50 protein-coding genes and 1 tRNA gene (1 of these 51 only partly in view) are annotated in these 57,671 nt (G+C 37.4%); 22 read left to right on the top strand and 29 right to left on the bottom strand.

Going from position 1 to position 57,671, the window contains the following annotated elements:
* Positions 1-620, top strand: partial view of a 50S ribosomal protein L3 N(5)-glutamine methyltransferase gene (prmB, locus tag H3T84_RS03510; RefSeq protein ID WP_078475784.1) — the 3' portion only. 286 nt of this gene lie to the left of the window's left edge; only the last 620 of its 906 coding nucleotides appear in the window; the start codon falls outside the window, past its left edge; its stop codon occupies positions 618-620.
* Between the two features lie 44 nt (positions 621-664).
* On the opposite strand, the gene H3T84_RS03505 is transcribed toward prmB, so the two are convergent.
* From H3T84_RS03505 to clpB, 3 genes are all read right to left on the bottom strand, one after another.
* The gene (locus H3T84_RS03505; RefSeq protein WP_198217992.1) at positions 665-1,138 is read right to left on the bottom strand and encodes a CYTH domain-containing protein; all 474 of its coding nucleotides are present in this window, start codon (positions 1,136-1,138) and stop codon (positions 665-667) included.
* A 97-nt stretch (positions 1,139-1,235) separates the two neighbouring features.
* Complete coding sequence (locus H3T84_RS03500; RefSeq protein ID WP_198217990.1) at positions 1,236-2,555, bottom strand: serine hydrolase; 1,320 nt, start codon at positions 2,553-2,555, stop codon at positions 1,236-1,238.
* A 176-nt stretch (positions 2,556-2,731) separates the two neighbouring features.
* A complete protein-coding gene (gene clpB, locus H3T84_RS03495; protein WP_198217987.1) occupies positions 2,732-5,305 on the bottom strand; it encodes an ATP-dependent chaperone ClpB in 2,574 nt (857 codons plus the stop codon).
* 571 nt (positions 5,306-5,876) lie between these two features.
* Here clpB and H3T84_RS03490 point away from each other — a divergent pair.
* On the top strand, positions 5,877-6,221 hold the full coding sequence (locus tag H3T84_RS03490; protein ID WP_198217977.1) for a hypothetical protein: 345 nt from the start codon (positions 5,877-5,879) through the stop codon (positions 6,219-6,221).
* 639 nt (positions 6,222-6,860) lie between these two features.
* On the opposite strand, the gene H3T84_RS03485 is transcribed toward H3T84_RS03490, so the two are convergent.
* The 5 genes from H3T84_RS03485 to yaaA all read right to left on the bottom strand — a co-directional run bounded on the left by H3T84_RS03485 (position 6,861) and on the right by yaaA (position 15,655).
* Positions 6,861-10,121, bottom strand: a complete 3,261-nt coding sequence (locus tag H3T84_RS03485) for a type I restriction endonuclease subunit R (protein WP_198217975.1) — start codon at positions 10,119-10,121, stop codon at positions 6,861-6,863.
* Between the two features lie 5 nt (positions 10,122-10,126).
* Positions 10,127-11,452 (bottom strand): restriction endonuclease subunit S, encoded by a 1,326-nt coding sequence (locus H3T84_RS03480; RefSeq protein WP_198217967.1) that lies wholly within the window; start codon positions 11,450-11,452, stop codon positions 10,127-10,129.
* The gene (locus H3T84_RS03475; RefSeq protein WP_198217965.1) at positions 11,452-13,707 is read right to left on the bottom strand and encodes a class I SAM-dependent DNA methyltransferase; all 2,256 of its coding nucleotides are present in this window, start codon (positions 13,705-13,707) and stop codon (positions 11,452-11,454) included. Before H3T84_RS03475 ends, H3T84_RS03480 begins: the two co-directional genes overlap by 1 nt.
* 967 nt (positions 13,708-14,674) lie before the next feature.
* Positions 14,675-14,765, bottom strand: a tRNA-Ser gene (locus H3T84_RS03470).
* Positions 14,766-14,872: 107 nt separating this feature from the next.
* Positions 14,873-15,655: a peroxide stress protein YaaA gene (yaaA, locus tag H3T84_RS03465; protein WP_198217963.1), complete on the bottom strand. Its 783-nt coding sequence runs from the start codon at positions 15,653-15,655 to the stop codon at positions 14,873-14,875.
* A gap of 213 nt (positions 15,656-15,868) precedes the next feature.
* Between yaaA and H3T84_RS03460 the strand changes: the two genes are divergently transcribed.
* The 3 genes from H3T84_RS03460 to H3T84_RS03450 all read left to right on the top strand — a co-directional run bounded on the left by H3T84_RS03460 (position 15,869) and on the right by H3T84_RS03450 (position 19,526).
* Positions 15,869-17,053, top strand: coding sequence for an O-succinylhomoserine sulfhydrylase (locus tag H3T84_RS03460; RefSeq protein WP_198217961.1), 1,185 nt, complete (start codon positions 15,869-15,871; stop codon positions 17,051-17,053).
* Positions 17,054-17,210: 157 nt separating this feature from the next.
* Positions 17,211-17,540: a thioredoxin TrxA gene (gene trxA / locus H3T84_RS03455; protein ID WP_037395093.1), complete on the top strand. Its 330-nt coding sequence runs from the start codon at positions 17,211-17,213 to the stop codon at positions 17,538-17,540.
* Positions 17,541-18,263: 723 nt separating this feature from the next.
* Positions 18,264-19,526 (top strand): MFS transporter, encoded by a 1,263-nt coding sequence (locus H3T84_RS03450; RefSeq protein ID WP_198217959.1) that lies wholly within the window; start codon positions 18,264-18,266, stop codon positions 19,524-19,526.
* 99 nt (positions 19,527-19,625) lie between these two features.
* On the opposite strand, the gene H3T84_RS03445 is transcribed toward H3T84_RS03450, so the two are convergent.
* The 3 genes from H3T84_RS03445 to aroA all read right to left on the bottom strand — a co-directional run bounded on the left by H3T84_RS03445 (position 19,626) and on the right by aroA (position 23,538).
* On the bottom strand, positions 19,626-21,014 hold the full coding sequence (locus H3T84_RS03445; protein WP_198217957.1) for a phosphomannomutase/phosphoglucomutase: 1,389 nt from the start codon (positions 21,012-21,014) through the stop codon (positions 19,626-19,628).
* A gap of 89 nt (positions 21,015-21,103) precedes the next feature.
* Positions 21,104-22,144 carry a Holliday junction branch migration DNA helicase RuvB gene (gene ruvB, locus H3T84_RS03440; RefSeq protein WP_198217955.1) on the bottom strand — a complete coding sequence of 347 codons (1,041 nt, stop codon included), beginning with the start codon at positions 22,142-22,144 and terminating at the stop codon, positions 21,104-21,106.
* An 80-nt stretch (positions 22,145-22,224) separates the two neighbouring features.
* Positions 22,225-23,538, bottom strand: coding sequence for a 3-phosphoshikimate 1-carboxyvinyltransferase (gene aroA / locus H3T84_RS03435; RefSeq protein ID WP_198217953.1), 1,314 nt, complete (start codon positions 23,536-23,538; stop codon positions 22,225-22,227).
* 192 nt (positions 23,539-23,730) lie between these two features.
* Here aroA and H3T84_RS03430 point away from each other — a divergent pair, with 192 nt between their 5' ends.
* From H3T84_RS03430 to hfq, 14 genes are all read left to right on the top strand, one after another.
* Positions 23,731-24,348, top strand: a complete 618-nt coding sequence (locus H3T84_RS03430) for a hypothetical protein (RefSeq protein WP_198217951.1) — start codon at positions 23,731-23,733, stop codon at positions 24,346-24,348.
* 220 nt (positions 24,349-24,568) lie between these two features.
* Entirely contained in the window at positions 24,569-25,243 is a 675-nt protein-coding gene (cmk, locus tag H3T84_RS03425; RefSeq protein WP_174833472.1) for a (d)CMP kinase, read from the top strand.
* Positions 25,244-25,471: 228 nt separating this feature from the next.
* On the top strand, positions 25,472-27,154 hold the full coding sequence (gene rpsA, locus H3T84_RS03420; RefSeq protein WP_174833471.1) for a 30S ribosomal protein S1: 1,683 nt from the start codon (positions 25,472-25,474) through the stop codon (positions 27,152-27,154).
* A 6-nt stretch (positions 27,155-27,160) separates the two neighbouring features.
* On the top strand, positions 27,161-27,478 hold the full coding sequence (locus H3T84_RS03415; protein WP_100116562.1) for an integration host factor subunit beta: 318 nt from the start codon (positions 27,161-27,163) through the stop codon (positions 27,476-27,478).
* Positions 27,479-27,626: 148 nt separating this feature from the next.
* Positions 27,627-28,787 (top strand): cell division protein ZapE, encoded by a 1,161-nt coding sequence (gene zapE, locus H3T84_RS03410; protein ID WP_198217949.1) that lies wholly within the window; start codon positions 27,627-27,629, stop codon positions 28,785-28,787.
* A gap of 88 nt (positions 28,788-28,875) precedes the next feature.
* A complete protein-coding gene (gene ndk, locus H3T84_RS03405; RefSeq protein WP_198217947.1) occupies positions 28,876-29,301 on the top strand; it encodes a nucleoside-diphosphate kinase in 426 nt (141 codons plus the stop codon).
* A 251-nt stretch (positions 29,302-29,552) separates the two neighbouring features.
* Positions 29,553-30,635: a 23S rRNA (adenine(2503)-C(2))-methyltransferase RlmN gene (gene rlmN, locus H3T84_RS03400; RefSeq protein WP_198217944.1), complete on the top strand. Its 1,083-nt coding sequence runs from the start codon at positions 29,553-29,555 to the stop codon at positions 30,633-30,635.
* Positions 30,636-30,639: 4 nt separating this feature from the next.
* Positions 30,640-31,404: a type IV pilus biogenesis/stability protein PilW gene (gene pilW, locus H3T84_RS03395; protein ID WP_198217937.1), complete on the top strand. Its 765-nt coding sequence runs from the start codon at positions 30,640-30,642 to the stop codon at positions 31,402-31,404.
* Positions 31,404-32,291: a RodZ domain-containing protein gene (locus H3T84_RS03390; RefSeq protein ID WP_174833466.1), complete on the top strand. Its 888-nt coding sequence runs from the start codon at positions 31,404-31,406 to the stop codon at positions 32,289-32,291. Before pilW ends, H3T84_RS03390 begins: the two co-directional genes overlap by 1 nt.
* Before the next feature lies 1 nt (position 32,292).
* Positions 32,293-33,561, top strand: coding sequence for a flavodoxin-dependent (E)-4-hydroxy-3-methylbut-2-enyl-diphosphate synthase (gene ispG / locus H3T84_RS03385; protein ID WP_198217935.1), 1,269 nt, complete (start codon positions 32,293-32,295; stop codon positions 33,559-33,561).
* Between the two features lie 66 nt (positions 33,562-33,627).
* Positions 33,628-34,920 (top strand): histidine--tRNA ligase, encoded by a 1,293-nt coding sequence (gene hisS, locus H3T84_RS03380; RefSeq protein ID WP_198217933.1) that lies wholly within the window; start codon positions 33,628-33,630, stop codon positions 34,918-34,920.
* A complete protein-coding gene (locus tag H3T84_RS03375) occupies positions 34,920-35,546 on the top strand; it encodes a tetratricopeptide repeat protein (protein WP_037476226.1) in 627 nt (208 codons plus the stop codon). The genes hisS and H3T84_RS03375 overlap by 1 nt, the downstream gene beginning before the upstream one ends.
* Before the next feature lie 135 nt (positions 35,547-35,681).
* Positions 35,682-37,133: a ribosome biogenesis GTPase Der gene (der, locus tag H3T84_RS03370; protein ID WP_041879549.1), complete on the top strand. Its 1,452-nt coding sequence runs from the start codon at positions 35,682-35,684 to the stop codon at positions 37,131-37,133.
* An 85-nt stretch (positions 37,134-37,218) separates the two neighbouring features.
* On the top strand, positions 37,219-37,467 hold the full coding sequence (gene hfq / locus H3T84_RS03365) for an RNA chaperone Hfq (protein WP_025330801.1): 249 nt from the start codon (positions 37,219-37,221) through the stop codon (positions 37,465-37,467).
* A 50-nt stretch (positions 37,468-37,517) separates the two neighbouring features.
* On the opposite strand, the gene H3T84_RS03360 is transcribed toward hfq, so the two are convergent.
* The 8 genes from H3T84_RS03360 to H3T84_RS03325 form a co-directional block, all read right to left on the bottom strand.
* A complete protein-coding gene (locus tag H3T84_RS03360; RefSeq protein WP_041879503.1) occupies positions 37,518-37,850 on the bottom strand; it encodes an SMR family transporter in 333 nt (110 codons plus the stop codon).
* Positions 37,851-38,110: 260 nt separating this feature from the next.
* Positions 38,111-38,788, bottom strand: coding sequence for an epoxyqueuosine reductase QueH (locus H3T84_RS03355; RefSeq protein ID WP_041879507.1), 678 nt, complete (start codon positions 38,786-38,788; stop codon positions 38,111-38,113).
* A gap of 129 nt (positions 38,789-38,917) precedes the next feature.
* Positions 38,918-39,415, bottom strand: coding sequence for a thiol peroxidase (gene tpx / locus H3T84_RS03350; protein ID WP_037395044.1), 498 nt, complete (start codon positions 39,413-39,415; stop codon positions 38,918-38,920).
* A gap of 290 nt (positions 39,416-39,705) precedes the next feature.
* Entirely contained in the window at positions 39,706-40,206 is a 501-nt protein-coding gene (locus H3T84_RS03345) for a dihydrofolate reductase (RefSeq protein WP_041879552.1), read from the bottom strand.
* Between the two features lie 5 nt (positions 40,207-40,211).
* Entirely contained in the window at positions 40,212-41,006 is a 795-nt protein-coding gene (locus H3T84_RS03340; protein ID WP_041879511.1) for a thymidylate synthase, read from the bottom strand.
* A gap of 36 nt (positions 41,007-41,042) precedes the next feature.
* Complete coding sequence (dusA, locus tag H3T84_RS03335; protein WP_198217931.1) at positions 41,043-42,116, bottom strand: tRNA dihydrouridine(20/20a) synthase DusA; 1,074 nt, start codon at positions 42,114-42,116, stop codon at positions 41,043-41,045.
* 172 nt (positions 42,117-42,288) lie between these two features.
* A complete protein-coding gene (locus H3T84_RS03330; RefSeq protein WP_370524015.1) occupies positions 42,289-43,092 on the bottom strand; it encodes a DUF2971 domain-containing protein in 804 nt (267 codons plus the stop codon).
* Between the two features lie 30 nt (positions 43,093-43,122).
* A complete protein-coding gene (locus H3T84_RS03325; protein ID WP_198217929.1) occupies positions 43,123-43,746 on the bottom strand; it encodes a lipopolysaccharide assembly protein LapB in 624 nt (207 codons plus the stop codon).
* Positions 43,747-44,133: 387 nt separating this feature from the next.
* On the opposite strand from H3T84_RS03325, the gene H3T84_RS03320 reads away from it, so the two are divergent.
* Positions 44,134-44,328, top strand: a complete 195-nt coding sequence (locus H3T84_RS03320; protein ID WP_025330793.1) for a CsbD family protein — start codon at positions 44,134-44,136, stop codon at positions 44,326-44,328.
* Between the two features lie 147 nt (positions 44,329-44,475).
* On the opposite strand, the gene H3T84_RS03315 is transcribed toward H3T84_RS03320, so the two are convergent.
* Complete coding sequence (locus tag H3T84_RS03315; RefSeq protein ID WP_198217927.1) at positions 44,476-45,660, bottom strand: MFS transporter; 1,185 nt, start codon at positions 45,658-45,660, stop codon at positions 44,476-44,478.
* A 243-nt stretch (positions 45,661-45,903) separates the two neighbouring features.
* Between H3T84_RS03315 and H3T84_RS03310 the strand changes: the two genes are divergently transcribed.
* Both H3T84_RS03310 and H3T84_RS03305 read left to right on the top strand, forming a co-directional pair.
* Positions 45,904-46,791, top strand: a complete 888-nt coding sequence (locus H3T84_RS03310; protein ID WP_198217925.1) for a LysR family transcriptional regulator — start codon at positions 45,904-45,906, stop codon at positions 46,789-46,791.
* A gap of 166 nt (positions 46,792-46,957) precedes the next feature.
* Positions 46,958-47,650, top strand: a complete 693-nt coding sequence (locus tag H3T84_RS03305) for a JAB domain-containing protein (RefSeq protein WP_198217923.1) — start codon at positions 46,958-46,960, stop codon at positions 47,648-47,650.
* A 37-nt stretch (positions 47,651-47,687) separates the two neighbouring features.
* Here H3T84_RS03305 and H3T84_RS03300 read toward each other — a convergent pair whose 3' ends face one another.
* From H3T84_RS03300 to H3T84_RS03260, 9 genes are all read right to left on the bottom strand, one after another.
* A complete protein-coding gene (locus H3T84_RS03300; protein WP_198217922.1) occupies positions 47,688-48,542 on the bottom strand; it encodes a hypothetical protein in 855 nt (284 codons plus the stop codon).
* A gap of 51 nt (positions 48,543-48,593) precedes the next feature.
* The gene (locus tag H3T84_RS03295) at positions 48,594-50,336 is read right to left on the bottom strand and encodes a zinc ribbon domain-containing protein (RefSeq protein WP_198217920.1); all 1,743 of its coding nucleotides are present in this window, start codon (positions 50,334-50,336) and stop codon (positions 48,594-48,596) included.
* Positions 50,329-51,522, bottom strand: coding sequence for an N-6 DNA methylase (locus H3T84_RS03290; protein WP_198217918.1), 1,194 nt, complete (start codon positions 51,520-51,522; stop codon positions 50,329-50,331). The genes H3T84_RS03295 and H3T84_RS03290 overlap by 8 nt, the downstream gene beginning before the upstream one ends.
* Before the next feature lie 498 nt (positions 51,523-52,020).
* Entirely contained in the window at positions 52,021-53,586 is a 1,566-nt protein-coding gene (gene guaA, locus H3T84_RS03285) for a glutamine-hydrolyzing GMP synthase (protein WP_084551170.1), read from the bottom strand.
* 183 nt (positions 53,587-53,769) lie between these two features.
* Positions 53,770-54,330, bottom strand: coding sequence for a hypothetical protein (locus H3T84_RS03280; protein WP_198217909.1), 561 nt, complete (start codon positions 54,328-54,330; stop codon positions 53,770-53,772).
* Between the two features lie 627 nt (positions 54,331-54,957).
* Entirely contained in the window at positions 54,958-55,464 is a 507-nt protein-coding gene (locus H3T84_RS03275; RefSeq protein WP_174833447.1) for a hypothetical protein, read from the bottom strand.
* Positions 55,465-55,774: 310 nt separating this feature from the next.
* On the bottom strand, positions 55,775-56,308 hold the full coding sequence (locus H3T84_RS03270) for a hypothetical protein (RefSeq protein ID WP_198217906.1): 534 nt from the start codon (positions 56,306-56,308) through the stop codon (positions 55,775-55,777).
* A gap of 104 nt (positions 56,309-56,412) precedes the next feature.
* Positions 56,413-56,670: a hypothetical protein gene (locus H3T84_RS03265; RefSeq protein WP_174833445.1), complete on the bottom strand. Its 258-nt coding sequence runs from the start codon at positions 56,668-56,670 to the stop codon at positions 56,413-56,415.
* Between the two features lie 249 nt (positions 56,671-56,919).
* Entirely contained in the window at positions 56,920-57,492 is a 573-nt protein-coding gene (locus H3T84_RS03260) for a hypothetical protein (RefSeq protein WP_198217904.1), read from the bottom strand.
* Between the last annotated feature and the right edge of the window lie 179 nt (positions 57,493-57,671).

The raw sequence follows: 57,671 nt of genomic DNA, 5'->3' as shown, positions 1-57,671 counted from the left end.
GGCAGGGAGCATATGAATTTTATGTTGATGAAAGAGTAATCGTGCCGCGTTCATTTATTTATGAGCTTTTAGGTGCACCGCTTCATCCATGGATTGAATATGATGAACTGGTACACAGAGCACTGGATTTATGCACGGGCAGCGGTGCACTAGCTATTCAGATGGCGGACATTTATCCGGATGCGATGATTGATGCAGTAGATATCAGTCTTGATGCGCTTGAAGTAGCAGGTATGAATATTGAAGACTATGGATTAGAGGATCGAATCAATCTTATTCATACCGACCTGTTTACCGGTATTGATACAACTTATGATTTAATCGTGTCAAATCCGCCCTATGTAGATGCCGAATCAGTCGCACAATTGCCAGAAGAGTATCTGCATGAGCCAGAACTGGCATTAGGAAGTGGAATTGATGGTTTGGATGCTACTCGGCAGATTATTCAGCAGGCTGCCAGATATCTTAACCCAAAAGGGGTATTGCTGGTTGAAATCGGGCATAATCGCGAAGTACTGGAGCAGGCATTTCCGGAATTACCATTTACCTGGATGCCTACTAGTGGCGGAGATGGGTTTGTCTTTTTGCTGACACGCGAACAATTATTAGGTGAAGCGTAGATTAACTGTGATATATCTGGTTAGATTGTTCAGAAGTCTGCAAATTAAGAATTATGCCACGATGTAAAAGGCTTTCTGACCAGATTATTATTGTAATATCTGGGGTCATCCGATACTTCCTGTCCTATCCAGTCAGGAAAAATAATATGCTCATCAGTGTGGTTTAATTCAACTTCAGCCACAATCAGGCCTTGATTCACACCTAAAAATTCATCAATTTCCCAGATAAGTCCATTTAAAGGTATGCGGTAACGATATTTTTCAATTATTGGCTGCTCTGCCATATGAGTGAGCATGTGTCTGGCATCTGCAACCGGAATTGAATATTCAAATTCAGTACGAGTAATGCCACGATTTGTGCTTTTAATCGTTAGCCATGCCTTATCGTCACAAACTCGGATACGTACGGTTCGTTCTTTAACCGTCGATAAATAGCCCTGACAAAGATGCTTAGCTGATGCCAGATTCCGCCACGCATTGCCTACTACCAGAAATTTACGTTCAATTTCCTGTGCCATAATAAAATCTTGTGAATCAACCTATATGTTAAAAAGCACCAGAAACTGTTTGGCAGTAAACTGGTGCACAGATTTGTGTCAGGCTAAATAATAACAGTTATGATGCAAGTCTGTTAGCAATTGCATTAAACATTAAAGATGCTTCCAGTGGCTGTTCCAGAAAAGAGGGCTCAGCTTTAGGCCAAGTAGACCATTGCACAATAACCAGCTTTTGTTTCTGATTAACCATAATAATCTGTCCGTAAATTCCTAAAGCCCACATGCTGTCCTGACTGTTCAGCCCTGTTTTTGGAGAAACATCATTTACAGTAGCCGGTACACTATTATTCCACCATTCATAGCCATAACTTCCTTCCGGATGCAGTTTGCTGACTGAATTTTTCGCCTGATTCCAGTTACGGGAATCTTTAACCCAGTTTTTAGGTAAAATCTGCCTGCCATCTGGCAGCGTACCATTATTCATTACGAAGAGGCCAATTTTACCCCAGTCTTCAAGCGTAGCATTAAATCCGTGTGCACCCACATCATGTTGTCCCACAGTATAACTGTGCCACACACCATCTTTGCTCATACCGAATGGTTGCCATATTTTATTCTGTAGATAGCGGGCAATACTTTCACCAGTTGCTTTTTCCAGTGTGTCTCCTAGCAGCCATGCACCACCGGATGAATAAGACCATGCTTTACCGGGCTTAGCATATGATTTGCGGCCGGGTGCTTTTACCAGACTGTTAACGCACGTATAAGTATCAGGATTGGCCTCACATTGAGTAAGTTGTGAAAAATCTGATTTCGGATCAGTGTAATCTTCGTTCCAGTTCACACCAGAAGTATGCTGAAGCAGTTGACGAATTGTCACGTGCTCCCATGCTGTTCCCCGCACATCAGGATTATATTTCACTATCTCATCATTCAGCGATTGGATTTTACCTTCTTTAAGAGCAATACCTACAAGTGTAGAAACCACCGATTTACCCACTGAGCGTGATGTCCAAAGTGTAGTAGGATTATTACCATTGGCGTAATAATCCCATACTACTTTGCCATCTTTAATTACCATCATTCCAGTTACATTATTTCGCTTTAAATAATCTTTTAGCAGATATGACTGACCATGAATCTGATAATTTACATTAGACAGATTTTGAGGTGCTCTGGGCAGTGGCAGGCCATGAGCAGCGTGAAAAACATCACCGGGATAAGAGCGATAGTCATTACGAAAACCAATTGCCCGTTGTTGCTGATTCCAGCTTAACATGTTTTTGACATCCGGTAATTTTTTGTCCAATGGGGCAGGGCAATTGTTGAGACCTAATGATTTACAGCTATTTGGCGTAGTTGCTGCATGAATGTTAAAACTAGTAGTTAAACACAGAGTTAATAAAGTAGTTTTAAACGTTTTATTTATCATTTTCATAAAATATTCTGTATATCATTTAAATTATTATCAGGTATCTTAGAAGCCATAAATGCCACCAATAATTAAAGTGATAATTTCAATGATTTTGGTTTATTAATTATATAAAATAAAAATATAAAGCTGATTTGAAATTAAAAAGAAACCTGCTTTACAGCAGGTTTCTCAATTGATAATCAGGCAAAAGTCAAAATACCATCCTGAGCCGTTAACATAATTGTACTGTTAGGAGCATAGTCTCCAGCCAGTAATTCTTTAGCCAGTGGATTTTCGATTTCAGTCTGAATGGCCCGTTTCAGAGGACGTGCGCCATAGACCGGATCAAATCCCACCTTAGCCAGTACATCCAAAGCGGCATCATCAACCTGTAAATGTAAATCCATTTTTTCCAGACGCTGACGCAGACCGGCAAGCTGGATATTAGCGATAGCACGAATATTGGATTGGTTAAGACTATGGAATACAACAACTTCATCAATACGGTTAATTAGTTCAGGGCGGAAGTATTGTTTAACTTCATCCATTACTACTGCCTTAATCGCAGCATAATCATCGCTTTCCATTTTCTGGATTTCCTGACTGCCAATATTGGAAGTCATAACGATAACCGTATTTTTGAAATCAACTGTACGTCCCTGACCGTCAGTTAAACGACCATCATCCAAAACTTGTAACAAAATATTGAATACATCCGGATGAGCTTTTTCAACTTCATCCAGCAAAACCACACTATAAGGATTGCGGCGTACCTGCTCAGTCAAAAAACCACCTTCTTCATAACCAACATAGCCGGGAGGCGCACCAATCAAACGCGCAACGGAATGTTTTTCCATATATTCCGACATATCTACGCGAATCAGATGGGTTTCGCTATCAAACAAAAAGCTTGCCAGAGTTTTACACAACTCTGTTTTACCTACACCGGTGGGGCCGAGGAACAAAAAGCTGCCATATGGTTTATTCGGGTCTGATAAACCGGAGCGTGAGCGGCGGATTGCATCTGCTACAGCACGTACAGCTTCATCCTGTCCCACTACACGTTCATGCAATACCTCTTCAATTCTCAATAGTTTTTCCCGTTCACCAGCCATCATTTTGGATACCGGAATACCGGTCATGCGCGAAACAATTTCGGCAATTTCTTCTGAGCCTACTTTAGTGCGTAACAGCTTGTTAGGCTGATTATTCTGTTGCCCGTTGTCAGCAGCCTGTAACTGGGATTCAAGCCGGGGTAATTCTTCATACTGGAGCTTGGCCACTTCTTCCCATTTACCATTACGCTTAAGCGCATCCATCTTAACTTTTAGTTGATCAATCTGCTCTTTAATTGTAACACTGCCTTGAGCTTTAGCTCGTTCCGCTTTCCAGATTTCATCCAGATCGGCAAACTCACGCTTAACATTATCCAGCTCTTCATCTAGCAGTGCCAGACGTTTTTTGCTGGCTTCATCATCTTCTTTCACCAGAGATGCGCGTTCAATTTCCAGCTGTATTTCACGGCGTTTAAGTTTGTCCATACTTTCAGGCATAGACTGGCTTTCAACTTTAATTAATGATGCAGCCTCATCAATCAGGTCAATGGCTTTATCTGGTAAGAAACGGTCGGTAATATAACGATTAGATAATTCAGCAGCAGCTACAATTGCCGGATCAGTGATTTCAACGCCATGATAGATTTCATAGCGTTCCTGTAAGCCACGTAAAATGGCAATGGTATCTTCAACTGTTGGTTCTTTTACCAGTACTTTCTGGAAACGGCGTTCCAGAGCAGGGTCTTTCTCAATATATTGACGATATTCATCCAATGTTGTCGCACCGATGCAATGCAATTCACCCCGCGCAAGAGCCGGCTTGAGCATATTACCTGCATCCATAGCACCATCGGCTTTACCGGCTCCTACCAGTGTATGTATTTCATCAATAAAAATAATGGTATTGCCTTCGTCTTTAGCCAGATCATTAAGTACTGCTTTCAGACGTTCTTCAAATTCACCCCGGAATTTTGCACCGGCAATCAAACTAGCCAGATCCAGCAAAAGCAAACGCTTATTTCGCAAAGAATCCGGAACTTCATTATTCACAATTCGTTGAGCCAAACCTTCAACAATAGCAGTTTTACCTACACCTGGTTCACCAATAAGTACAGGGTTGTTTTTAGTACGCCGTTCAAGCACCAGAATAGTGCGCCGAATTTCATCATCTCGCCCGATTACGGGATCCAGCTTACCCGAACGTGCTTTTTCAGTCAGGTCGGTTGTATATTTTTTCAATGCTTCACGTTGATCTTCTGCGTTAGGATTATCCACACTTGCGCCTCCGCGAACGGCATCTATCGCCGAATTCAATTTATCTTCTGTAACACCAGCCTGTTTAAGAATACGTCCGCATTGTCCGTTTTCCTGAATAGCGCCAAGCAAAAACAACTCGCTGGCAATATAAGCATCATTACGTTTAATAGCAGCTTTATCCATCAGATTAAGAATGTGCTGCAATTCAGTACTGGGTAAGATTTCTCCACCCTGACCGGACACTCTGGGTAAACCATTAATAGTAGAGTCAACCTGCTGTTTAACCTGTGCAACATTTGCACCAGCCTGAGTAAGTAAAGCAGCACAACCACTATCATTATCATTCAGTAAAGCCTTCAATATAAATACGGCTTCCAGATAACCAGCATCCTGTCCTAATGCAAGACTTTGTGCATCTTGTAAAGCTTGCTGAAACTTTGCGGTAAGCTTATCGAATCTCATCAAAATTTCCTTTATTTAAATTTTAGTTATCAGATATATTGGTCTCAGAAAATTATTGTCAAGTACCGGTATGAATAAATATTCAGAAGTTCATTAATATGTTGTTATACAAAATTTATTCAAATTCTTTTAATATGATTTAAACATCAGAGTTAATCACTTTTGTATCAGATTGTTGAGTTTGAAAAAAGTATTAAAAACATATTGTTAAAGTTATTTTTATTCTTTTATTAAAATTTTTGGATTACAACAAAATTTTAGTATTTCACAAAATTTGTGAGTATATCTGTGGATAACTATAAAAAAATAAGGATAATCAATCCAATTTAAGTGTGATTAATTTTTGTGCAATTTTTTTGCAGAATATTAAGATCAAAATTTAATATAAATTGATTTATATATCCAAATAATTTTAATAATAAAATTATAAAATAAACATCCAATTCCTGAGTAAATTGGATAATACTTGATATTCAAGATTTTATTTATTTTTTAAGATGTTCTTTGTAAATGGTGTAGAATTCAGCAATAGAGAATTTTTTAACTAAAATTTTTGTGAGATCAAATAGCTATGAGAACAGAAGAGTTTAATAAATGCCGTGAGTTTCTCGAAGGACAAATCATACGTACTCCTGATAATAAGGAATTGATTTCTGCCTATCAAAAGCTGCTTGAGCTGAAAAGTATCTACGATACTAAAATCCACACTTCGATTCTTGAGAAAAAAAAACGTGATACAGAAGCACAGCAACAGATAAAAACTAATACTGCATTGGCAGCTGAAATTGATAATAGTCTCAAGACTAACACTCAAAATTTAACTGAAGTCCGGCCGGATCGATCTAATTCTATGCTAAATCAAAAGAACTGGTATGACTTTATGCAGGTTCAGCAGCATCATTTTGGTAATAGCTGATTGGTTTGATAAAATAAAGTATATATAACTGATATATATTAAAATTTTTAAATAAAAGTTTCACGGTATTGATGCGAAACTTTTATTTTACACATCACAATAATTTACTGTATCTTTTTAAAACTATAGTAAGAATTTAGTTTTTTATAAGTAAATAATCTTGCTTTTAAATTAGTCATTTCTACTAATATTCTTTAGTTGAGACAGAAAATGCTCTTTCTACTATCTAATTATTAAAAATTAAATTTTTAAAATTTAAATTTATACTTTAATAGCAGTTACTGAAAATAATGTTTCAATATATTTTGTAATAATTCTTCAAAACAGCCACCTTCTAGAGTCACAAATAACAGAATAACTTTATTTTGAAATTAAATGCTGCTTCTAGAAAAGCTCCCGATAAATTAAAGTTATGAAATTTGTTACATTAACATCGGATGTTTAAAATCAAAGTATTAATGCTGTCATCTTTTTAAAACCAAACTAATTGACAAAGGAATTGGGGATTACTCTTATAATGGGCTTTAAAAGTGCATAAAAAGTGATTTTGCCAGCACAGTCACGTATGTTAAGTACATTAAGCAGTGACTGCACTTTACAATTTAACTTTATATGATTATTAAAAATAACTATAAATAATTATTTTCGTTTGCTGTTATCGGCAATTTTTATCATCATTGCAGCATAAATTAGCTCTTGAAGCTCCTTCATTTTTTTAGGATCTTTCAAGCATGTCATGGTTATATCATTATTTGTTTTACCTGAAGCAAACATCGCATTAATGAGCTCTTTAGGGAAGTCGCCCAGCATGACGTGTTGTTTAGTATTATTTTTTAATTGATTGATAATAATTGGGTTATCTTCTAATTTATTGGTTATATTTGTGAAGTAGCTTACAGTATCGTTTTCCGTCAGCTGATCTCCGCTAAATAGACTATTAAATCTTGCAATTATCTCAGACAGCAATACTTTATTTTGATCTTTAGGCGAGCCTGTTCCTATACCTGTTGTGGGTGGTAATTTGCTATCTTTTGCTTCTTCAGCCTTGAGCTTAATATCTTGTTGTTTTAAGCGTGCCAGGCGATAATGTGTCATTTGCACATTACTTAAATCAATTTCCTCAATAAATGGAGTTTCTTTTAATAATGGACGTAAATAACGCGCATAGAGATTTAATTTTTCCAAGCGTATATCTTCATAATTAACCAACTGAGACATAAATTCATAAAAGCGGCTAAATGAACCTAAGTCTTTTTTAAAGATTTCTAGACGATCTTTTTCTTTTTTAGCTTCGTTTAGTGAAGTTTGTGCATTATCAATAATGACATCATCAGTTGTATTTTTGACATGCTCATAAAATTCCAGTGCTTTTTTATAAGTTTCTACAGCATTGCTATAACGATTTTGCCAACGGTCTATCGCTGGTTTACAAATATTGCTTATGGCCGCACTACTTTTATTTTTATCAAAAAATGCTTGGCAGAACTGTTCTACCTCCGTCCACTGAAAAATACCCGCTGCTTTTAATTTTTCAAATAAATCAAAAATAATATCAGGATCAGAAACATTAATAAGTTCGGCTGTTTGGTAGTAAGGCAAAAAAGCTTTTTTTATTTCTTGTGGATCGTTACAAAAATCAATAATAAAGGTGCCTGTTTCTTTTTTTCCTGGATAAGTACGATTCAAGCGAGAAAGTGTTTGAACACAATCCACCCCTCCTAGTTTTTTATCCACATACATAGCACATAGTTTGGGTTGATCAAAACCTGTTTGGAATTTATTGGCAACAAGCATCACTTGATAATCATCTGTATCAAATGCTTTGCGCATATCCCGCCCTTTAAGGCTTGGATTCATATTGGTTTCTGTAAATTTCTCACCCAATAAACCAGCACTATCAGGATCATTTTCAGTGAAGCATACTTCGCCAGAAAAGGCCACAATTGCCTGAATATTGGCATATCCTTTTTCTTGAATATAGCGGTCAAAGGCCAGTTTGTAACGTACAGCTTCTTTACGTGAACTGGTAATTAACATTGCTTTGGCTTGTCCCGCTAATAAGTCCATAATATTATCTTTAAAGTGCTCTATTACCACTTTTGTTTTTTGCGCAATGTTATGCTCTTGCAAACGTACCCATTGATTAAGTTTAATTTTTGCTTTTTTACCGTCTACCTGATAATCTTTGTCGGCAATTTTGCGTGCTAATTTATACGCTACTTTATAAGATGTGTAGTTTCGCAATACATCTAAAATAAAGCCTTCTTCAATTGCTTGGCGCATTGAGTAAACATGAAATGCATAAGGTTTGTTTTTTTTAGAGGGCGGTAGCGTTGGGTTAGGTAAAATTCCAAACAACTCTAATGTTCTAGGTTTTGGTGTAGCCGTAAAAGCATAATAGTTTAGATTAGCGTTGCCTCGTCTAGCCTCCATCATATCATTAAGTTTATCTTCGATATCCTGTTCTTCCTCATGGTTCTCTGATAGTAAAACATCTTTAACTTTATTCGCTGTTTTTCCTGTTTGGGAAGAGTGTGCTTCATCAGCTATGATGGCATAGCGACGTCCTTTTAGCTGCGTATCTTTCTCAATGAAATCCAATACATAAGGAAAGGTTTGAATAGTCACGATAATAATAGGTTTGTTAAGCTTGAGTGCATTAGCTAGTTTTTCAGATTTTGAACCATTACCATCTTTATGTGTTATTTTGGCTACCATCCCTTCCTCATGTTCAAATTGATAGATAGTATCCTGTAACTGATCATCCAATACGGTTCTGTCAGTCACAACTATGACTGAGTGAAACTGTTTTTCGCCATGTTCATTATGAAGTGTTGCCAGTTGATGTGCTGTCCAAGCGATAGAGTTAGACTTTCCAGAGCCTGCACTATGCTGAATAAGATAGCGATAACCAGCACCTTTATTTTTTGCCGCAGCTATTAATTTTTTGACAACATCCCATTGATGGTAACGGGGAAAGATCATTGACTCTTGTTTGTACTTGTGTCCTGTTGCATCTTCTTTTTCTTTAATTTCCAGATGGATGAAACGTCCGATAATCTCTAACAGGGTTTCAGGGTATAGGACTTCATCCCATAAATATTGAGTGGCATATTGATTAATATCTTCAGGGACATCATTGCCTTTACCACCTTCTTTTGTACCTTTGTTAAAAGGTAGAAAGTTTGTTTCACTACCTTCTAGTCGTGTAGTCATATAGACTTCATACTGACTTACCGCAAAATGAACGAGCGCCCCTTGTTTAAATGTTAGTAGGGGTTCTGGTTTTTTTGTCTCCGGGTCCAAAGGTGAACGCTGAGTTTTATATTGGCTAATGGCTTTATCAACACTTTGTTGAAACTCTGATTTAAGCTCCAATGTCGCAATGGGTAAGCCATTTAAAAACAACACCAGATCAATACGGCAGGCCTTAGCTTTTTCGCCTGTCTGTTGCAACTGCTCAGCTGTCGCATAGGGGCTATAAACCAATTCAGGAACTAAACGAAAACAATTAGCCTGATAGCGGGCTTGAGTATCGGGGTTTAATTCATGTTCAGGTTTAAATTGACATAGCGAGAATGAGCAATTACGAATCCGCAAACCGTGGCGCAATACGCCTAGTGTACCAAAGGTTCGGAGTTCTTTGTCTATCGCATGAGGATCAGCTTTTAGTAACTGTTTTGTTAAGTGCTCTATAAAGTGTTGCTCAGTATTTTCAGGAAAAAGCTGAGTAAATTTATGCCATTCCTGAGCTTGAGTGGTTTGAATAAAAGCCAATGTATCTTCGGAATATAAGGCATATTTTCTATTATAGAAAGAAGACTTACCGAGTTGCCAACCTTGCGCACATAATGCATCAATAATATTTTGCTGAAATATTTTTTCTAGACTTTTATCCATTGAGTTTAGTCCATTACTGTAGGAGCCTGCCAGTCACGCACATCTATTTTACCTGTAACAGCTGCGGAAATTAAGGCGGTTCGGCGTTCTTTTAGAAGTTCTATAGATTGAATCGCTTTATTAATCAGTTGATTTATTTTAGTTATTTCTGACTCTAAAAATAAACCTATTTCTCGTTGCTCTTGAATAGATACTATGGGTAAAGGAATTTGAATAAAATTGTTATATCTTAATGCTTGCCCATCTCTAATAAGATTACTGGTACTTTGTAACGCTTGAATATAGGGTCTACTTTTAAAAAGATACTTAAAATATAGTGTATCTATTTTTTGGATTGGGTATAAAGGTACATAAGCTGAACTAATCGAACCTGAGTAAGGGCTATACTCAATTCCTCCTTGGAAGCTCCTCATACTAATTACAAAGTCACCGGATTTAACATATTTTAGAATACCAGGATTAAGAATGACTTGAGTAACCTTTTGGCTTTCTAACTCCATAAATTCTTTTTGACTAATAACCCCATATTTCTGTGATGCTGTTAATTGCTCATCATTTTTAGTTGCTTTTGTATTTCTTTCTTTAAATAACCATTTACTATATAGCGTTTCCCAATGCTCAGGGATTTCACCTAACCACTCCACACCAGAATCTTTCATAGACACATTAGGATTTAAACCTTTAGTCACAGCATGACTAATCACTGCCTGGCGCTTTTCTTCTAATAACTTGATAAGTTGTTGCTGTTTTTCTATTAAAGTATCTATTTTGAAGGTTTCATAGGTTAGGAAATTTATAATTTCTTTTTGTTCCTTGACTGAAGGAATAGGAATTTCAAAATTTTTTAAATTATCTACCGTTAATTGATTTATAGTGGTTGTTAAGAATGATGAAGATTGATGTATAAATAAGATTGAATTAAAAACCCAAGATAAGTATAAATTATATGAACTTCTATAAATAAGCATAAAAGCACCATAACTATATTTCTCATATTCATAGGGAATTAATGCATTTTTTCCTATTAAATTACGGCTACCATTTCGAGAACAAATTAAAATGTCATTCTCTTTTGTATATAATTTTTCAGGTATCTTTTTATTCACATAAACATTATCATCAAAACACAGTTTGCCATTTTGTATATTAGATGATCTTAGAACTAAAATTCCTTGACCATCGTTTGTAATATCATCTGGAGAATATGTAAGTCCATTTCTCATTTCTCCGATATAACCTAATTTATTTATTTTCCAGTGTTCAGGAATATATCCTAACCACTCCACACCAGAATCTTTATATTCTGGATAAGCCTTATATTTACCCACCATTAGCTATGCACCTCTCGTAATAGCTGCATAATTTCGCTGGTTAGCTGATCTAGCTCGGCATCTATTTCCTCTAAGGGTCTAGGTGGCTGGTAGATATAGAAATGGCGGTTAAAGGGTATTTCATAACCAACAATGCCAATCTCTTGATCTTTATAATCTTTTTTCTCTGCGTTAATCCAAGCATCAGGTATATGAGGGGCTACTTCTTGCGTAAAGTATTCTTCTACCAGTTGCTTGGTTGGAATTTTATGATTAAGCGGGATATTTTCGTAATCACGCAATTCGCTGTCTGTTTCAAAAGTAACTATTTTACCTTGATAGCTCCATTCGCCATAAAGTGGGTTAGATTTCTGAGTTTTAAGTGATTTTTTGATAACAGGTTCAGCCTTAGGCTCTTTCCAGCTAATGGCTTCAATCAGTTGCTTGTATTCGTTTTTATCAAACTCTATATTTTCGACTTTAGCTGCTTTTTTCAAGACAGGTTCAAAGGTATTAAAATCATTAAAAACCTCCGTGCCTAACTGTTGTTGCAGTTGTTTTGCTTTTTCCATAATGGCTTTTTGAGCAAGCCATAATTTAGCATTTAAGATTTCTTTAATATCTTTTTCTTTGAGTTTGCTTTGTTCTTGTTTCAGACGGGCTCGAATATCTGCTTCAAAGTCGTTGAGCTCACCATAGGTTTCTGCTGTCCATTGATGACCATAATCATGATATATCATCTGCATAGCTTCAGTATAGTTTGCTTTATTGGAGTAACGGAGCTTTTCTATATTTTCTCCAGTAAATTGACACGCCAAGCGCAGAGGTCTTTCAATCGTAATTCGCCGATAACCAAATTGATAGGGTTCAAAAACTTTGCTTAATGGCTGGTTTGTTGTCGGATCAGTTTGTGAGGCTTCACTAAATTGCCCAAAGGTTTGAATAACGGTAGCAGCATGTTCTTCGGTAAGATAGTTACGCTTTGAACCTAATGATTTGCGCATCTTATCGAAGAGGTTAACTGCATTAATCAGTTGTACTTTACCTTTACGCGCTGTATTTTTATTATTGGTCAGTATCCAGATATAGGTAGCGATACCTGTGTTATAAAACATATCATTAGGGAGTGCTATGATGGCCTCAAGTAAATCATTTTCTAAAATATGGCGACGTATTTCGCTTTCACCACTGCCAGCTGAGCCTGTAAATAGCGGAGAACCATTTAAGATAATACCAATACGGCTGCCTCCATCATCAACATCTTTCATTTTACTGAGCATATGCAATAAGAATAGCAGAGATCCATCAGAAACACGAGGTAGCCCAGCACCAAAACGTCCGTTGTAGCCCTGAACTAGATGCTCTGTCTTGACAATATCTTCATCTTTTTTCCAATCCACGCCAAAGGGTGGATTAGAAAGCATAAATTCGAATTGCTCACAGCGAAGCTTATCATTAGTAAGAGTATTGCCTAATTTAATTCTCTCAGGGTCTTGCCCCTTAATCAGCATATCTGCTTTGCAGATCGCATAAGATTCAGGATTAAGTTCTTGGCCGAATGCCACAGGAACTATTTCACTATTCATTGCATGTAGTGTTTCCATAGCAGAGGATAAAAATCCTCCTGTCCCTGCCGTTGGATCATAAATATAAACAATTCTTCCACTGGAAGAAAGGACGTCGTTTTTGTCTATAACAACTAAACTTGCGACAAGCTCCACAATATCTCTTGGGGTAAAGTGTTCTCCCGCTGTTTCATTGGAGCTTTCTGCAAAGCGGCGGATTAACTCTTCAAATACTAACCCCATTTCATAGTTGGAAACAGCCTTGGGGCTAAGGTCTGTATGGGCAAATTTTTCTACTACTTTGTAGAGTAAGTTGGCACTTTGCAGTGAAGCAATATGCTCTTCAAATTTAAAATGCGTGAAAATTTCACGGGCATTTTTAGAAAAGCTTTGAATATAGCTGTTTAAATTAGTCCTAATATCTTTATAACCTAATTTAGACAGGTTCATTGAGGATAGATTGTAAAAAGACAGATTTGAAACTAATTGCAATATATTTATGAGGCTTTCCTCAGGGAGGTTTTTCGATTTTACTTGTTGATAATGCTCTAAAATTTGCTTTTTACTTGGTTCTAGGACACATTCTAGCCGACGTAAAAGTGTAAAAGGTAAAATAATACGCCCATACTGTGATTGCTTAAAATCACCTCTTAATATGTCTGCTACTGACCAGATAAAATTGGCTATTTCTGAAAAACTCTTAGATGTCATTGCTATGCCAGAGTATAATTTAAACACTAAATAAAATTTTTAAATATACCACTTATTTTTTTTGATGAACATATGAATTAATTATTTTCTGCCAGCATACGCATGTTTCGTGATAGTGTTTTTATAAATTAACTTGTTTGTACGTAGTAGTAGCTAGCATCGAAAATTTTATTCATGCTGTAATTGCTTTAGTGTAGGTAGGCTTATTTAAGCGCAATACACTTCCTAAAAAGGAATAAATAGAAATTGGCCTTGGTTACATTTTATAGATAATAAAACTAAACTACAGTGAATATGAGTAGACAGATAGCGTGGTCACTTTTAGCACAAATGTTTATTCAGAAATTTCTATCTATTTTTTTGTGAAGAAATCTGTATCAGTTGTTTTATTTGTAACTCGAAACAACTCTTTTTCGGGATAAAATATCTGTATGGTTCTTAGTCTATTGTGCACTAACAACCTAGAATATATTCTGACTATTTGTGTTGCTATAGCGTTTTATTCTTTGTTAGTTATTTTTTGCAAAAAAAATTTTACATGTAAAATTCTTTTTTCAAAAAGTGATGGCATTATCTGTTTTATATTTTTATCAGTTAAGAGAAGAGAAATGCCCTTAAGCACCTCAAAAACGTTTTTCAAGGGACTCTAATCAATATGAAGTGCTGTTTAATGAAACAGCGATTTGAAGTATTTTGCAAACATTCTTTTTCAAAAGGTTTTAATACCCGCGATGTCTGCACCATGTTACAACACCGTATCAGGTATGCACCATCATTATGAAGTCCTAGCTTAGTTATTTTACAAACTGCCAGTGCTGTTATTTTGCGTAACTGATGCTTAATATTCGAACTGAAATTTAGGGTTAGATTTTATTATATGCGTATTGAATATACGTGTTGATAAAAATTGTCTACTAAAAATTATTACAAATTAATAATTTTTAGTAGACAATCAGTTCTAATGATCTGGCGGAAGCGGTGAGATTCGAACTCACGGAGGGCTATCAACCCTCGACGGTTTTCAAGACCGTTGCATTAAACCGCTCTGCCACGCTTCCGTCTTTGAAGATGCGCATAATAGACGATTAATACGGATTTGCCAAGTGTTTTGTATAAGCAAACAGCGAATTTTTGGTTAAATCGTTCATTTTATTTTTGATTAAATTTAGTGATGGCTGTTTTCTTCTCGCAGGAATACCCACTCTGTTTCACTGGATGAAGCTTTATCATAATAATAGCCATCATAATCGAATTCTTTTAACTGTTCCGGATCTGTTAGTTGATTTTCTGCCGCGAAGCGCATAAACAAACCTCGCGCACGCTTGGCATAAAAGCTGATAATTTTATATTTACCATTTTTCTGATCTTTAAAAACAGGTGCAATAACAGGTACAGATATTTTTTTAGTATTTATTGCTTTGAAATATTCTTGTGACGCCAGATTAATAAGTACTTTATATTCTCCTGACTGTATATTCTGTTCAATGGTATTGGAAATGATGTCTCCCCAGAAAGTATATAAATCTTTGCCGCGAGCATTTTTAAGTTTAATACTCATTTCTAAACGGTAGGGCTGAATTAAATCTAAAGGTTTAAGAACACCATATAAACCTGACAGAATAGACATATGTTGTTGCAAATAATCTAACGCAGATTCAGTTAAATGCAGCGCATCCAAGCCTTCATAAACGTCACCATTAAAAAGATATACAGCCGGTTTAGCGTTTTCAGGTGTAAAAGGGGGCTGCCAGTTATGGTAGCGTTCGGCATTTTGTAAAGCGAGCTTATCGGAGATACTCATAAGAGTAGCAATTTCGTGGGGAGCCAGTTGTTGTAGTAATGGCATTAGTTGTTGTGCCTGATCCAAAAGTTTAGGTTGCGTATACTTTTTGGTAGGAATCTCTACTGATTCATTTAATTTTTTTGCTGGTGAAATGATAAAATACATTTTTTATCCCTGTTAATAAATATTTTTTTTAAATATAAGGATTTAAAACCTAATAAAAAGGTGATAAACACATATTTAATGTGCTGTTAACGTTTCAGACGAACTAGAATATAAAGAATACTCTATTCTTTGTTTAGCAGAGCGGGTTATTTGCATAATCATAAAAAAAGCGGCACAATTCTTTACCCATATTTATAGATAAATTAAGCAACCATGTCTACTTTACAATTGCATCCGGAAACGATAGCTATCAGGGGTGCTAAAGAACAAACACCTTTCAATGAACATAATTCTGCGCTGTTTCTGACCAGTAGTTTTATGTTTGAAAATGCAGAAACTGGCGCATCTTTATTTGCCGGTTCTACACAAGGTTATACTTATACACGTACTAATAATCCTACTGTTGCGGCTTTTCAGGCAAGGGTGGCTCAGCTCGAACAGGGAGAGGCTGGTCTGGCAACGTCTACAGGAATGGCTGCAATCAATGCTACTTTTCTTGCTCTGTTAAAAGCTGGCGATCATTTGGTAGCCAGTAAAAGTTTGTTTGGAACCACGATTGGATTACTGAATAATATTTTGCCACGTTTTGGGATTGAAGTGACACTGGTGAGTCAGACTGATATTACTGAATGGCAGTCCGCTATCCGTCCTAATACCAGAATGCTTTTTGTTGAAACGCCGTCTAATCCGCTGAATGAACTGGCTGATATTACTAAACTTGCAGAAATTGCACATAATAATCAGGCTATACTGGTTGTAGACAACAGTTTTTTATCGCCGGCTTTGCAACAGCCGCTGCGACTGGGAGCAGATTTATCAGTCGAGTCTGCTACTAAAGCGATTGATGGTCATGGGCGTGTAATGGGGGGAGTTATCTGCGGCAGTGCAGCATTGGTAAATGAAATTTTTTTACATGTCCGTACTACCGGCGAAGTATTGTCACCTTTTAATGCGTGGATACTCCTAAGTGGTTTGGAGACTTTGTATATCCGCATGGAAAAGCAGTGTGCTAATGCGCTGGAAGTAGCTCAGTTCCTTTCAACGCAACCACAGGTAATAACAGTACATTATACTGGTTTGTCTAATCACCCGCAGAAATCACTGGTGCAAAAGCAACAGCAAGGTGGCGGAATTGTTGTAGCTTTTGAAGTTAAAGGTGGTGAAAAAGCTGCCTGGCAGGTAATTGACATGTTAACTCTGTTTAGTAAAACCGGAAATCTGGGCGATGTTAAATCAACTGTCACTCATCCATGGACGACTACACATGGCCGTATGCCTCCGGAAGCTAAGCTGGAAGCCGGAATTCAGCCCGGACTGATTCGCTTATCTGTCGGTTTGGAGCATGTCTCTGATTTAAAAGCTGATTTGGATAATGCATTAAGTAAGATAAATATTTGATGTATTGAAAATAATTTTCAGATTAATTTAAACAGCTATTAGTGTTTTGTGTACATGGTATCTAATATCATGTAATCACTTAGTTTTATTTTACTATTGCATTGATAGCTGATTAGCTATATTTTATATAGAAACCCGATAATAAAAGGAAACCATAATGAGTAGCGATTTAATTGTTCATGTAGGTGATGGCAATTTTGATAAAGAAGTTTTGCAGGCGAATGTGCCGGTACTACTGGATTTCTGGGCTCCCTGGTGTGGGCCATGCAAAATGATTGCGCCGATTCTGGACGAATTGGCTTCGGCTTATCAAGGTAAGCTGAAAATTGTGAAACTTAATGTAGATGAGAATCAGGATACTCCTGCTAAATTTAATGTTCGTGGTATACCCACATTAATGATATTTAAAGATGGTGCCAGTGTTGCTACAAAAGTTGGAGCTTTGAATAAAGGACAACTGGAAGCATTTATCAATGCATCTATTTAATAATTTCTAACTAAATTAAGAATTATTTCGTGCTTTTGAAAGACTGAATCATATATAAGCCAGATAAATAGCTTAATATGATTCAGTCTTTCAAAAGCAAAATTTTTTATTATTTGTATTTATCTATTATTTTGTAGCTGGCAGGTTTTTCAAAATTTTCTCTAATCCATTAACTGCAAGTTTATTTGTATAAACTGAATAAATATTCTTATAATAAAGTTTTTTACTAGATTAATATAAAAAAATATTTAATGTCTTATAATTTTATTATTTATTGAATTTAAATAATAATTAATCCATCACCAAAACATATAATACTATCGCTATCAATATTTATAATTCATAAAATATTTGTTTATGTATTAATCTTGAGCTTAATTAAAATTGTGTTTATAAAACTTCATTTAATACTTTTGTTCATGCTATGATGTTTTTTGTGTCCTGTGTAAATATGGTGTAAATCAAAAATCTGATAATTAGTGAAATATAGTTATATTTGTAAAATTGAACAGAATATTTTATTAATTTGACATTTTGAAAGCATAATATTGTTCTAATAATGCTTAAGTTTGATTAATGTTTTATTTTTTGTTTAAATTAATGTAATTTAATTATATTGTTTCTTATTTTAAGTATTTGGGAACTTTATTGTGTACGTAACACGGGTTTTGTTAGAATGATTTTGTGATATTTCATTCGGAATTAAACGAAAGCGAGTACGCTATGAATCATAAATCCAATATGTCAGTTTCTCCACCAAATGCTGATCAATCCAGTGCATTAAATAAAACGTTTATAATTGCCTGGTTTATTTGTGCCATTTTTTATTTTGTACAATATGCATTGCGCTCGGCTCCAAGTGTTATGCAGGCTGAAATTATAGGCACTTTGCATATTTCTAAAGTTGAAATGGCTGGCATTATCGGTCTGTATTTTTATTCATATGCTTTCTTTGCGCTTGTATCAGGTGTGATGCTTGATCGTATCGGGCCGCGTTTTACTGCCTCGTTGGGTATTATTTTAGTTGCTATTGGTTGCGTATTGTTCTGTTCAGGAACAGTTATTACTGCTCAATTCGGTCGATTCCTGCAAGGTGCAGGTTCCGGACTGGCTTTTACCAGTGCAGTATTTCTGGCCACACGCGGTTTTCCGAAAAAATGGCTGGCAACTGCTGTCGGTATGACTCAGTGCTTCGGTATGCTTGGCGGGTTTATGGGGCAAGCAGTTGTATCGCCAATTATTAAATATCAAATGCTGACATGGCAGATGTTCTGGATAGTGGCTGCCGTTATACTGGTTGTTGTTTTTTTTGGTTCAGTGTTAATTACCCCACGTACTCGTGAAGGTAGAATTGACTGGAGTGGTTTAAGCCATCCTTATATTGTGGTATTGAAAAATCCACAGTCTTACATTTGTGCTTTCATTGGCGCCATGATGTTTCTGCCTACCAATGTCGGTAATCTTGCATGGGGAAATCAGTTTTTACAGGACGGACTGGTTGTTAAAAATGATGTAGCCTTACGTTTGGCAATGGTGCCGCTAGGCTGGGTAATTGGCTGTCCGATATTAGGTTATTTATCTGATGTAATTGGTCGCCGTAAACCCGTTGTGATGGGTAGTCTTATTGCAATGGGCATTACTGGTGGTTTTATTGTTTACCTGCCTGATGTTATGCCGCCTTTTTTAATGGGCTTGTTATTCGGTATTGCTTCCGGTGCGGCTATGATTCCTTATACTATGATTAAGGAAGTAAATCCTGATGAAGTTAAAGGTACAGCTACTGGTGTGATTAACTTTTTCGTATTCGTAATCAGCGCAATTATGACCAATCTGTTTAATAAACTGATTGAACATTTGACAAAAGCAGAAGGTCAGCTGAATTTGAAAGTTTTCCAGACTGCAGACTATGTTTTTGTTGGTGGTTTGATCCTGGCATTTATCGTGACAATGTTTGTTCGTGAAACAGGTAGTAAAGCCAAAAAATAATCTATCAATTGATATGTGATCATCAGTATTAAAGTTTAAAAAAACGGCTACTTTAAGTAGCCGTTTTAATATCGTAACAATCAAAAAGATTATAAGGATTTAATTCCAGTTTAAATCGGGGTTCTGAGAAATTACTGTTTTAAACTGAGCAATAATATTATCTAAAGCCTGCTGATTATCAGCTTCAAAGCGTAATACCAGCACTGGTGTTGTATTGGAAGCTCTCATCAGCCCGAATCCGTCTTTAAATTCCACTCTAAGGCCATCAATGCTGATGCGTTCAATTTCATTATCAAAATGCGCATTCTGTGCCAGACTGGAAATAATTTCATGTCCGGATTGTCCGGCCGGAACAGCAATATTCAGTTCTGGAGTAGAAACGCCTTCAGGTAGATCATTCAAAACAGCAGAAGGATTTTCATGTCTGGATAAAATTTCCAACATACGTGCACCGGCATATAATCCGTCGTCAAAGCCTAACCAGCGATCTTTGAAGAATACATGACCACTCATTTCACCGGCTAATAGTGCATTGTGTTCTTTGATTGCTGCTTTGATAAAGCTATGGCCAGTTTTGCTCATAATGGCTTCACCGCCATGTTGTTCAATCCATGGTTTTAATAATCTGGTGGATTTTACATCATAAATAATTTTTGCTTGCGGGTTACGTGTCAGTACATCTGCTGCGAAAAGCATTAATTGTCGGTCCGGATAAATAATCTGACCATCTTTGGTAACTACTCCCAGACGATCGCCGTCGCCATCAAACGCCAGCCCGATTTCTGCATCGTTGTTTTGCAGTGCCTGTATTAAATCCTGCAAATTGGCCGGTTTAGCCGGGTCAGGATGATGATTGGGAAAATTACCATCTACCTCACAAAATAATTCTTGTACTTCGCAACCAAGAGCGCGATATAAATCACCGGCATAAGCACCTGCCACACCGTTTCCGGCATCTATAACAATTTTCATTGGTCGCTGCAGTCGAATCTGATTAGTTATATAACTAATATATTCAGAAGCGATAGCTAATGTAACAACGCTACCGGGATGTTCAGATGTGGCGGCAAGTTCACCGGATTCAATAATTTTACGTAAAGCCTGAATGTCATCACCAGCCATAGTAGTTCCGGCCAGCATCATTTTAAAACCATTGTAGTCAGGCGGGTTATGGCTGCCTGTAATCATGATACCGCTGCCATGACAGTGTTCAATAGCAGCAAAATACAGCATTGGTGTGGTAACCATACCAATGTCGATTACATTAATGCCACAGGCTGTGATGCCCTGAATCAGGCTTGTTGCCAGAACAGGACCCGAAAGACGTCCATCCCGCCCAATTGCAATCTGATCTACTCCTTTGCTGATCGCTATTGTGCCAATAGCCTGGCCAATCAGTTCTGCGGTGTCTTTATTCAGTGAAACATCTACAATACCGCGGATATCATAGGCTTTGAAAATGCCGGCATCTATCTGTCTGGAGTTCATTAGTTTTCCTTCTTTAATTCTGTAATAAGTATAAGCCGCATTTGGATTTTATTGATTTTCAAAGATATAGCAATATACAAAGGTGGTTATTAAATTTTAGCGCCGGGCGCTGGTAAACCAAAATGACTGTAGCTTAACTCAGTAGCCAAACGTCCCCGTGGAGTACGCTGTAAAAAACCCTGCTGAATTAAATAAGGTTCAATAACATCTTCTATTGTATCAGTTGATTCACCAATTGCTGCGGCAATATTATCCAGGCCTACAGGCCCGCCTGAAAATTTGTATAAAATGGCTTCCAGGTATTTGCAGTCCATAACATCCAGTCCGGACTGGTCTATATCCAGCATTTTTAAAGCTGCATCCGCTGTAACAGCATTGATTTCTCCCTGATGTTTTACCTCAGCATAATCACGTACACGTCGTAACAGCCGATTAGCAATACGAGGTGTGCCGCGGCTGCGTCTGGCTATTTCAGCAGCACCGGTATTATCAATTTTGAGCTGTAAAAGTTGGGCAGAACGGCCCACAATCGTAGTTAAATCTGCATTATTATAAAATTCCAGCCGTGAAACTATACCAAAACGGTCTCGTAATGGATTGGTTAACATACCGGCGCGGGTAGTTGCTCCGACCAGGGTAAATGGTGGAAGATCAATTTTAACTGAGCGAGCAGCCGGCCCTTCACCGATCATAATATCCAGCTGATAGTCTTCAAGTGCTGGATACAAAATTTCTTCTACTACCGGATTAAGTCGATGAATTTCATCAATAAAAAGCACATCATGCGGCTCAAGGTTAGTAAGTAGTGCCGCCAGATCTCCGGCACGCTCAAGCACAGGCCCGGATGTCTGACGTAAATTCACACCAAGTTCATGGGCGATAATGTGTGCAAGAGTAGTTTTGCCAAGCCCAGGAGGACCGAACAATAGAGTATGATCCAGAGCTTCACGGCGTATTTTTGCTGCCTGAATAAATATCGAGAGCTGCTCTTTGGCTTTATGCTGGCCTATATAATCTGATAACGCCCGTGGACGCAGAGCGCGTTCCAGCAACTCTTCCTGGGTTGAAGCTGCTTGCGGATTGATGACACGTTGTGGCTGTGCGCCTGATAATTGGTCTGTCTGTAACATGAGTGAATAAAAAAATAAATTATATCAATATTGAACTGAAACCTGAGTAAATGGAAAACAGACTAAGTAAAGTTATGATTTTAAACAGGTGTGCACATACTGGTAAAAACCTGAAAATATTCAGGAAAGGTCTTGTTGACACACTGCGGATCATCAATATAGACAGGCGTGCCAAGTAAGCTAATGAGTGAAAAGCACATAGCCATTCTATGATCATCATATGTGCTGATATGAATATCTGAATGTAGTTTTGCTGGTGGTGTAATGCTGATACTGTCATTTGTTGCAACTACTTTGGCGCCTAATTTACGTAATTCGCAACTCATGGCATTAATACGATCAGTTTCTTTAACACGCCAGCTGGCAATATTGCGAATGTGACAGGTACCTTTGCTGGCAAGAGCGATAATAGCCAGTGTCATTGCAGCATCAGGGATATTATTGGCATCAATATCAAATGGTTTGATGTACTGATTCAAAGCACGGGATATTTCAATAAACTGTTCACCCCATTGTACAGATGCGCCAATTTTCTCAAGTTCATTTGCAAAAGCTATATCACCCTGAATACTATGGGCATCAATGCCATTTACCCGGACAGGATTGCCTGAAATTAAACCAGCGGCAAGAAAATAGGATGCACTGGAAGCATCACCTTCAACATAAATTTGTGCCGGAGCATGATATTGCTGTCCTGCTGCCAGTCTGAATGTCTGGAAATGATCATGCTCAACGTTAACTCCAAATTGTTTGAGCAGATTCAAAGTTATTGCGATATAGGGTTTGGATATTAATTCTCCGACTACTTCAATAGTATAAGCTTTTCCTTTTAAGGGTAGGGCGATAAGCAAAGCAGTTAAAAACTGGCTGGATACATTACCTTTGACGCTAATATGAAAATTATTTTGTTGCCGGTTATCTTGAATTTGTAGGGGGGGGAAGCCATTTTGTCCTTTATACTCAATAGTAGCACCAGTCACTCGTAGCGCATCAACCAGATCGCCGATAGGACGCTCGTGCATACGATTTACCCCGTGTAAATAATACTCTCCTCCTATTATCGCCAATACAGCAGTTAATGGCCTAAATGCAGTACCCGCATTGCCAAGAAATAAATCAGCTTTTTGCTGAGGGAACTTGCCGTGACAACCATATATTCTGATATTCAAGCCGGAATTAACACTTCCGGCAGGTAAATATTCAAGCTTTACCCCCAGAGTTGTTAATGCTTTAAGCATATAACGGGTATCATCCGAATCCAGTATATCGTAGATTTCACTAATATTATCCGATAATGCAGCCAGCAGCAGCGTGCGATTACTGATACTTTTAGAGCCGGGTAAATTTATACTGGCTGGATGGCAGGCAGAGGCTTTTAAATGCAGGGTATTCATGTGTAAATTGACCGTTTAAAGTATTTAACTAAAAGTCTATCAGTTAATTGTATTACAGAATATGTATATAAAGACGGATTAAAAAAATGAGCAGGTTAATATAAAATCATACATTAATATAATTCAGGTAAGAATGAGTAATATTAGATATAATATTAACTACATTAACAAGTTAATTTAATGAGCATGAATATGAATTTTGATTGGCACTGGTCCAAATCCAGTACGGTTTTGTTACTAATGATACTGGCAGTTCCTTTTGCTCAGCAATTACACATTAATCCAGACTGGGTATCTTATGTAGAAAATACCCAAACATTATTTCTGCTGTTTTGTTTTGGATTTACTTTATTGTCAACTTTATGCGGTGGTTTAAAAGGCAAAGAAAAAGCTTTCTGGTTCTGGGCATCGCTATGGTGGCTGGTATTGCTGGGGCGTGATCAGAACTGGGGCAGGCAAACCTTTCCAGGGTATTCACATACGGTATATCATGGTATCGCTGCTGTACTGATTTTAGGGTTGGTTTTAATGTTATTATGGCCACGGCTGCGTGCAGGAATCAGATATTATTATCATCAGCCGTTTCCTGTATGGAATTTTCTTTTGGCTGCAGCCGGTTTTTTACTGGCGGATGCTGTTGAGCGTGGTCGCTGGATTGCTCAATTTATTTTATTTAATCCGGTTTATGATGATATGCTGGAAGAATTGTATGAATGCCCTTTTATGATTGCATTATTTGCTGTTTCTGCTGTATTACAATGGCGGACAATTTTACAAATGAAAAGGTCTTTAAAGCAGGTTAAAGTGTAAAATTCATTAATTTAAACAATATACAAATTGAGCCATCAGGAATTATTTGCCAGTATGATGGCTCATTAATTTTTTGATGTAGATGGGTGCCAGTTTGTGTTTTAAGCGAATTTTATGTTACATAATTTGTAATATCGGATATTTAGCTGTTATGAATATAAAATTCAGGATAATCAATCTATAAGGCTGAGAATAGCTTGTGTGAAAAGGTATTAATAATATGGTTGCAATACAATCAGAACCGCGATTAAAAGTAATTGCAATTGATGGCCCCAGTGCATCAGGTAAGGGAACGGTAGCTGCGCGGGTGGCTGCTATTTTATCCAGAAATTATCTGGATTCCGGAGCGCTTTATCGACTAACTGCCCTGTATGCCCGGCAACTGGGTATTAGCTGGGAAAACGAACATGAAGTAGCTGCAATTGCACAAAAATTACCAGTTGTTTTCGAAGAAGATTTGATTGTTTTGAACAATGAGAATGTAACTTCGGCAATTCGAACCGAAAGAATTGGCATGGGTGCATCAGCTATTGCGGCTTTTCCTGCTGTGCGAGCAGCATTATTACAGCGTCAGAGAGATTTTTTAACAACAAATGGGCTGGTTGCGGATGGCCGAGATATGGCTTCTGTAGTATTTCCGCAGGCTGAGCTTAAAATTTTTCTTACCGCCAGTGCACAGGTACGGGCACAGAGAAGGGCTTTACAGTTAGGACTGGCTATTGATGGTCCGGATTTTTTGCAGATTCTTTCTGATATTGAAAAGCGTGATCAGGCGGATCGTCAGCGTACTGTGGCACCGCTTAAACCTGTCAGCGATGCTAAAATTCTTGATACCTCATCGCTTAATATTGAAGAAAGTGTGAAAAAAGTACTTGATTGGTATCGAAAAATCTGAAAATAGGTTATAATTACCGTCTTTTGTACAAGTATTCATTGCACTATATAAAATACGAAAGTGTTTGAATCTTGTATTAAATATTTGTTTTATCTATTTTTTGTGCTGATGGATGCATGATTGATATCAGTACAAGTGTTATGGTTTCACTGGCACAGTCAGGGTGTGCCAGTTTTTATTAACTAACTTTTGTATCCCCTGGCGATACCTGTTTGAGAACATAAATATATGACTATGGAAAATTTTGCCCAGTTGCTGGAAGAAAGTTTCACCTTGCAAGAGATGAATCCCGGCGAAGTCATCACCGCAGAAGTTGTTGCCATAGACAATAATTTCGTTACCGTGAATGCCGGTCTGAAATCAGAATCTCTGATCGAAGTGAAAGAATTCAAAAATGCAGCGGGCGAGATTGAAGTTAAGGTTGGCGATTTTGTCACCGTAACTATTGAATCTGTGGAAAACGGTTTTGGTGAAACCAAACTGTCACGTGAAAAAGCTAAACGTGCTGCTGACTGGATCAAGCTGGAAGAAGCCATGGAAAATGGTGAAATTCTGTCTGGCGTGATTAATGGTAAAGTCAAAGGCGGTCTGACTGTGATGATTAACAGCATCCGTGCATTCCTGCCTGGTTCGCTGGTTGATGTACGTCCGGTTAAAGATACCTCTCACTTTGAAGGCAAGGAAATTGAATTCAAAGTAATCAAACTGGATAAACGCCGTAACAATGTTGTGGTTTCACGCCGTGCTGTACTGGAAGAAACACTGGGCGAAGAACGCAAAGCATTGCTGGAAAACCTTAAAGAAGGTTCAGTAGTAAAAGGTATTGTGAAAAACATTACCGATTACGGTGCTTTCGTTGATCTGGGTGGCATTGACGGTCTGCTGCATATTACTGATCTGGCATGGCGTCGCGTTAAACATCCAAGCGAAGTGCTGGAAGTTGGTCAGGAAGTTGAAGCCAAAGTATTGAAATTTGATCAGGAACGCAGCCGTGTTTCTCTGGGCTTGAAACAGCTGGGTGAAGATCCGTGGAATGGTCTGGCCCGTCGTTATCCTCAAGGTACCCGTCTGTTTGGTAAAGTTACCAATCTGACTGACTATGGTGCATTTGTGGAAATTGAGCAAGGCATTGAAGGTCTGGTACATGTTTCTGAAATGGACTGGACTAACAAGAATGTTCACCCAAGTAAAGTAGTTCAGATGGGTGATGAAGTAGAAGTGATGATTCTTGAAATTGATGAAGATCGTCGTCGCATCTCTCTGGGTATGAAACAGTGCCAGGCTAATCCATGGCAGGAATTCGAATCCAATCATGAAAAAGGCGATAAAATCAAAGGTGTGGTGAAATCTATTACCGACTTTGGTGTATTTGTCGGCTTGCCTGGCGGTATTGATGGACTGGTTCATCTTTCTGATCTGTCTTGGACTGATGGTGGTGAAGAAGCAGTACGTCAGTTTAAGAAAGGTGAAGAAGTTGAAGCTGTGGTTTTGGCCATTGATGTCGACAAAGAACGTATTTCTCTGGGTGTGAAACAGCTGGCAGGCGATCCGTTCAGTAATTATGTTAGTGTAAATGACAAAGGCAGCATGGTAACCGGTAAAGTAAAATCACTGGATGCTAAGGGTGCGGTTATTACACTGGCTGATGATGTTGAAGGTTATCTGCGTGCATCAGAAGTTTCAAATGATCGCGTTGAGGATATTCGCAATATTCTGAAAGAAGGGGATGATGTTGAAGCTGTGATTACTACGGTAGATCGCAAAAACCGCAACATCAATTTGTCTATTAAAGCTAAAGATGCACAGGAAAATAGTGCTGCTCTGCGTTCGTTAACTGCTAACAATGCTTCTGCCGGTACTACCAGCCTGGGTGATTTGTTAAAAGCTAAATTATCTGGTGAAAGCGAATAAGCGTTTATGACGAAGTCGGAGTTAATGATTCGATTGGCGGAGTTGTATACTACTAATAACGATAGTACTGTATTAAATGCTAAGGATGTTGAGCAAAGTATTAAGATTCTTGTTGATACTATGACTCGGGCTTTAGCCAAAGGCCAAAGAATCGAAATTCGTGGATTTGGTAGCTTTGATCTTAACCATCGTCCAGCTCGTGTTGGCCGTAATCCTAAAACAGGGGAAAAAGTGTCAGTACCGGAAAAATATGTACCGCACTTCAAGCCTGGTAAAGAATTACGCGAACGTGTTGACAAAGCTCTTTTGTCTACGAATAAATAATACCTTTTTATTTGGTTAGATGTTAACGCCGCAGTTTCTGCGGCGTATTTTTATTTTATAGTGGTCGAATGTTTAATGTGTGTGCTAAGGTTACGTCTTTTAACTTTTGCTATATACAATTTCTAACTCCCAGAAGAATTCATATCATATGACCACATCAGTATTTGTTGCTCCCGAATTTAATAATCAAAGTCCTCTGACCTGGTATCAGGCCGCAGAAAGGCAACCTGGATTTATATATGATGCTGCCCAGTTGCGCGCAATTAAGCAACTGGACAGACTCTGGACAGAGTTGATGATGTTCAAGCGTAAACGAAATCGTTTTTTAGGGCGTAGTTTACGCTCTCCGCGTGCGCCTAAAGGTCTGTATATGTATGGAGGAGTCGGGCGTGGCAAAAGTTTTTTAATGGATGCTTTTTTTGGTTGTTTACCTTATCGGCGTAAACGCAGAGTCCATTTTCATGCTTTTATGGCAGAAGTACAACAACGACTAAAAGATCATCATAGTCAGGCTAATCCGTTAAATGCAGTCGCACAGGATATTGCGCGAGAAGTAAGAGTGTTGTGTTTTGATGAATTCCACGTCAGTGATATTGCGGATGCTATGATTCTCGGACGATTGCTGGAAGGTTTATTTGAACAGGGGGTGGTTATGGTGGCTACATCAAATTACGCTCCATCCGAGCTTTATCCGCAAGGGCAAAATCGGTCTAGTTTTTTACCTACTATTGCATTAATTGAAAAAGAACTGACTATCCTGAATGTTGATGGTGGTGAAGATTATCGTATGCGTACATTGCAGCCGGCAGATGTATTTTATATACCGGCAGATGCAAGCAGTGAAAAAAAATTAACAGAGTTATTTCACAAAATTAACGGTGAACAGGAAATTACTGGCGGAGAAATTGAAATACTGGGGCGTCAATTACCATACAAAGCCATTTCTGATACAACAGTTTGGTTCGATTTCAGCACATTATGCTGTGGTCCGCGCTCGCAAAATGATTATCTGGAACTGGCAAAAAAATTTCGCGTATTAATTTTATCGGGTATACCTAAAATGGGATCTGCTCAGATGGCAGAGGCACGGCGACTTACATGGTTAATTGATGTTTTGTATGATTATCGGATAAAACTATGCGCCAGCTGTGAGGTTGATATCGAAAATATTTATACAGATGGTGATTTTGCTAATGAATTTACCCGGACTGCCAGTCGTCTCACAGAGATGGGTTCGGAAGAGTATTTAACTTTGCCACACCTGACTCTGGATAATGAAACAGCAAGTATAGGAAAAGATATTAAATAAGACTGAAATTTGTTAAAATGACAAAATATATTTTTGCTGTAATGTTTACTGCAAAAAATTCAATATATTTAACATAATGGAAGCAAATATGACTATCGAACGCACATTATCTATTGTTAAACCGGATGCAGTTGCTAAAAATGTTATCGGACAGATTTACAGTCGTTTTGAAAATAACGGACTAAAAATTATTGCAGCTAAAATGAAACAACTTTCCAAAACAGAGGCTGAAGGCTTTTATGCTGTTCACAAAGAGCGGCCGTTTTTTGCAGATCTGGTAAATTTTATGATCAGCGGACCTGTAATGATCCAGGTGCTGGAAGGCGAAGGTGCCGTTGCCAAAAACCGTGAGCTGATGGGTGCAACCAATCCTAAAGAAGCTACTGCAGGAACAATTCGTGCAGATTTTGCCGATTCAATTGATGCTAATGCTGTTCATGGCTCTGACAGTCTTGAAAATGCTGCTACTGAAATTGCATATTTCTTCACTGCTGATGAATTATGCAGCCGCTAATCAGGCAGATAAATCTATAAATTAGTCCACCTGGAAGGTGGACTAATTTACAATCTATATTTATAAATTAACAATTTCAGTTTCTAGTTTTTAATGTATTATTCTATAAATATAATTTACACTAGAGATGATTTTTGTAGAAGTTAAATAATTGTATAAATTATTGAATAAATTTGAATTATCAGCATAATGAATCCTGAAAGATTGATTGCCTGCCTGTACCACTATCTGCTTTTTATTGTGTTACCTAGATGAAAACCAATTTGCTAAATTTCGATTTACCCGGTTTAACTGCCCATTTTTCACAAATGGGTGAGAAGCCTTTTCGTGCCAGACAGGTTATGCGCTGGATGCACTTAAGCGGAGTGGCCGATTTTACTGATATGACTGATCTGGCCAAATCTTTACGTCACAAATTACTGGATAAGGCTGAAATAAAAGTACCGGATTTGCTGGTTGAACAAAAATCTGCTGATGGTACTTGTAAATGGTTACTGGATGTAGGTACTGGTAATGGTGTGGAAACTGTTTTTATTCCGGAAGATACCCGGGGTACGTTATGTATTTCCTCTCAAATAGGCTGTGCACTCGAGTGTATGTTTTGCTCTACCGGCAGGCAAGGCTTTAACCGTAATCTGACTACTGCTGAAATTATCGGTCAGTTATGGTGGGCAAATAAAGCGCTTGGTGTTACTCCAAAAGACGAAAGAGTTATTTCCAATGTAGTAATGATGGGAATGGGGGAACCATTAGCTAATTTCGATAACGTGGTAACAGCATTAAGTATTATGCTGGATGACCATGGCTATGGCTTATCACGTCGCCGAGTCACAGTTTCTACTTCTGGTATGGTTCCTCAAATGGATCGTTTGAAAGAAATAATGCCGGTAGCTTTGGCTATTTCTTTGCATGCGTCTAATGATCAGGTGCGTGATAAGCTTATTCCGCTGAATAAAAAATATCCTCTTAATCAGTTAATGTCTGCCTGTCAACGTTATCTGGTAAAAGCGCCGCGTGATTTTATTACGTTTGAGTATATTATGCTCAAAGAAATCAATGATGCTCCCGAACATGCGCGCCAACTGATAGAACTGGTTAGAGATGTGCCATGTAAATTTAATCTTATACCGTTTAATCCGTTTACCAATTCGGGTTTTGAACGTTCAACAAATGAACGTATCCGCATATTTCGTGAAATTTTACAGGAAGCAGGTTTTGTGGTTACAGTCAGAAAAACCCGTGGAGATGATATCGATGCCGCATGTGGTCAATTGGCAGGTAAAGTAAAAGACAAAACTCAGCGACAACAAAAATGGCAACTTGTACAGGAATGATTTTATGAAAAAATTAGGGTTAATATTATTGTTTGCACTGATATTATCTGCGTGTGCTAACCAGCCAAAAGTAAAAAAACCAACTGCGGCACAGCGAGCTAAAGAAGTTGCAGAAATAAAGACTCAGCTTGCAGTTGAGTATATGAAAACTCAAAATTACCGTCAGGCTGTAGAATCCATTGATGAAGCCTTAAAAAATAATAGCAGTTCATTTGAAACATGGTTAATACGGGCTCAAATATGGCAGTATCTAAAAGAACCGGGCAAAGCAGAGGAAAGCTTCCAGCGCGCTTTGTCTTTGGCTCCTGACAGTGCAGAGGTAAATAATAATTATGGCTGGTTTGTTTGTGATTTTCTAAAAAATCCGAATAAATCTATCCCTTATTTTGATAAAGCTTTATCAGATCCTACATATCCTACACCGGAAGTTGCTCAGTTCAATAAAGGTATTTGCAGTAGCCGCATGGGACAATATCAGATTGCTAACAGCTATTTTGAACGCGCGCTAGCTGCAAATCCGAATTTTATAATAACCAAGAAAGAAATGGCACGCAACGAATTGCAGGCAGGTAATACATCAGATGCCAACTATCTGTTTAAACAGTATCAGAGTCAGATAAACAGATTATCAGCAGATGATTTATTACTGGGATGGAGAATTGCAAAATCCTTGGGAAATATACAGGCTGCTTATGAATATGAAGCACAATTGCGCAATAATTTCCCTTATTCTGCTGAACTAGAGCAGGTTTCTACAGGAAAATTCTGATGAATGAGCAAACCAAAAATACCGAATCCGGCCCGAATGCTGCTGAAACTCTGGGTACCATACTTTCGCAGACCCGAAAACACAGAGGTCTGTCTGTCGGTGAAGTTGCTGAGCGCTTAAAACTACCAGCCAGACAAATTGAGGCGATGGAAAGCGGTAGTTATAAAGGTTTGCCTGAGGCTGTATTCATCAAAGGCTTTCTGAGCTCATATGCCCGTTTGCTTGAGCTGGATGAAAAAGAGTTAAAGCAGTATTTTCAGCAGATTTTTCCAGCAGCTAATCATTATTCAACTGCAGACAGCAGTAAAGTTGAGTCAGCTGATCTTGATTTTAAGAATAAGCCGCAACGCCGTCATTTTCCGAGTTGGCTGATTGCTGTTCTGGTAGTAATTTTAATTGGTGCCGGAGTCTATGCATGGCAGACTAAATCCACTTCTGAAAGTGCCAGACAAGCAGCTACAGCCAGTCAGGAAGTATCTGTGCAAGCTGCTTCAATTAGCGATATTGCCGCAAGTAATATTCGGGTTGTGCCAATGACAACCAATGAACAAATCAGTTCTCAGCCTGTTTCTGCAGCAAGTAGTAGCAGTCAAACCGCTACAAGCCAGAATGCCGGTATGGAAGCATCTCAGCCTGCCGCATCTGCAGCAGACACATTAGTAATAAAAATGACAAACAGAAGCTGGTTACAGGTGAGTGATAAAAACGGTAAAGTACTTATTGGTCAGGTTGTTGATGCAAATAGCACACATCAGTTTAGCGGGGCCGCACCTTATAAGGTAGTACTTGGCTATACACCAGGGGTGAGTATTCAGTTTGCCGGCAAAGATATTGCTATTGAACAGAACAAAAAAAGAACTGCAGTAATGATTGTAGGTGGAAACTGAAATGACTTTGGCTGGCGTACGCAGAAAAACACATCAGGTAAAAGTTGATCATGTGGTAATAGGCTCTGATGCACCAGTCAGAGTGCAGTCGATGACTAATACAGACACGGCTGATGCAGAACAAACAGCCATTCAGGTAAAAGCACTGGCAGATGCTGGCTCAGAACTGGTACGTATTACAGTTAACTCACCTCAGGCGGCAGCCAGAGTATCTGAAATTCGCCAGCGTCTGAATGACATGGGCTGTAATGTCCCCTTAGTTGGTGATTTTCATTTTAATGGCGATCGCCTGCTTAAAGATTATCCGGATTGTGCAACAGCACTTTCAAAATACCGGATTAACCCCGGTAATGTGGGTAAAGGGGTGAAGGGTGATGAAAAATTTGCTTTCATGATCCATACAGCAGCAGAGCACGATAAAGCTGTTCGCATCGGAGTAAACTGGGGGTCGCTGGATCAGGCTCTTGCAAAGCGCATGATGGATAATAATCTGGCCTTAGCAACACCTCAGCCTGCTGAAACAGTTATGAAAGAAGCATTAATTATTTCAGCACTGGAATCAGCACAAAAAGCGGAAAGCCTTGGTTTACCTGCCGACCGGATTATATTGTCTTGCAAAGTATCAAATGTACAGGATTTAATAGAGGTTTATCATAATCTGGCCGCACGCTGTCTGTATCCACTGCATCTTGGTTTAACCGAAGCAGGAATGGGAAGTAAAGGTATTGTAGCCTCTTCTGCAGCTCTTGCTATTTTATTACAACAGGGAATTGGTGATACTATTAGAGTATCGCTTACTCCTGAGCCGGGAAGTGCTCGGACTCAGGAAGTAGTGGTTGCTCAGGAAATCCTGCAAACCATGGGCTTGCGTTCTTTTACGCCGCTAGTAACGGCATGCCCGGGGTGCGGACGTACAACCAGTACCGTGTTTCAGGAACTGGCACGGGATATTCAGCAATATTTGCGGGAAAAAATGCCAGTCTGGCGGCTTCAATATCCTGGTGTTGAAAATCTGAATGTGGCCGTTATGGGTTGTGTCGTTAACGGCCCGGGTGAAAGTAAACTTGCTGATATCGGTATATCTTTACCAGGTACCGGTGAAACACCTGTTGCTCCTGTATATGTTGACGGCGAGCGCAAAACCACCTTAAAAGGTGAGCATATGGCTGAAGAGTTTCTGGCTTTGGTAGAAGAATATATTCAGACCAATTATGGTGAGCAGGGTAAAAAGCGGGAAACAGCGAAAGTGATTCCGATTACAGCTTTATAAGATAAATATACTGTTATAGCTGTCAGCAGCTAATATAGTTTAACAGGGATAAACGAATTAATTAATATGGGTCAGAAAATCCAGGCCGTAAAAGGCATGAATGATTTACTGCCGGTCGTGCAGAAAGATTTTAAACTGACATCTGCACTCTGGCAGGCATTTGAAGATGTGATAGTTGCTTGGACACGCAGTTTTGGTTACAGCCAGATTCGTACCCCGATTGTTGAGCAAACTGGTTTGTTTGTGCGTTCAATCGGTGAAGAAACTGATGTTGTGGGTAAAGAGATGTATACCTTTGCCGATTCCAACGACAAACTGAGCCTGAGCCTGCGACCGGAAGGCACAGCCTCCTGTCTTCGTGCAGTTGTTGAGCACAACTTACTTTATAATAGTCCGCAAAAATTATGGTATATGGGGCCGATGTTCCGACGGGAACGCCCACAAAAAGGACGATATCGTCAGTTTCATCAGGTTGGTGTTGAGGCATTAGGATTTAACGGGCCTGATGTAGATGCCGAACTGATTGCTATGACTGCAAACCTCTGGGAACGGCTGGGTATTAGGGAATATCTCACACTTGAATTAAATACTCTTGGTAATCAGCAGGAGCGTGCTGCTCACCGTACTGCACTAATTGCTTATTTACAACAGCATGAAGCCATTCTGGATGAGGATAGCCGGCGTCGTATGCATACTAATCCGTTACGTGTGCTGGATACTAAGAATCCTGATTTACAGGCAATGGCGAATGCTGCGCCACGTCTTATAGATTATCTGGGTGCTGAATCACTTGCACACTATAATACTTTAAAAAATATGCTGGACGGGCTCGGTATCACATATGTAGAAAATCCGCGTCTGGTTCGCGGTTTGGATTATTATAATCTGACCGTATTTGAATGGACGACAACTAAACTGGGCGCACAGGCAACAGTATGCGGTGGCGGACGTTATAACGGGCTGATCGAAGAGCTTGGCGGTAAACCGGCGCCGGCCATTGGCTTTGCTCTGGGTATTGAACGTTTATTACTGCTTGTTCAGGAATTCGGTAAACTACATGTGAATAATGCGCCTGATGTTTATGTAATACATCAGGGAGAAGGAAGTAGTCTCAAAGCTATGCAGCATATAGTATTATTACGGGCAGCAAGGCTGAATGTTTATTTACACTGTGGTGATCAAAGCCTGAAAGCTCAATTAAAGAAAGCTGATGCCAGCGGTGCGGCAATAGCAGTTATCGTGGCTCAGGACGAGCAATTAAACAATACGCTGACGCTTAAAAATCTGCGTACTCATGAACAACAGACTGTTGCTGCTGAGGCAGCTTTACAGTTAATCCAACAATGGAAGAATGCATAATGGTTGTACATATTCAGGATGAACAGGAAGTTGCGAATTTCAAATATTTCTGGCAACGCTGGGGACGCTGGATTTTTGCTATACTAGTTATATTGTCATTGGCATATTTGGGGTATGTGCTGTATCAGAGTCATTTACGCAGCAATGATGAAAAGGCAGCCGTTATATTTGAAACATTTGTTACTCAGGCTGGTGCTAATAATATGGCTGAAAGTAAAAAGGCACTCATACAGCTACAGGAAAAATATCCTGAGACTATGAATACTACCCAGGCAACACTGATGATGGCCGGTTCTGCATTTGATGATGGCAAATATGATGAAGCTATCCGTCATTTGCAATGGGTTAAAGCCAGACAGCACGATGACTTATTGCAAACAATCGTTGCGCAGCGACTGGCTAGCGTATATTTACAGCAAAGTAAATATAATGAAGCATTACAGGCACTGGATGTGAAAGTTACTGATGCGTTTAAACCAGTTCTGCTGGAAACTAAAGGTGATGTTTTACAGGCACAGAAGAAAAATGCCGAAGCTGTTGCTATTTACCAGCAAGCTTTGAATTTATTATCAAAAGATTCAGTACAACGCGAAATCATTCAATTGAAAATAAGCAGTTTGAGTTAACCAATGCTTAATAAAACCTGAAGTTCCGGCCGGAAAAATCGGCAGGAACTTCAGGTTTATCAGTTGTACTGAAAAGCTTGCCGCTGGCAGGCTATTGCTGTTTTAGAGCAATAGAAATTATCTGAAAGAATAAATATGAAACCAACGATTGTTCTGGTTGGTCGCCCGAATGTAGGCAAATCAACATTATTTAACCGCCTGACCCGTACACGTGATGCACTGGTTGCCGATTTACCCGGCCTAACCCGCGACCGGCATTACGGGCACGGCAGGGTAGGAAGTAAACCTTATCTGGTTGTTGATACCGGTGGTTTTGAGCCGGTAGTAGATAGCGGTATCTTATATGAAATGGCTCGCCATACTCTGCAAGCCGTAGATGAGGCGGATGCAGTTATCTTTCTGGTAGACGGACGTACCGGTCTGACGCCACAGGATAAGATTATCGCCAACCATTTGCGCCAGAGTTCCAGGCCTGTATATCTGGCAGTGAATAAAGGTGAGGGCGCTAACAGACCGATTCTGGCAGCAGAGTTTTATGAATTAAGTCTGGGAGAGCCTATCGTTATATCAGGGGCGCATGGTGATGGCGTGTACGGGCTGATAGAAACTGTACTGGAAGACTTTCCCGAAGAAGAGGAACAGGTAAACAGTCATCATCCGGTTTTTGCAGTTATTGGTCGGCCAAATGTCGGCAAATCAACTTTAGTTAACGCAATCCTGGGTGAGGAGCGAGTTATTGCTTTTGACATGGCCGGTACTACACGTGACTCAATTCACATTGATTTCGAGCGCAACGGCAACCCTTTTACCATTATTGATACTGCCGGAGTACGTCGTCGTGGCAAAGTAGATGACGCCATCGAGAAGTTTTCCGTTATTAAAGCAATGCAGGCTATCGAAGCGGCTAACGTAGCTGTACTGGTACTTGATGCACAACAGGATATAGCCGATCAGGATGCAACTATTGCCGGCTTTGCATTGGAAGCTGGGCGTGCTTTAGTTGTTGCAGTAAATAAATGGGACGGAATAACCGAAGAGCGCAAGCAACAGGTTAAACGTGATATAGCACGTAAACTGTATTTTCTTGATTTTGCCAAATTTCATTATATTTCGGCATTGAAAGAAAAAGGAATTGACGGGCTTTTTAGCTCAATTCAGGCTGCCTATGATGCTGCAATGATTAAACTGCCTACTCCGAAAATTACCCGCGTATTGCAAAGCGCACTGGAACGACAACAGCCTCCGCGCGCCGGCTTAATTCGCCCCAAAATGCGTTATGCCCATCAGGGCGGCATGAATCCGCCAGTTATAGTCATACATGGTAATGCCTTACAGCATATCAGTGATGCTTATACCCGATATCTGACACAAACATTTCGCAAAGCATTTCATTTACAGGGAACACCTTTACGTATTCAATATAATGTAAACGAGAATCCATATCAGGAAAATGACAGCAAACCAGCGCAGCCATTGCGTCGTGTCAAACTAAGTAACCGAATTGCCAAGCGTGAACAGATAAAACAATCGAAAAAGCAGGTAAAGCGTAAAAATAAAGTCAGTTCAAAGAAAACAAATGCCCATTAATGTGATAGCATTGACACTGCTTTCTAAATCGCTGTACGCAGGTGCAGCTAAGCGATAACATAATCAAAAAAACAGGAGTAGCCAAATGAGCGCCAAAGGACAAATGTTACAAGATCCTTTCTTGAATGCACTGCGAAAAGAGTATGTGCCAGTTTCAATTTATCTGGTAAACGGTATTAAACTACAGGGTCAGGTGGAATCATTTGACCAGTATGTTGTACTTTTACGTAATACTTCAGTAACACAAATGGTATACAAACATGCGATTTCCACAATTGTGCCTGCTCGTGCAGTAAGCTTGCAGCATGAACCGAAACCTGCATCAGCAGAATAATACAGTCATACTGCATTAGCAAAAAACCGTGGATTTCCACGGTTTTTTTGCTAATGAGTCATCGATTTGGAAAACAGATTAATCACAATAACACCCGCCAGTATCAGACCGATGCCAATAATTGCCGGCATATCCAGCTTTTGTCCGAATTTGATCCAGGCTATGATTGACACACAAACAATGCCCACACCGGACCACACTGCATAAGCAATGCCTACAGGCATAGTTTTCAGAGTTTGTGCAAGCGAATAAAACGAAATAATATAGCCCAGAACAGAGCAAATACTGGGCATCAGCCGGGTAAAACCATTACTCAGCTTAAGCATACTGGTTGCAAATATTTCAGCTAGTATAGCGATGGAAAGAAAAATCCATTGATTCATGTTTATCCTTCTCGTTACTGCATTAGTTTCCTTGTGCAGCTATATTACGTATGGTTGGTATAAACTGAGTACAAATTTATCGAGTTTTACATAATGTTCAACCCAAAATTTCAATATCAGCTTGAATGAAAAGAAAGCCATTCCTGAAAAATTTAACCTGAACACTTTCCCATATAAAAGCGGATTCAAGTCTGAATCCGCTTTTAGAGAGTAATACTGATGAAGTGACTCAAAATACAACCAATGATTAACAAAAAAACTTAAGCCTTTTCTTCATTACCATAAAATTTCGTACCAATTTTAATGCTTTCTCTGCCATGCTCACGCCGCCAGGCATTGCTGTCACGTAAAGAATAAGCACAGCCACAGTATTCCTGCTGATAAAACTGCTCACGCTTACTAATCTCAATCATACGCTGGCTGCCGCCGCCTTTACGCCAGTTATAATCCCAGTAAACAAGATTAGGATATTTTTCTGCAGCACGTTTGCCGCAATCGTTTATTTGCTGCATATTTTTCCAGCGGGAAATCCCTAATGAGCTGGTAATAACTGAAAAACCATTTTCATATGCGTACAATGCTGTGCGTTCAAAGCGCATATCAAAACACATAGTGCAACGAATACCGCGTTCCGGTTCAAACTCCATCCCTTTAGCGCGTTCAAACCAGTTGTCCATATCATAATCAGCATCAATAAAAGGAATATTGAATTTTTCCGCAAATGCCTTGTTTTCATCCTTGCGGATTTCATATTCTTTTTTCGGGTGAATATTAGGATTATAGAAGTAAATCGTATAATCAATACCAGAGGCCAGCATTGCTTCCATAACCTCACCAGAGCAGGGCGCACAGCAAGAATGAAGCAATACTTTATTTTCTCCGTTGGGAAGAGTTAATTTCGGGCGTTGTATATCGGTAGTCAGTTTTTGTGGGTTCATTGATGTGATTTCCTGTTATTCTAGTTAAATATCTTTATCAGTAGATTTTAACAAAGCTATCAGCGCAACGACATAGCCCGAAAGAAAAAAAGCGTTCAGAAATCTGAACGCTTGTATGAAAAAGCCATTTTAAAGAGCGGCTAATGCCTGCTCATAATCCGGTTCTGTCGTAATTTCAGCCACTAACTGACTGTATAAAACCTGATTATTTTCATCCAGTACAATAACCGCACGGGCACATAAGCCGGCTAAAGCACCGCTGCTCAGTTTAACCCCGTAGTTTTCCTTAAATTCAGGATGACGGAATGTTGACAGAGTTTTTACCTGATCCAGTCCTTCTGCACCACAAAAGCGAGCCTGCGCAAATGGCAAATCGGCAGAAATACACAACACAACAGTATTAGAAAGATTGGCCGCAGCTGCATTAAAATGGCGTACAGATGCAGCACAAACACCTGTATCTACACTAGGGAAAATATTCAGTACTTTACGTTTACCGGCAAAATCGGTAAGCGATAATTCATTTAAACCGGCATCAGTCAGCGTAAAAGCTGGTGCTGTACTGCCTGTTTTTGGAAACTGACCACTGACTTCAACAGCGGTACCTTGCAGAGTTACTGTACTCATGACTGCATCCTTCTGATGTTTAATTTGATTAACAATGTGCAGACTTATTGTGGGGGATTGGCAGGGAACTGTCAAAGATTATCTATGCTGATTATATGCAGTAAATAGCAGACAAATATAGCGCCTGCATAAACGCAGAAAACCAACATTTTCCCGACAATTCAGCAAAAACGTAAATCTTAGAAAATATGACTGAGAAAATTTACAGCATCATCAATCAGCCAGTCTGCATTGCAGTCTCTGATTTCAGAGCAATCGGACTGAATACAAACTGGCTTGCACAATAAAACTTACTCAACACCAGACCGGCGTACATAATGCTGTAAATCATAAGCAATATTATTTTTACTGCTTACATGACTGCTGCTTTCAGTTTGCTGCCAGATATCCGTGTCAATTGCCGGAAAAAAAGTATCTCCGGCAACATCAACATGAATTCTGGTTAACCGCAAATCGGTAGCCAGAGGTATCGCCTGAGTATAAATTTGTGCCCCGCCCATAATAATAATTTCAGAGCAACCGGCTAATTGTCTGAGCGCATCTTCAACACTGTGACACAAAATTGCTCCGCTGAATGTCTGTGCATCCTGCCGGCTGATAACATAATTGGCGCGGCCTGGAAGCGGTTTTCTGGGCAGCGACTCCCAGGTTTTACGTCCCATAACAACCGGCTTGCCCATAGTGTAACTTTTAAAAAATTCAAAATCTTCGGGCACATGCCAGGGAATACGATTATTTTCGCCAATACAGTTATTATCCGAAAGAGCGGCAATCAGCGTAATTTTATTCAGAGTATTCATACAGCTACTGGTGCTTTAATGTGGGCATCCGGATGATAATCAGTAAGCGTAAAATCTTCAAACTGAAAAGAAAACAGATCTTTTACATCAGGATTCAGATGCATTTGCGGCAGATTTTTCGGTGTACGGCTTAACTGTAGTTTAGCCTGTTCAAAATGATTACTATATAAATGAGCATCACCCAGCGTATGAATAAATTCCCCCGGCTCTAAATCACATACCTGAGCAATCATCATCGTTAGCAGAGCATAGCTGGCAATATTAAAAGGCACACCCAGAAAAATATCAGCACTGCGCTGATAAAGCTGACAGGAAAGCTTGCCTTCAACCACATAAAACTGAAACAGAGCATGGCAGGGCGGTAAAGCCATCTCATCTACCAGTGCCGGGTTCCATGCAGATACAATCAGGCGGCGGCTGTCAGGATTGTGTTTAATCTGTTGCAGCAGATTACTGATCTGGTCGATATGGCGGCCATCCGGTGCCGGCCAGCTGCGCCACTGATAGCCGTATACCGGCCCCAGATTACCATCTGCATCTGCCCATTCATCCCAGATAGAAACATTATGTTCATGCAAATAGCCGATATTAGTATCGCCGCGCAGAAACCAGAGTAACTCATAAATAATTGAACGTAAATGCAACTTTTTAGTAGTCAGCACAGGAAAGCCATCAGCCAGATTAAAACGCATCTGATAGCCAAAAACCGAGCGCGTACCCGTACCGGTACGGTCTGCTTTATCTGTGCCACGGTCTAAAACATATTGCATTAAGTCAAGATACTGTTGCATGCGGATTTATCCAAATAAAAACGGCCTAATTGTAACTTAAATCAACTCAGACTGGCTTGCGGCACCGTCTTTTACCGCCTGCCATGCTTTTGCAATCAGGCTGGCATCATTATTTTTTAATAACGAAGCATCAGACAGCGTCCTTCGCCACTGGCGCGCACCGGGTAAACCATGCATCAGCCCCAGATAGTGCCGAGCCATATGGCGCAATGAAATATCCGGATTAGCCAGTTGCCGGTGAGCATAGTCAATTAACTGATTAACCAGGTCTTCATATTCAACAGCCGGCTGAAGACTGGCGTAAAATTCAGCATCCCAGCAGCGCATCAGCATCGGATTATGATAAGCCTCACGTCCGACCATTACCCCGTCAACATACTGCAAATGCCGGTGAATTTGTGCATTATCAGTAACCCCGCCATTAAGAATAATTTCCAGATCAGGAAATTCCTGTTTCAGACGATAAACATAATCATAACGCAAAGGCGGAATATCACGGTTATCTTTCGGCGATAACCCATCCAGCCATGCATTGCGTGCATGAACAACAAAAATACGACAGGCAGTTTTTTCACGTAGCGTACCGACAAAATCAGCCAGAGGCTGATAGGCTGTTTCCTTATCCAGACCGATGCGATGCTTAATCGTAACCGGAATATTAACCGCTTCCTGCATAGCATTTAAGCATCGTGCTACCAGTTCAACTTCACGCATCAGGCAGGCACCAAAAGCGCCTTGCTGTACCCGCGGGCTGGGGCAGCCGCAGTTAAGATTAATTTCATCATAATCATAACCGGCAGCAATTTTAGCAGCCTGTGCCAGAACTGCCGGCTCACTGCCGCCCAGCTGCAAAGCAACAGGTTGCTCCTGCGGATGATAGGCTAGTAATCTGTCACTGTTGCCATGGATGATTGCATTAGCATTAATCATCTCTGTATACAGCCACACATTTCTGCTAATCAGTCTGGCCATATAGCGGTAATGCCTGTCTGTCCAGTCCAGCATCGGCGCTACGGATAAAGTTCTTTTCGGTTTAGCATTTTGCCGGAGCTGGTGTGCATCACTCCCGGCTGAATATTCTGCGGTAATCAACTGTTTATGTTCCTGCATAATACTGCACTCTTTTAACACCGCCAAAGAAATACCGAACGGATATTTCCGGCCGGTATTTAAGTCGGTCAAATTTCTGATACAGGCAGATTATACATGGGATAACCAAACTGCCAGTTTAGCAATAGCAGTAAAGCTGATATTTTAATTAATCCTGTTGTTTTAGCCTGAATCAGCGCAGCGGCATTTCAGATTTAATCAGCTTAATTTCTCTTTCACGCCGTTTCTTTTTAAAATGATTTTGCAGCCATATCTTATGCTGCATCTTGCATTGCGGACCCAGATAAATATTATCAATATATTCTTCTACATGCGTATATTCGACAAACAAACTGTTAGCAGACTGATAATCCTGCGGTTCAACAATATTATCATCCGCGATATGAGTAATATAAATCATCCGGCACTCATCTTCATCTTCAAAAGCAGCATGTTTTATCAGACAGGAAATGGGTAAAACCGCCAGACTAAGTAGTTCATCTAGATTGGAGATTTTTTTTAACTCAGGATTATTCGAAAGTTCTTCAATCAACTCTTTTATTTTTTCTAAATTGTCACGAATACTATTGATTTTATCAGTCTCATATAATGATTTAATATATTCATCCCATTCGCTATCAATGGCTTCTGGTGTTTTTTCATTTTTGTATTCCAGATAAAAGGATTGTTTATTGCGTTTGGCTAACGCCATATACCCTGTTTCCGGATCAAAATACAGGCAACGGTATAAAGGCAAAGGATGAAGATTATTATTACTTTCAAATTTAATTTGTTTATTTTCGAACGGGTTAATTGATTTAATGCTATGTGATGAGATTATTTCGTTATTGATACTGCGTTCAGTATCCAGACCAAAAAAATCTTTATTAAAAGCAATACTGACACCGGAACCGATAATATTATCTTCATTACCGTATAAACGAAATTGATTTAGACAATTATGATTAAAGGAAAAACTGGCTAAAAAGCTTTTGATTTCATTATCTGGATGATTGCTGATATTCAGTCAGCTGGTTAATACCTGATTTTCACTGGGGTCATTCATAAAATCTACAATATTAAGCCGGAATTTACTGGGATTTTCTCCTTTAAGTAAATTAAATAATACAGCCGGCTTTGTATAATGAGCGACACGACGTTCTTGTTCAATATATTGAAATTGATTTAAAACCAATAAATTATATTTTATACCAATAGTTAAAAAATATATATGTTTGATTTTATCTAATAATGTTTCATTAAGCTTTTCAATTTCTTTCTGATTAGATAAAAGACTGGATTTGTTTTGTATTAATTCCAAAATAATCTGGGCACAAATATAATGGTGCGGAAAACTATTAGAGTAAGTAGCCATTTCGGATGCAGCTAGAAAGCTTTCTTTTGCTTTAATATAATTTTTTATATTTTTACTATAAAGTTTACCTAGCTGAAATTTTGCATGAACATAAATTTCTGGTGCATCTTGTTCAGAAATATTAAGATAACATTGTTCAGACTTAACAAAATCTTTTTTTGATAAATATAAAGAACCTAAAATTAACTGAGTCTTAACATAATTTTTTTTACTACTATTATTACGGGTAATTTTTTCTAATATTTTGATTTTTTCATCAATATTTTTTTCTTCCATTGCTATTCCTGTTTATTTATTGATAGCTAAACAATAAATCTGTATGCTGCTTCGTAACACAATCTGATAGTATTTAGATATATTAAATTTAACTAATAATAACAAAAATTAAACTTAATATCATAAAATTCATAATTATCTACAACTATATTTAACCAGATGGATTTTTATTGATAGATAAAGAAAATTGTAAATAAATTGATATTGAGTTAATTAACTGCATGAATTACCAATTAATTATTTTTATATGTAATTAGCTGCAAATATTGGCGTTTTCCATTGCTTACCGCTAATTGTCTCTCTAAGATAAATTATTGAAGGATAAGAATTTACTTGTGTTTAATTGAATACTGTTACATGCAGTAGACATACAGAATGGAGATGGTTATGAGCGATAACGGATTTGTAGATAAAGCCAAAGGCGAAGTAAAACAGAATGTGGGTAAAGTAGTGGGTGATACTAAAACCCAGTCTGAAGGAATGGTAGATAAGGCCGTTGGCGGCGTGAAAGAAGCTGTGCATGATGTGGCTAATGCCATAGATGGTGCAGTAGATTCAATCAAGAAAAAATTTCAGGATTAATTCTGAAAAATGTGCACAAGGCCGCTTATTTCAGCGGCCTTTGATTTGAATTTATATTTCTTTTAAATCAGACAAATTGGCTACAGCTTAAATTCTTCTGAATTGGTGGTATTAGATATAAAAATGTATAAGTGGAATATATTGGTTTTACTGCACCGGCTTATGCATCGTTTTGCTGATTAGTAACTGCAATAAACTGAATAAGGTGATCAAAGAGGCAATTAAATAGAGCATTTTCATATTGCCGAAATCAATAATTCCCGCCCCGATAATTGCCCCAATCCCTACGGCTCCATTAAAAATAGCTGCATAAATAGCAGAGGCGGGTAAAGCGTTATCGTATCCTGCCAGCCGGATTACCCACGCCTGAATACCAACAAATAATATGGCTACACCTAAACCCCACGCAAACACCAATACCATCAGCATGATTGGATTATGTGACAAGACTGCACTCAGCAGAATCAGACTGCCACAAATCAGCACTAAGCCTGCACCAAGTATACTTTTCAGATATCTGTCTATAAACAGACCACATAACAGATTACCAGCTACACCGGCTATACCGAATACAAACAGACAAACAGCAATCCAGTTGGCAGAAATAGCCATTTCTTCGGCCATAAATACTTCAATATAGGTAAAAGCAGCAAAATGGGCGATGATGGCAGCAGTAGCAATCAGATAAACTTGGCGTAACTGCTTAATCTGAAGAACTGCTGAAAATTGTTTTCGCACCATTCGGGAAGTACCGGATACAGCCGGCAGGGTAAAAGCCAGAATAATTGCCGTAATTATGGCTAATGCGCCCAGTAATAAAAATGATAAACGCCAGCCAATAGTGCTACTAATCCAGTTAATAAGGGGAACACCGAGTATACTGGCTATTGAAACACCGCTGAATATAATTGCTGTGGATCTGCCGGTATATTTGTCTGATACCAGTTGCGCCCCCATAGTGCCCGCCATCGCCCAGAATGCGCCATGAGCAGCTGCACCGGCCAGACGGGCGATTAAAAGTACCGAAAAATGCTCACTAATAGCTGCAATACCATTCGATGCAGCCATCAGCAACATTAATACAATTACTACTGGTTTACGAGGCAGATGGCTGAATGTGGTAACTGAAACAAGAGCAGAAACAGCTCCCAGCCATGCATACAGAGTAACAACCAAACCGGTAGTACCGCTGTTTTGTCCCATAGATGAGGCTATAGCGGATAACATACCAATCGGTGCCAGCTCGGTACTCACCACAATAAATGACGCTATTGCAAGCATGCAAACAGCCATCCAGTTACGCCATTGTGTCTTATTTTCTGAATTATTCACTAAATCATTTCCTCTTTTGCAATCAATTTTTCAAACAGATAGAGTTCGGCCTGATATACAAACCTAAAAAGGTCGGCAATTGTTCACAGCCGGCTGAAAACAGATGGTATTGAGTTGTTTTAAATCTGCTTTTAAACACAGTTATTAGCTTGGTGAAAGCAGCGTTAATTCAGTATACTTTGCGAAAATTGACAGATATATAGCTAAATCTGGTAACTGGTTTTCCAGAATCGGAAATCAAATATGAACAAAAAACTATGCTGGGATGATACTAAAGTATTTCTGGCAATCGTACGTGAAGGCACATTGAGTGGTGCTGCAAAGACATTAAAACTTGGCATTGCTACAACTTACCGCCGTCTGGAACGTATGGAAGAAGTGGTGGGATATAGGTTATTTATCCGCGATCAGCAAGGTTATAAGCTAACAGATGAAGGCAGAATACTCGTTTCGCAGGCAGAAATACTGGAACAGGCCGGACACGCGTTTGATGCCATGGCTACCGGAGTCAATGCCGGAGTTAGCGGGCACGTGCGTTTGGCTACGGCTCAGGGGCTGGCTGATCATCTTATTATTTCGGCTTTACCCAAGCTCTATTCAGCACATCCTGATTTAACTCTGGAACTGGTTACTGGAGTATCAACTATCAATCTTCAAAGAAGAGACGCTGATATGGCCTTGCGTCTGGTTCGCCCGGAGCAGGGTAAAGTAACTATCCGCCGTTTAGGCGAGCTTGGTTTTGGTTTGTATGCTTCTGAAAGCTATTTGCAGCGCAAACCGCTAAACAAAGAAGAAACAATGTTAAAAAACGCTGATTTCATTGGCTGGCCGGAAACACATCAGAACTTGCCGGCTGCAAAGTGGATAGAAAAAAACAGCCGTGGCAAATGTTGTCTGAGAGCCGGCAGCATGTCTGCACATATCAGTGCAGTTGAAGCAGGTATCGGAATGGGTATCTTACCGAATTTTATTGCTTTAACCAAAAATCTGATTTGTGTTCGCAACAATGTTGACTGTAATCAACCCATTTGGCTAGTCATCCACTCCGACCTTACTAACTCCGGAAGGATAAGAGTAGTAGCTGATTTTCTGAGTAATTTAGTGCAAGAAAATCAAACTCGGCTTGCTTGAGCAGCTTATCCAGACGATAGATTTATTTCTTCACAACTCATTAAATTAATCAATTAATATTCAAAAATACAAACAATATATCATTGGTTTAGCTAATGCTGTTTACTTATAATAATTAGTAAACTATGTTATATTTTAGGTTAATGCTCTTAACTATAATCGATGTATGGATATTAGACTTGGCAAAAACGATAAGCGTTATATAGAAGGTTCAGATGATGTGTTCAGCATCATGCAACGCGTACTTCTTCGTGAAAATAAGATAGACAAAGAAAAAGAGCATTTCTGGATTATCGGCATGAACGAAGCAGGATATATCCTCTATATCGAATTAATTGCTTTAGGTTCAGTAAAGGCCGTCAATATAGAGCCTATGAATGTATATCGTGTTGCCGTGATGAAAAATGCGACACGTGTTATTGCTATTCATAACCATCCGACTGGACGCTTAGCTCCTTCCAAAGCAGACTTAGATATCACTGATCGTCTTATCCAGGTAGGCCGTATACTTAATATTGCACTCGTTGATCATCTTATCATCAGCACAGAAGCCTATGAAAGTTTCAGAAGCATGGGTATTATGGATGATTTAGAGAAAAGTCTTACCTATGTCCCGACTTATCAGGTGGTTGAACAGATTAGGAAGGAGGAGAAGAAGATTGCCAGAGATAAAGTAAAATTGGCAAATGATAAAACTAAGGCTGCTAAAGAAGAAACAAAAGTAGAACGAGAAAGAAGAGAAAAATTAGAGTTTGCTATGGTTTCAACATTGATTGATAAAAATGTTTCTATTGAAGATATAGCAAAGATTATGGAAATTACGCCACAAGCCGTTGAGAAAATTCTCAATGAAAAATAAGTAATATATTTTTTAATAACATTGAAGACATATTTTTTCAATTTCTTGGCTTTTCACGTAATTTATCATATGCCTCTTTTATTGACATTGAGGGGTATGTATCTTCTAAGGTAGAAAAAATATCATAGTATTTTTTAAAGCGTTTTTTGTCTTTATTAAAATTCCAAGTCAAATCATCTTTATAAAATTTCTCACCTTTTTTTTCACTATTTTTATTTTTTGATATTCTTTCAAGAATAGATTCATAAACATAATTGTTTACAGCTTTTACGAAATTAGTCACAATATTAGCTAACTCATCAACATGCTCTTTTTTTAAAGATATAGGCTTTTCTAAATAGCATGAATGTTTATCAATTCCAAGTTTTACTGCGTTTTTAGAGCCAAGTTTTCCGAACCTATGGACACAACAATGCCTAAGTTCGCAGATTTTAAAAAATTCTTTTGAAACTGACATTAAATAGCTAGGTATATTTTTTTTTATACCAATAATATCTTTTAAAGTGTTGAAGATATTATATGGATTTGCAAAAGAATAATTTTCTAACAATGCTTCTGGTAATAGTTCTTTTGAATGATAATGGGCAGCAGCATACGAAACATTTTTTTCTGCGATAATAGTTTGACTATACTCATCTACTAAAATAAGTCTTCTTATAAGAGTTCTAAGATAACTTTCAGTAGCTGAAATATACCCAAGTAAAATTAAATTACCTAGGGCAGGCGTATATTCCTTGGAAACAATTTTATTTAACTCCTTAGTAGTAAGAATAAATAAATCAATAGGAGATAGGTGGGAGTCATCATCAGAAGTTTTAAATATAATTTCTGTATTAAATTCTGAAGTTACTGCTGGAATTTTACAAAGTTCGTAATATTCTGTTTGATCCATTACAATAATTCCATATAATAATATTTACTATATTTTGTTAAAATATATTAATTATGACAAATATTCATCAACATGAAGACTAACTTTTTTTATAATTTTTTCAGCTGTTATACGACCAATTTGCTTAATTTTTCTTAATTCTGAACCAGGATCAGGCAGAGTAATAAACTCTCCAACATTCTTTATCTTTAATTCTTGCATCTTGGTTTTTTGCCAGTTAGTTAAACTAGGAATATCATGAAGAGGAATTTCCATACATTTATTAAATACTGATCCATCTATTAATTGACTGCCACAATTTCCGCAAAATTTTTGAATATCATTATTTCTTGGGGTTCCACATTTTGTACATGCAGGTAAATTCAGATGAAGATTTGTATAAACCTCTTTTCCAAGAAGATTTTTTAGATTTGCTCTAACTGGGTGTTTAGTGTTATTTCTATTTATATATTGTAATATTTGATCTGGTCTGAAACCTCTACTATTTTCACTAAATGCTTTTACATTTAATAGAAATGCATAGTGGGGGATATACCTCTTATAAGTTCGATTTGATCCGTCTTTATTTTTTCCATGAGAAATTGAACCAATTGGGAAAAGTAAGCCAACTTCAATTAAAAGTTCTATCATTCTATCTGCTAAAAGATTACTATATTCTTCAATTCCAAAAATTACTTGCTTAGTATTTGCCTTATTATCTTTTGTATTTGCCTCTTTAGTTTTCTTAATTATTTTTTCAAATAGCACTTTCCCATTGTAGATAATATTTTCTAATCGAGGCATTTTATTTCTAAGTGAAAGATATTCACTTACTCTAACATTACAGAATTGATTTATAATTTGATTAAATCGCTGTTGGTTTGTATTATTGTTTGAAGAACTAAATTCTCTTAACATTATTAAGAATGAACGAGGAATACCAAAAGAGGCATATTTTAGAAGTTCTACGATATTTCTATCAATTTGATTTAGCTTTTCAAATCTCAGTTTAGCAATATCATCGAAAATGGTTGAATATTGAGGATTTTGGATATCTAACCATGCACTAATAACTTTTGCTTCATGCGCTACATGAAATTTAGGACCATATTCAGTAGTTCCTGGATAAACAGAAGCTTTTAAAGATATTTTTGGGGTTTTTAATGTTCTTACTATATCGAAGAATTCATATAAATATTCAGGAGTTAATGACATTGCAGCATCATCAAGAAGAATAATTGTTCTTTTTCTACCCACTTTTTTAGTTATTTGTTCAATATAATTAGTAATAGAGGAAACACTGATTTTTGTTGTGATTTTTTCTTGTTCATTCGTAGGTGATAATCCTTGCTCCAATCTAATAACAATATCTTCAAGTTCTTTTTTAGAAAAGGAGAAATATAAGTAATCATTAGGAAGAGCTTCTTCTTTTTCTTCTTCTTTTGCTTTTAAAAGTTTTATTAACTCGTATGTTGAAATGAGAATTTTAGTTAAACACCATGTATTAAATAACGCAATTGCATTAGGTTTTATTTTTAACAATGGCTCTAAAAAAAAGTATTTATTAAAAGTTACATACAAGCATAGCGGATATTTTTCATTGTCTTTACATAATAACCAAGTATATTTCATCAAATGTGTTTTACCACTTCCCCTAGGTCCTTGAAGTAAAACCGTTCCTTTATCTAATAATGCACTATGTATTGATTGAAAATACTCATTATCATGAACTGTTTTTTTTTCGAGTTCACTATCTTCTATATAGTCAGCTCGTTCAATAATTTCGTTACTTTCGTCAATGGTATCATCAGTCATTGTTAATCTCCAACTTAATATTTTTTATCATTTCTATAGAAATCTGTTTTGCAGTAACACCATAACTTAGAGCTATTAAATGCTCTTGACCAATTTTAGATGTGAAGTAGTTAAATATTATCTCTCTATATTTTTCCTTACATTTAATTACAAATAAACAATCGCTTACTACAGCATAGCCTTTTTCAATAATAATTATTTTTTTGTAAAAATTTCTTCCCACTCTAGACATTAATATATCCCCAGGTTCTGCAATTATATAATTTTTATTGGGCAAATTAAATAAACTTTCATCACCTGATAAAATATAATTTTTACAAAATGATTTTATATCGGTTGTGTGAATTTTGGGTATTGTAAGTTCTTTTATTTGCTTAGAGTTTAATCTTCCTCTTTTTATTTTTATTATTGAATCTAATTTCAAATCGTAACGATATTTTTTTATTTTAAGGTTATGATAAGAGTAATCTAATCTTTCAATTCCATTTTGCTCTTTAATACAGATTGGTTGAGATAGATTGCCTATATCATCTAATTTACTTAATTCAATTATAGATGATGAATCATCAGTTTTTTCTTTATTAAAAATCAATATATGAGTTTTAGCCTCTGTTTTACGAAAAATTTTACTAGGTAGCTCAATAATTTTCTTTATGCTATGTTCTGAAATTAAATATTCTCTCATGGCTCTAAAGCGTTTAGCAGAAAATATATTATCAGGAAGTATTACACCAGCCTCTCCACCAGATTTTAACATTCTTATAATTTGAGCTATAAATAATATCTCTGAGTTATAACAAGATTTTATTGAGAAATATTTATCAATACCGATACTAGCAACAATATCCTCATAGTCTTTTTTCCAATTAGGTCTAATAAATGGTGGATTACAAACAGCAATATCGATCGCTCCTTCCGAAACTCCCAAAGTATCAGGTAAGTCATAGAAAAGCGCATCTGAAGTAATATGTTTATTGTTATGAATTAAAAAATTATTTGACGGTATTTCATCTATATCTAAAGTTATTACTTCTGCATTGCTCCACCTGCAACTGGCTGCTTGTGATAAACATTTTACACCACATCCTAAATCAAGAATATTTTCGGCATTTTGTGTGTTCATTTGAGAAACTAAAAAATGACCAATCTTATTTGATGTGTAATAACGACCTAATTCTGTTTCCATAATTACTTATATTTCAAAAATACTATGCTCAAAAATTATTTATATTTGAAATTTAAAAATTTACTATTGTTAATAGCAAAATTATGACATAAATCGTGTGTGTAAACACATAATTTTGCACAGTATAAGTGTATCGCTTGTAACTTTATTAAGCTATAAATTTTTATACATATATTTTTCCTATATCAATGCATTAAATTTATCAATATTATACATAATTTCCGTAAGAATATGCTTTTGAATAGATTTATCCTTGAAACCAAGCATTAAGGTATAGCATATGTTAGTTCTAAAACATTATAGTTTTTTCTAATACCGTTAAAATATTACGGTATTTATACAATGCCATACGATATCAAAAAATAATACCCCCACAAATTACGGTATCAAAGTATGGATAATAGTATATTTTATTAAATTAAAATGAACAAAAAACCCAGTTAATTTATTAATATAACTGGGGTTGATAAATAATTGATAGCTACTACAAACTAAATTTTATTCCCACTCAATAGTGGCTGGCGGTTTACCGCTGACATCGTAAACGACACGGTTAATGCCGCGTACTTCGTTGATGATGCGATTGGAAACGCGGCCGAGTAGGTCGTAGGGCAGGTGGGCCCAGTGTGCTGTCATGAAATCGCTGGTAATTACTGCTCGCAGGGCTACTACGTATTCATAGGTGCGACCGTCTCCCATTACACCTACGGATTTTACTGGCAGGAATACAGCAAAAGCCTGACTGGTTTTATCATACCAGGATACACCGTCTTCATCGCAGGTATTACGCAGCTCTTCAATGAATATATGGTCGGCACGGCGCAGTAAATCGGCGTATTCGCGTTTTACTTCACCCAGAATTCGCACACCCAGACCCGGACCGGGGAAGGGGTGACGGTAAACCATATCACGTGGTAATCCCAGCGCAACACCCAGTTCGCGTACTTCATCTTTGAACAAATCGCGCAATGGTTCCAGCAATTGCAGATTAAGTGTTTCAGGCAGACCGCCTACATTATGGTGGCTTTTAATAGCATGTGCTTTTTTGGTTTTAGCACCAGCGCTTTCGATTACATCGGGGTAGATGGTGCCTTGTGCCAGCCATTTTGCATTTTGTCGTTTGCCAGCTTCTTGCTGAAAGACTTCGACAAATTCGGCTCCGATAATTTTACGTTTACGTTCAGGATCGGTTTCACCGGCAAGTTTTGCGAGAAAATCGGCAGAGGCATCAACGTGAATCACATTGACGCCAAGGTTTTTGCCGAACATATCCATGACCATTTGCGCTTCCTGATAGCGTAACAGACCATGATCTACAAATACGCAGGTGAGCTGGTCGCCAATGGCGCGATGAATCAGTGCAGCAGCTACTGATGAGTCTACTCCGCCGGAAAGGCCAAGAATAACTTCATCGGAACCAACCTGTTCGCGAATTTTGATAATGGCTTCTTCGATATAGTTAGGCATAGTCCAGCTGGGTTTGGCCTGACAGATATCAAGTACAAAGCGGTTGATTAGTTCACGCCCCTGTTTGGTATGGGTAACTTCAGGATGAAACTGAACTCCGTAAAAGTGCTTGTGCGGGTTTTCAATGATGGCATACGGACAGCTTGGTGTATGTCCGATACTTTTAAATCCTTCTGGCAGTTTGCTTACTTTATCGCCATGGCTCATCCACACATCCAGTGTGTTAGGCTGGTTATCAAAAATGCCATTGGTAAACTGGCTGTCTTCTGTATGTACCTGAGCATAGCCGAATTCGCGCTGATCGCCACCGCTGACTTCGCCGCCCATGGTATGTGCCAGCCATTGCATGCCATAACAAATGCCAAGAATGGGTATACCGAGATTGAGTATTTCCGGGTTAGCCTGATAGTCTGATTCATAAACTGAATTGGGACCACCGGACAGGATAATGCCTTTAGGGGCGAATGCCTTGATATCTTCAATAGGCATGTCAAATGAATGTAATTCACAATAAACATGAGCTTCACGTACGCGCCGGGCGATAAGCTGGGTTACTTGTGAACCAAAATCGAGAATTAATATTTTATCCTGATTCATGCTAGGCTCTTGACAGGTTTTATGTATGAAGCCAGTTATTTTAACACTTTTCCGGTTTTATTTCTGCAAGTGCTTTGTTCTGGAAAAAACAGTTTTTGAAAAACAGACATCAGGTTTGGATAAAGATATTTAATAAATTGATATGTGATTGTATTTTAGGTTATCTGCTCAGAATATCAGTGGTTATATCGCTGTACCCCCACATTTTAATAATTCTCTTTTTTCTTTTGCAAAAAATTTCAGAACATTGATAAAGTTGTTTTGATAGTCGTAATCAGCGATATTTTCTATATTTTCATCACTAAATTGTAGATAAAAGTGTATATCTTCTTTTATATTTGAGTTTTCATTAAATGTCATAACGAATTCAAAAGCTTTGATATTATCAGGATAGCTTTCGCTAAGAAGTAATGCGTTAGCTTTGATTATATGTTGAACAAATGTAATAGATTCCAGATAGGATATATCTATTTTTTCATTTTCAACATAGATTGCTTCTGGTGTGAAAAGAACCTTTTTAATTAATTCGTCAGTTTTTTTGAATTTAATAATTGCAGGTATTACTAAGAATAGAAGTATTGTTGACAAAAAGTATTGCCCATAGACGAAAGGAATCAAATAAGCACAAAAATAAATAAAATATATGAAATAATTAATGTGCATAAAAAATTTATTAGATGTAACTTTTTTAGATTCACATTGCCATTTTTGTAAGAATTCTAAATTTTGTGATTGATCATTCATAAATTCTTTGTATGTAGTTCTATAAAATTAGCTGTGGTTTAAAACTGCTGTCTAAAAAATTAGATATTTATTAATGATTAAGACTTACAGGCATTTTCATACATTTGTTTCTTTTACTTCTTTCCGTTGTTCAGAATATTGTAACTGCAAATATTAGCTTTAAGAAAAGCAGCTTATGATCAATATTTACACGATTAATACCAGTTTCGTGTATAAGTATCTTCATTTTTGTAGCCTTCTCAATATCATTAATAACAATACTATTTGTATTCAGAAGATAATATTAATTTAACACAAATTAACTATTTTTGTCTGGTAAATTTGTATAATCAGTGTAGTTTTAGAAAAAGTATATATATAAAAAGCTGATTTAAATGAGAATAGGGTTACTTTAATTAAAGTAAGATTTATTATTTTACTGATAATGTGAAAAGCTATATCAACGTTACATATTCCGGAATTCTTCGTTATTTAATATGCACAGAATCGGTTTTTATGTGGTTTGATGTAATGGGTAAATTAGTATTATGAGTATTATGGCTTGGTTTTTAAGTTAAAAATATGTTGGGGGATATTATTTTCCTTATTCAGATTCTACTAGCATGAATAACCTATTATTTAGAAATATTAGTTTGTTTTACCGGAATCTTTTAGTTGCTCTCTTCTTTCTTTTGCTAAAGTTTCGAGAATAGTGATAAAACGGTCTTCAAAGTTATAATGCTTATACCTCCTTAGTAATGACTTTCCAAATGCCATGTAAAAGTATATATCTTCTTTAATTATTGGGTTTTCTGTAAATTTTATGCAGAATTTGAATATAGATCCTTTATGAGAAGGGTATTTATAATTAATAAGTGTAATTGATTCAAGATAAGATATATCTATTTTTTGTTCTTCTATATATATTGCTTTTAATGTGAAATAAACCTGTTTAATGTTTTTTCTTTGAGTTTTATAGAGTTTCCAGAAAATAAAAGTCACTACTGCTGCAGATAAAGCTATTAATATGATAGTAAAATTTTGATTTTTAAATGATATATTTGATAGGTATACAAAACAAACATATGCACTTAAAGCTGCAAAAAACAAATAAATATATGCATAGTCATTTGAACAACAATGCCATTCTTGCATGATTTTTAAATATCTGGATCGGTTATTCATAAAATTTAAGTACTCAGTTTTCTTAAATTAGGTGTGGAATGTTAGTAATGCTTTGCTTATATTGATAGATTAATGCAATTTAAACACAACTTAACTTTTTTGTATTTGGTCAGATTATAAAGTTCATTATTATTTTAAGTGCGCAGGAGTAGTTTTTATGTGGTTTGATGCAATGGGTAAATTAGTAATATGGTTTGATTTTTAAGTTGAAAATATATTGATGGATATTATTTTCCTTATTCAGATTCTACCAGCATGAATAACTTATTATTCTAAAATATTAGTTTGTTTTACCGGAATCTTTTAGTTGCTCTCTTCTTCCTTTTGCTAAATCTTCCAGAATAGTGATGAAATAGTCTTCATAGTTATAACGCCAATACTTCCATCGAAATGGCTTACCGAATTCCATGTAAAAATATATATCTTCTTTAATTACTCGGTTTTCAGTAAATTTTATGCAGAACTTAAATGTAGATCCTCTATTACAAGTAGGGTATATAAGTTTAATAAATGTAACTGATTTAAGATAAGAGATATCTATTTTTTTGTTTTCTATATAAATTGCTTTTGGTGTGAAATAAACCTGTTTGATTTTTTTTCTTTTAGCTTTAAAGAGTTTCCAGAAAATAAAAGTACTTATTGCTGCAAGTAAAGCTATTAATGTATTTAAAATTTGATCTTCAAATAGTATATTAAATTGTTGACCTTTAAATATTATATTTAATAGGTACATAAGGCAAATATAAGCACCCGTAGCTCCAAAATACAAATGAATAAATGCATGATATCTTGAACAACAATGCCATTCTTTCATGAATTTTAAATATCTGGATCGGTTATTCATAAAATTTAAGTATTCAGTTTTATTAAATTTAGTATGAAATCTGATGGGTAGATAAACTATTTAATTATTAAAATTTAGCGGCATTTTCGCGGACTTTCTCCTTTTAGTTCTTCATTTGTCTTGATATCATAAATCCGAACTGTAGCTTTAGGAAATGCCTTACATAGCACAATTTTTGAGCGATAAATCCCTGATCCGTGAGCCAGCATTTGTACTCTAGGTGCCAGGTCGTTACCATTTTCATCCAATGCAACGAGACGGTAATCTCCGTTTAATGTCATACAGCCGTTTAGCAATAAAATTACTGATAGCAGACCGATTTTCTTCATCATTACACACCCTATATTGTTAATAATGCTTGCCTGTATTGATACATTAATAAAAGTTTAACATAAATTAACTTTTTGTATCTAGTTAAATTATAAAATTCTACGTGATTTAAAGTGCAGAAGGGCTGTTTTTATGTGGTTCGACGCAATGAATAAGAATCTATCAAAACTGAATTATAAGTGAAATTATGCTGGTGGATATGTTTTTTAGGTTCTGACTTTACCGGCACGAATAATTTATCATTCTAAATATTAAATTGAGGTATCTGAATTATTTAATGATTTTCTTCTTTCTTTTGCAAAAAAATTCAGAATGCTGATAAAATTATTTTGATAGTCGTAATCAGCAATATTATCAGCAATTCCGTCACTAAATTGTAGATAAAAGTGTATATCTTCTGTTATATCTGAGTTTTCATCAATTATCATACTGAATTCAAAAGACTCTACAAAATCAGGATAATTTTCAATTGAAGCGAATGAACTGTCTTTAATTATATGTTGAACAAATGTAATAGATTTCAGATTGGATATATCTATTTTTTCATTTTCTATATAGATTGCTTCAGGTGTGAAATGAACCTGCTTAATCAAATTTCGGGCTATTATTTTTATGTATTCATTAATTTGATATATTACGATCAATAAAAATATTGTTATAAAAAAGAATTTCCAATTATTATTAAAAGAAAAAAATAGAATTAAAACCATAATAAAACAATAAACAGAAACAAGTATAGTTCCACGAAGCGCGTCAGATGTGTATTTTTTTGAAGCACATCGCCAATTTTCCATCATTTCTAAATCTTGTGGCTGATAATCCATAAAATCTCTGTATGTAGTTCTATTAAATTAGCGATGGTTTAAAATTGCTATCTAAAAAAATTAGATATTTATTAATGATTAAGATTTACAGGCATTTTCATACATTCGTTTTTTTATTTCTCTCCTGTTCAGAGTATTGTAAATGCAAATATTAATCTTAAAAAATGTACATAATCAAT

Origin of the sequence: Snodgrassella sp. M0110 (genome assembly GCF_016101465.1) — a bacterium.
In the GTDB taxonomy this organism is placed as follows: domain Bacteria; phylum Pseudomonadota; class Gammaproteobacteria; order Burkholderiales; family Neisseriaceae; genus Snodgrassella; species Snodgrassella alvi.
The sequence above is the reverse complement of the archived record's forward strand: the minus strand, read 5'-3'. Positions and strand labels throughout refer to the sequence as shown.

What these genes read in the sequence shown, in the direction of transcription:
- H3T84_RS03505 (WP_198217992.1), bottom strand. Translation starts at nt 1,138, where the DNA reads ATGGCACAGGAAATTGAACGTAAATTTCTGGTAGTAGGCAATGCGTGG.
- H3T84_RS03500 (WP_198217990.1), bottom strand. Translation starts at nt 2,555, where the DNA reads ATGAAAATGATAAATAAAACGTTTAAAACTACTTTATTAACTCTGTGT.
- clpB (WP_198217987.1), bottom strand. Translation starts at nt 5,305, where the DNA reads ATGAGATTCGATAAGCTTACCGCAAAGTTTCAGCAAGCTTTACAAGAT.
- H3T84_RS03490 (WP_198217977.1), top strand. Translation starts at nt 5,877, where the DNA reads ATGAGAACAGAAGAGTTTAATAAATGCCGTGAGTTTCTCGAAGGACAA.
- H3T84_RS03485 (WP_198217975.1), bottom strand. Translation starts at nt 10,121, where the DNA reads ATGGATAAAAGTCTAGAAAAAATATTTCAGCAAAATATTATTGATGCA.
- H3T84_RS03480 (WP_198217967.1), bottom strand. Translation starts at nt 11,452, where the DNA reads ATGGTGGGTAAATATAAGGCTTATCCAGAATATAAAGATTCTGGTGTG.
- H3T84_RS03475 (WP_198217965.1), bottom strand. Translation starts at nt 13,707, where the DNA reads ATGACATCTAAGAGTTTTTCAGAAATAGCCAATTTTATCTGGTCAGTA.
- yaaA (WP_198217963.1), bottom strand. Translation starts at nt 15,655, where the DNA reads ATGTATTTTATCATTTCACCAGCAAAAAAATTAAATGAATCAGTAGAG.
- H3T84_RS03460 (WP_198217961.1), top strand. Translation starts at nt 15,869, where the DNA reads ATGTCTACTTTACAATTGCATCCGGAAACGATAGCTATCAGGGGTGCT.
- trxA (WP_037395093.1), top strand. Translation starts at nt 17,211, where the DNA reads ATGAGTAGCGATTTAATTGTTCATGTAGGTGATGGCAATTTTGATAAA.
- H3T84_RS03450 (WP_198217959.1), top strand. Translation starts at nt 18,264, where the DNA reads ATGAATCATAAATCCAATATGTCAGTTTCTCCACCAAATGCTGATCAA.
- H3T84_RS03445 (WP_198217957.1), bottom strand. Translation starts at nt 21,014, where the DNA reads ATGAACTCCAGACAGATAGATGCCGGCATTTTCAAAGCCTATGATATC.
- ruvB (WP_198217955.1), bottom strand. Translation starts at nt 22,144, where the DNA reads ATGTTACAGACAGACCAATTATCAGGCGCACAGCCACAACGTGTCATC.
- aroA (WP_198217953.1), bottom strand. Translation starts at nt 23,538, where the DNA reads ATGAATACCCTGCATTTAAAAGCCTCTGCCTGCCATCCAGCCAGTATA.
- H3T84_RS03430 (WP_198217951.1), top strand. Translation starts at nt 23,731, where the DNA reads ATGAATTTTGATTGGCACTGGTCCAAATCCAGTACGGTTTTGTTACTA.
- cmk (WP_174833472.1), top strand. Translation starts at nt 24,569, where the DNA reads ATGGTTGCAATACAATCAGAACCGCGATTAAAAGTAATTGCAATTGAT.
- rpsA (WP_174833471.1), top strand. Translation starts at nt 25,472, where the DNA reads ATGACTATGGAAAATTTTGCCCAGTTGCTGGAAGAAAGTTTCACCTTG.
- H3T84_RS03415 (WP_100116562.1), top strand. Translation starts at nt 27,161, where the DNA reads ATGACGAAGTCGGAGTTAATGATTCGATTGGCGGAGTTGTATACTACT.
- zapE (WP_198217949.1), top strand. Translation starts at nt 27,627, where the DNA reads ATGACCACATCAGTATTTGTTGCTCCCGAATTTAATAATCAAAGTCCT.
- ndk (WP_198217947.1), top strand. Translation starts at nt 28,876, where the DNA reads ATGACTATCGAACGCACATTATCTATTGTTAAACCGGATGCAGTTGCT.
- rlmN (WP_198217944.1), top strand. Translation starts at nt 29,553, where the DNA reads ATGAAAACCAATTTGCTAAATTTCGATTTACCCGGTTTAACTGCCCAT.
- pilW (WP_198217937.1), top strand. Translation starts at nt 30,640, where the DNA reads ATGAAAAAATTAGGGTTAATATTATTGTTTGCACTGATATTATCTGCG.
- H3T84_RS03390 (WP_174833466.1), top strand. Translation starts at nt 31,404, where the DNA reads ATGAATGAGCAAACCAAAAATACCGAATCCGGCCCGAATGCTGCTGAA.
- ispG (WP_198217935.1), top strand. Translation starts at nt 32,293, where the DNA reads ATGACTTTGGCTGGCGTACGCAGAAAAACACATCAGGTAAAAGTTGAT.
- hisS (WP_198217933.1), top strand. Translation starts at nt 33,628, where the DNA reads ATGGGTCAGAAAATCCAGGCCGTAAAAGGCATGAATGATTTACTGCCG.
- H3T84_RS03375 (WP_037476226.1), top strand. Translation starts at nt 34,920, where the DNA reads ATGGTTGTACATATTCAGGATGAACAGGAAGTTGCGAATTTCAAATAT.
- der (WP_041879549.1), top strand. Translation starts at nt 35,682, where the DNA reads ATGAAACCAACGATTGTTCTGGTTGGTCGCCCGAATGTAGGCAAATCA.
- hfq (WP_025330801.1), top strand. Translation starts at nt 37,219, where the DNA reads ATGAGCGCCAAAGGACAAATGTTACAAGATCCTTTCTTGAATGCACTG.
- H3T84_RS03360 (WP_041879503.1), bottom strand. Translation starts at nt 37,850, where the DNA reads ATGAATCAATGGATTTTTCTTTCCATCGCTATACTAGCTGAAATATTT.
- H3T84_RS03355 (WP_041879507.1), bottom strand. Translation starts at nt 38,788, where the DNA reads ATGAACCCACAAAAACTGACTACCGATATACAACGCCCGAAATTAACT.
- tpx (WP_037395044.1), bottom strand. Translation starts at nt 39,415, where the DNA reads ATGAGTACAGTAACTCTGCAAGGTACCGCTGTTGAAGTCAGTGGTCAG.
- H3T84_RS03340 (WP_041879511.1), bottom strand. Translation starts at nt 41,006, where the DNA reads ATGCAACAGTATCTTGACTTAATGCAATATGTTTTAGACCGTGGCACA.
- dusA (WP_198217931.1), bottom strand. Translation starts at nt 42,116, where the DNA reads ATGCAGGAACATAAACAGTTGATTACCGCAGAATATTCAGCCGGGAGT.
- H3T84_RS03325 (WP_198217929.1), bottom strand. Translation starts at nt 43,746, where the DNA reads ATGGAAGAAAAAAATATTGATGAAAAAATCAAAATATTAGAAAAAATT.
- H3T84_RS03320 (WP_025330793.1), top strand. Translation starts at nt 44,134, where the DNA reads ATGAGCGATAACGGATTTGTAGATAAAGCCAAAGGCGAAGTAAAACAG.
- H3T84_RS03310 (WP_198217925.1), top strand. Translation starts at nt 45,904, where the DNA reads ATGAACAAAAAACTATGCTGGGATGATACTAAAGTATTTCTGGCAATC.
- H3T84_RS03305 (WP_198217923.1), top strand. Translation starts at nt 46,958, where the DNA reads ATGGATATTAGACTTGGCAAAAACGATAAGCGTTATATAGAAGGTTCA.
- H3T84_RS03300 (WP_198217922.1), bottom strand. Translation starts at nt 48,542, where the DNA reads ATGGATCAAACAGAATATTACGAACTTTGTAAAATTCCAGCAGTAACT.
- H3T84_RS03295 (WP_198217920.1), bottom strand. Translation starts at nt 50,336, where the DNA reads ATGACTGATGATACCATTGACGAAAGTAACGAAATTATTGAACGAGCT.
- H3T84_RS03290 (WP_198217918.1), bottom strand. Translation starts at nt 51,522, where the DNA reads ATGGAAACAGAATTAGGTCGTTATTACACATCAAATAAGATTGGTCAT.
- guaA (WP_084551170.1), bottom strand. Translation starts at nt 53,586, where the DNA reads ATGAATCAGGATAAAATATTAATTCTCGATTTTGGTTCACAAGTAACC.
- H3T84_RS03280 (WP_198217909.1), bottom strand. Translation starts at nt 54,330, where the DNA reads ATGAATGATCAATCACAAAATTTAGAATTCTTACAAAAATGGCAATGT.
- H3T84_RS03275 (WP_174833447.1), bottom strand. Translation starts at nt 55,464, where the DNA reads ATGCAAGAATGGCATTGTTGTTCAAATGACTATGCATATATTTATTTG.
- H3T84_RS03270 (WP_198217906.1), bottom strand. Translation starts at nt 56,308, where the DNA reads ATGAAAGAATGGCATTGTTGTTCAAGATATCATGCATTTATTCATTTG.
- H3T84_RS03265 (WP_174833445.1), bottom strand. Translation starts at nt 56,670, where the DNA reads ATGATGAAGAAAATCGGTCTGCTATCAGTAATTTTATTGCTAAACGGC.
- H3T84_RS03260 (WP_198217904.1), bottom strand. Translation starts at nt 57,492, where the DNA reads ATGGATTATCAGCCACAAGATTTAGAAATGATGGAAAATTGGCGATGT.